Origin of the sequence: Lysobacter sp. cf310 (genome assembly GCF_900114355.1) — a bacterium.
Taxonomy (GTDB): Bacteria; Pseudomonadota; Gammaproteobacteria; order Xanthomonadales; family Xanthomonadaceae; genus Lysobacter.
Window position 1 is genome coordinate 663,495 of the sequence record NZ_FOSS01000003.1, and the last position, 52,646, is coordinate 716,140.

32 protein-coding genes are annotated in these 52,646 nt (G+C 68.8%); 19 read left to right on the forward strand and 13 right to left on the reverse strand.

What is annotated here, in order from left to right:
• Positions 1-129: 129 nt before the first annotated feature.
• Complete coding sequence (locus BMZ45_RS14270; RefSeq protein ID WP_091637177.1) at positions 130-2,691, reverse strand: TonB-dependent receptor; 2,562 nt, start codon at positions 2,689-2,691, stop codon at positions 130-132.
• A 525-nt stretch (positions 2,692-3,216) separates the two neighbouring features.
• Positions 3,217-4,299: a UDP-glucose 4-epimerase GalE gene (gene galE, locus BMZ45_RS14275; RefSeq protein ID WP_091637178.1), complete on the reverse strand. Its 1,083-nt coding sequence runs from the start codon at positions 4,297-4,299 to the stop codon at positions 3,217-3,219.
• A gap of 210 nt (positions 4,300-4,509) precedes the next feature.
• On the opposite strand from galE, the gene BMZ45_RS14280 reads away from it, so the two are divergent.
• The 14 genes from BMZ45_RS14280 (at position 4,510) to BMZ45_RS14345 (ending at position 22,733) form a co-directional block, all read left to right on the forward strand.
• The gene (locus tag BMZ45_RS14280) at positions 4,510-5,787 is read left to right on the forward strand and encodes a nucleotide sugar dehydrogenase (RefSeq protein ID WP_091637179.1); all 1,278 of its coding nucleotides are present in this window, start codon (positions 4,510-4,512) and stop codon (positions 5,785-5,787) included.
• Positions 5,788-5,792: 5 nt separating this feature from the next.
• The gene (locus tag BMZ45_RS14285; RefSeq protein ID WP_091637180.1) at positions 5,793-6,800 is read left to right on the forward strand and encodes an NAD-dependent epimerase; all 1,008 of its coding nucleotides are present in this window, start codon (positions 5,793-5,795) and stop codon (positions 6,798-6,800) included.
• Between the two features lie 84 nt (positions 6,801-6,884).
• On the forward strand, positions 6,885-7,502 hold the full coding sequence (locus tag BMZ45_RS14290) for an XrtA/PEP-CTERM system exopolysaccharide export protein (protein WP_091637181.1): 618 nt from the start codon (positions 6,885-6,887) through the stop codon (positions 7,500-7,502).
• On the forward strand, positions 7,499-9,088 hold the full coding sequence (locus tag BMZ45_RS14295; protein ID WP_139215518.1) for a hypothetical protein: 1,590 nt from the start codon (positions 7,499-7,501) through the stop codon (positions 9,086-9,088). The genes BMZ45_RS14290 and BMZ45_RS14295 overlap by 4 nt, the downstream gene beginning before the upstream one ends.
• A complete protein-coding gene (locus BMZ45_RS14300; protein ID WP_091637183.1) occupies positions 9,085-9,840 on the forward strand; it encodes a CpsD/CapB family tyrosine-protein kinase in 756 nt (251 codons plus the stop codon). Before BMZ45_RS14295 ends, BMZ45_RS14300 begins: the two co-directional genes overlap by 4 nt.
• Positions 9,827-11,173, forward strand: coding sequence for an outer membrane beta-barrel protein (locus BMZ45_RS14305; RefSeq protein WP_091637184.1), 1,347 nt, complete (start codon positions 9,827-9,829; stop codon positions 11,171-11,173). Before BMZ45_RS14300 ends, BMZ45_RS14305 begins: the two co-directional genes overlap by 14 nt.
• A 16-nt stretch (positions 11,174-11,189) precedes the next feature.
• The gene (locus BMZ45_RS14310; protein ID WP_091637185.1) at positions 11,190-12,326 is read left to right on the forward strand and encodes a glycosyltransferase family 2 protein; all 1,137 of its coding nucleotides are present in this window, start codon (positions 11,190-11,192) and stop codon (positions 12,324-12,326) included.
• Between the two features lie 97 nt (positions 12,327-12,423).
• Entirely contained in the window at positions 12,424-13,746 is a 1,323-nt protein-coding gene (locus BMZ45_RS14315) for a glycosyltransferase family 4 protein (RefSeq protein WP_175489070.1), read from the forward strand.
• Positions 13,736-14,899 carry a glycosyltransferase gene (locus BMZ45_RS14320; RefSeq protein WP_091637187.1) on the forward strand — a complete coding sequence of 388 codons (1,164 nt, stop codon included), beginning with the start codon at positions 13,736-13,738 and terminating at the stop codon, positions 14,897-14,899. The genes BMZ45_RS14315 and BMZ45_RS14320 overlap by 11 nt, the downstream gene beginning before the upstream one ends.
• A gap of 60 nt (positions 14,900-14,959) precedes the next feature.
• Positions 14,960-16,288 carry an O-antigen ligase family protein gene (locus BMZ45_RS14325; protein WP_091637188.1) on the forward strand — a complete coding sequence of 443 codons (1,329 nt, stop codon included), beginning with the start codon at positions 14,960-14,962 and terminating at the stop codon, positions 16,286-16,288.
• A 115-nt stretch (positions 16,289-16,403) separates the two neighbouring features.
• Positions 16,404-17,885, forward strand: coding sequence for a hypothetical protein (locus BMZ45_RS14330; protein ID WP_091637189.1), 1,482 nt, complete (start codon positions 16,404-16,406; stop codon positions 17,883-17,885).
• 16 nt (positions 17,886-17,901) lie between these two features.
• Positions 17,902-19,284: a phenylacetate--CoA ligase family protein gene (locus tag BMZ45_RS14335; protein ID WP_091637190.1), complete on the forward strand. Its 1,383-nt coding sequence runs from the start codon at positions 17,902-17,904 to the stop codon at positions 19,282-19,284.
• Positions 19,281-19,952, forward strand: a complete 672-nt coding sequence (locus tag BMZ45_RS14340) for a serine O-acetyltransferase (RefSeq protein ID WP_091637191.1) — start codon at positions 19,281-19,283, stop codon at positions 19,950-19,952. Before BMZ45_RS14335 ends, BMZ45_RS14340 begins: the two co-directional genes overlap by 4 nt.
• A 786-nt stretch (positions 19,953-20,738) precedes the next feature.
• A complete protein-coding gene (locus tag BMZ45_RS14345; RefSeq protein WP_139215519.1) occupies positions 20,739-22,733 on the forward strand; it encodes a choice-of-anchor Q domain-containing protein in 1,995 nt (664 codons plus the stop codon).
• A 107-nt stretch (positions 22,734-22,840) separates the two neighbouring features.
• On the opposite strand, the gene BMZ45_RS14350 is transcribed toward BMZ45_RS14345, so the two are convergent.
• Genes BMZ45_RS14350 through BMZ45_RS14375 form a run of 6 tightly spaced genes read right to left on the reverse strand, consistent with a single transcriptional unit; the run spans position 22,841 to position 36,951 of the window.
• Positions 22,841-23,590 (reverse strand): YdcF family protein, encoded by a 750-nt coding sequence (locus BMZ45_RS14350; protein ID WP_139215520.1) that lies wholly within the window; start codon positions 23,588-23,590, stop codon positions 22,841-22,843.
• A gap of 13 nt (positions 23,591-23,603) precedes the next feature.
• Complete coding sequence (locus BMZ45_RS14355; protein ID WP_091637194.1) at positions 23,604-25,130, reverse strand: lipopolysaccharide biosynthesis protein; 1,527 nt, start codon at positions 25,128-25,130, stop codon at positions 23,604-23,606.
• 38 nt (positions 25,131-25,168) lie between these two features.
• A complete protein-coding gene (locus tag BMZ45_RS14360) occupies positions 25,169-26,953 on the reverse strand; it encodes a glucosamine inositolphosphorylceramide transferase family protein (RefSeq protein WP_091637195.1) in 1,785 nt (594 codons plus the stop codon).
• A complete protein-coding gene (locus tag BMZ45_RS14365; RefSeq protein WP_139215521.1) occupies positions 26,950-27,792 on the reverse strand; it encodes a hypothetical protein in 843 nt (280 codons plus the stop codon). Before BMZ45_RS14365 ends, BMZ45_RS14360 begins: the two co-directional genes overlap by 4 nt.
• Positions 27,789-28,592, reverse strand: a complete 804-nt coding sequence (locus BMZ45_RS14370) for a hypothetical protein (protein WP_091637197.1) — start codon at positions 28,590-28,592, stop codon at positions 27,789-27,791. Before BMZ45_RS14370 ends, BMZ45_RS14365 begins: the two co-directional genes overlap by 4 nt.
• Before the next feature lie 49 nt (positions 28,593-28,641).
• A complete protein-coding gene (locus BMZ45_RS14375) occupies positions 28,642-36,951 on the reverse strand; it encodes a non-ribosomal peptide synthetase/type I polyketide synthase (RefSeq protein ID WP_175489072.1) in 8,310 nt (2,769 codons plus the stop codon).
• Between the two features lie 217 nt (positions 36,952-37,168).
• Between BMZ45_RS14375 and BMZ45_RS14380 the strand changes: the two genes are divergently transcribed.
• Together BMZ45_RS14380 and BMZ45_RS14385 are read left to right on the forward strand one after the other, a co-directional pair.
• Positions 37,169-37,621, forward strand: coding sequence for a J domain-containing protein (locus tag BMZ45_RS14380; RefSeq protein WP_091637199.1), 453 nt, complete (start codon positions 37,169-37,171; stop codon positions 37,619-37,621).
• A gap of 60 nt (positions 37,622-37,681) precedes the next feature.
• Positions 37,682-38,506 carry a hypothetical protein gene (locus tag BMZ45_RS14385; protein WP_139215522.1) on the forward strand — a complete coding sequence of 275 codons (825 nt, stop codon included), beginning with the start codon at positions 37,682-37,684 and terminating at the stop codon, positions 38,504-38,506.
• A 34-nt stretch (positions 38,507-38,540) separates the two neighbouring features.
• Here the strand turns inward: BMZ45_RS14385 and BMZ45_RS14390 are convergent, their stop codons facing one another.
• The 3 genes from BMZ45_RS14390 to BMZ45_RS14400 all read right to left on the reverse strand — a co-directional run bounded on the left by BMZ45_RS14390 (position 38,541) and on the right by BMZ45_RS14400 (position 42,227).
• Entirely contained in the window at positions 38,541-39,932 is a 1,392-nt protein-coding gene (locus BMZ45_RS14390) for a TIGR03013 family XrtA/PEP-CTERM system glycosyltransferase (protein WP_091637201.1), read from the reverse strand.
• A 281-nt stretch (positions 39,933-40,213) separates the two neighbouring features.
• Complete coding sequence (locus BMZ45_RS14395; protein ID WP_139215523.1) at positions 40,214-41,011, reverse strand: hypothetical protein; 798 nt, start codon at positions 41,009-41,011, stop codon at positions 40,214-40,216.
• Between the two features lie 91 nt (positions 41,012-41,102).
• Positions 41,103-42,227 (reverse strand): M4 family metallopeptidase, encoded by a 1,125-nt coding sequence (locus tag BMZ45_RS14400; RefSeq protein ID WP_175489073.1) that lies wholly within the window; start codon positions 42,225-42,227, stop codon positions 41,103-41,105.
• Positions 42,228-42,879: 652 nt separating this feature from the next.
• On the opposite strand from BMZ45_RS14400, the gene mutS reads away from it, so the two are divergent.
• Positions 42,880-45,480: a DNA mismatch repair protein MutS gene (gene mutS, locus BMZ45_RS14405; RefSeq protein ID WP_091637204.1), complete on the forward strand. Its 2,601-nt coding sequence runs from the start codon at positions 42,880-42,882 to the stop codon at positions 45,478-45,480.
• Positions 45,481-45,530: 50 nt separating this feature from the next.
• On the opposite strand, the gene BMZ45_RS14410 is transcribed toward mutS, so the two are convergent.
• Positions 45,531-47,336: a SprB repeat-containing protein gene (locus BMZ45_RS14410; protein ID WP_175489074.1), complete on the reverse strand. Its 1,806-nt coding sequence runs from the start codon at positions 47,334-47,336 to the stop codon at positions 45,531-45,533.
• 448 nt (positions 47,337-47,784) lie between these two features.
• Here BMZ45_RS14410 and katG point away from each other — a divergent pair, with 448 nt between their 5' ends.
• The gene (gene katG / locus BMZ45_RS14415) at positions 47,785-49,962 is read left to right on the forward strand and encodes a catalase/peroxidase HPI (RefSeq protein ID WP_091637205.1); all 2,178 of its coding nucleotides are present in this window, start codon (positions 47,785-47,787) and stop codon (positions 49,960-49,962) included.
• 174 nt (positions 49,963-50,136) lie between these two features.
• On the opposite strand, the gene BMZ45_RS14420 is transcribed toward katG, so the two are convergent.
• On the reverse strand, positions 50,137-51,009 hold the full coding sequence (locus tag BMZ45_RS14420; RefSeq protein ID WP_091637206.1) for an aminoglycoside phosphotransferase family protein: 873 nt from the start codon (positions 51,007-51,009) through the stop codon (positions 50,137-50,139).
• Between the two features lie 325 nt (positions 51,010-51,334).
• Here BMZ45_RS14420 and BMZ45_RS14425 point away from each other — a divergent pair, with 325 nt between their 5' ends.
• Positions 51,335-51,964 carry a DUF937 domain-containing protein gene (locus BMZ45_RS14425; protein ID WP_091637207.1) on the forward strand — a complete coding sequence of 210 codons (630 nt, stop codon included), beginning with the start codon at positions 51,335-51,337 and terminating at the stop codon, positions 51,962-51,964.
• Positions 51,965-52,646 lie beyond the last annotated feature (682 nt).

The window sequence follows — 52,646 nt, forward strand, 5'->3', positions numbered from 1 at the left end:
ACGTCGCTCCTACCCCAGAGCGGCATCCAAAGCCATTGGAAACGACGACGCGCGGGCCTTGCGGCCCGCGCGTCGCGGTGTGCGCCCCGCTTCCGGCCGGCGCTGCGCCGGTCCGAAAGCGCGATGAACTCAGTACGAGACCCGGAAGGTCACGCCGTAGGTACGCGGCGCGCCCAGGAAGGCGTTGAACGAGTTGAAGGCGTTGTTGGGCAGCGGCGACACGTTCTGCAGCGGCGCGTCGAAACCGACCTGAGCGTATTCCTCGTCGAACAGGTTCTGGCCCCACAACTCGACCATCCAGCGGCGGTCGCGGCGGCCGATGGCGATGCGCGCGTTGACCACGGTGAAGGCGCCCTGGTCCTTCTCCGGATCCAGATCGGAGCCGGTGTTGTAGTCGGACATGTACTTGGCGCCGACGTTGAAGCGCGCCACCAGGTCGCTGGCGAAGTTCCAGTCGTAGGTGATCGAAGCCGAGCCCGACCAGTACGGCGCGAAGCTGACCTGGCTGCCCGGCAGCTTGTACAGCGCGCCGACCGGAGCCGTGCCGCCCGGAGCGACGAAGTCGCCGCCCGGACGCTCGTCGCCGTAGCGGGTGTCGGCGTAGGTCAGGCCGCCCTGGATCATCAGGCCCTTCTGCGGCTGCCACAGGATCTCGGTGTCGATGCCCTGCGAGATCACTTCCGGAATCGAGCGCACCACGAAGCTGGTGCCGAGGAAGCTGTTGAGCTGGAAGTCCGAATAGGTCTGGTGGAACAAGGTGGCGTTGAGCAGCAGGTTGCCGTCGGCCCAGGTGGTCTTGGCGCCCAGCTCGAAGCTGTTGACGAACTCGCCCGGGAACGAGGTGTCGTCGACCGGACGGATGCCCTGCCCCGCGCTGGACAGGCCGTTGGCCGACTGCACGCGATCGAGGTTGAAACCGCCGGCCTTGTAACCGCGCGCGCCCGACACGTAGGTCATGACGTGGTCGTTCCAGCGGTAGGCCAGCTTGAGCGTGCCCGACCATTCCTTCTCGTCGCTCTCCTGATGGGTCGCGCGGCCGTTGTGCAGCGGATTGGCCCAGGGCAGGCAGCTGTAACCGATGATGTTGCTGATGATCGCGGCCTGCTGGGCCGGCGGCAGCGAGGCGAACGGCAATCCGCGCCCGGTCAGCGCCGCGGCGATGCGGCCCTGCGCGGCCGGGCTGACCTGGCCGTTGGGACCGAAGTACGACGCGCAGCCGGGGCTGCCGTTGGGGTTGCTGTAGCGCGAATCCAGTTCCTTGTTCTCCTGGGTATAGCGCACGCCCAGGGTGACGTCGAGGGCGTCGGTCGCATGCCAGGTGTTGTTGGTGAAGAAGGCCTTGGTCTTGGCGTTCTGGCGGTACTTGTCGTCGGCGCCGAAACCGGCGAAGGCGGTGCCGAACGGACGCCCGGTGGTCTGCGACAGGAAGGTCGCGGCGGTCGGCGACTGCGCCAGGGCCGGGTTGATCAGGGCCAGCAGCGCGGTCGACAGATACGGCTCGTAGGCGTTGCCGATGCGGTAGGTCTCGTTGCGGTTCAAGTCTTCGTCGGAGAAGAACAGGCCGAACATCCAGTCGATCTTGTCGGTCGAGCCGGTCAGGCGGAACTCCTGGCTGAAGGTCTTGAACTCGGTCAGCGATTCGTCTTCGTCGGCGTTGCGGTACAGCAGGTCGGCGCTGCTGAAGTCGAAGTCCAGGCCGTTGATCGCGCGCCACTCGCGCTTGGCGGTGATCGAGGTCAGGGTGGCGTTGTTGAACCAGGGCGTGATCCAGTTGACCTCGGCCGAGACGCCCTTGTCCTTCATGTCCTGCTCGGTGCTGCGGTTGCTGTAGGCGATGCGCGCGTACGGGTCGGCGACCGGGGCCACGCCGGAGTCCGGCGACAGCGCGTCGATGATCGCGCCGGTGCCGCCGCGCACCGTGGTCACGCCCACGCAGCAGTTCTCTTCGCGGCTGGTGAAATCGCCGATCAGGTTGATATCGAGGTTTTCGGTCGGCTCCAGCAGCAACTGCGCGCGCAGGGTATGGAAGTTCTGGTCGAAGTCTTCCTTTTCCTGGCGCGGGCCGGCGCCGGTGCGCACGTCGACGAAACCGTCGCGCTCGCGCTGGGCGCCGTAGATGCGGAACGCGGCGTTGTCGCCGATCGGCGTGTTGAAGGCGCCCGCCAGGCCGAGCGCGCCGTAATTGCCGACGGTGAACTCGCCCTCGACGCTGGTGTTGTAGTCGGGGCGGCGGGTGATCACGTTGATCACGCCGGCCGAGGTGTTCTTGCCGAACACCGTGCCCTGCGGGCCCTTCAGCACTTCGATGCGCTCGATCTCGCCCAGGTCGCCGAAGCCGACGCCGTTGCGCGGGCGGTAGACGCCGTCGATCACGATGCCGACCGACGACTCCAGGCCGGCGTTGTCGCCGACGGTGCCGATGCCGCGGATGCGCGCGGTGGTCTGGGCCTCGCTCTGGGTGCTGGTCACGGTCAGGCCGGGCACCAGCACCTGCAAGTCCTTGACGTCGCGCACGCCGGTGTCCTGCAGCAGTTGCTGCGGCAGCGCGGTGATCGCGATCGGCACGTCCTGCAGCGCTTCCTCGCGCTTCTGCGCGGTCACGGTGAGACCGGAGAGCGTGGTCGCCTCTTCCTCGTCCTTCGCGCTCGCGTCCGACGGCGCCTGCTGCGCGTACAACGGCGCGGCGGTCATCGCCGCCAGCGCCGCCGCTACCGCAAAAGCGAGACGCCGACGTCCATGGTTCCGTGTTCCCTGGCTAGCCGACTTGCGTGCACTCATCGCGACCTCCCCTGACATTGTTAAACCGCCGGCACCTGCCGGCGGAGATCTGGCCCTGCGAATTGACGACCCTGACTACTGCGCGAACCGCGCAGGCACGCCCCCTAGACGCGCCCCCCCGTGCGAACTACCACGTCAACGGCGTCGCGACTACGACATACGCCGGATCATTGACGCTGCGCACAAAAACAAAGATAGCGGAAGCTAGCACGCCCGTCGCCTGCGTCATGCCGCGCAGCAGCAATCGCACGACCGTTCGTCCGAGTCGCGTGGCAAGGGGCGCAACCGTCGCGATGACGCGGGCAGGCGAACGCAGGCGCGGCCCGTCGAGCGCGGCGCCGGCTCGCCGATCGGTCCCCGGATCGGCACCGACGAGGGCCCTGGCCGATCGGGTGGCGGCGTCGGGGACCGCTGCCGAGCGCAGGCGGGCCGCGCGGCCTAGGTCATCGTCTTGCGCGACGCCAGCGGCGAGGACTTCGTCTTCGCCGTCGGACGCTGGTAGCCGTCGGGATTCATCGACTGCCACCGCCACGCGTCGCGGCACATGGCGTGCAGGTCCAGCCGCGTCCGCCATCCGAGCAGGCGCCGCGCGAGCGAGGGATCCGCGTAGACCTCGGCGACGTCGCCGCGGCGCCGCGCCACGATCTCATAAGGAATGCTGCAGCCGGACGCGCGTTCGAAGGCATGCACCAGTTCCAGCACGCTGATCCCGCGACCGGTTCCCAGGTTGACGGTCAGGTTGCCGTCGCCGCGCATCAGGTAGTCCAGCGCGACCACATGCGCGCGCGCCAGGTCCATCACGTGGATGTAGTCGCGGATTCCGGTGCCGTCCGGGGTCGGATAGTCGTCGCCGAAGATGCTCAGCTTGCCGCGCCGCCCCGCGGCGACCTGACAGATATAAGGCATCAGGTTGTTGGGGATGCCCGCGGGGTCCTCGCCGATCAGGCCGGAAGGATGCGCGCCCACCGGGTTGAAGTAGCGCAGGTTGGCGGCGCGGAAGCAGCCGTCCGCTTGGCACAGGTCCTCGATCAGCTGCTCCATCACCAGCTTGGTGCGGCCATAGGGGTTGGTCACGCCCAGGCGCGCCTGCTCGTTGATCGGAACGCGCTCCGGATCGCCATACACGGTGGCCGACGAGCTGAACACCAAGCGCGTCACCCCCGCATCGTGCATGGCGCCGAGCAGGTTGATGGTGCCGCTGATGTTGTTGTCGAAGTAGGCCAGCGGCCGCTCGAACGACTCGCCGACGGCCTTGAGCGCGGCGAAGTGGATCACCGCGTCGAAGCGATGCCGCTTGAACAACCGGCTCACGGCCGACTTGCTGCGCAAATCCAGGCGCTCGCACTCCACCGGTGCGCCGACGATGCGCTGCAGGCGCAGCAGTACGCGCGGCGAGCTGTTGGCGAAATTGTCGGCGATGACGATGCGATGCCCCCGCTCCGCCAACGCGGTACAGGTGTGGCTGCCGATGTAGCCGGCTCCACCGCATACCAAGACGCACTTCGTAGTCTGGCCGGCCATCTGGGTACGCCGCTGCTGCCGTGGTTTCCTGGACAACGCGGAATGCGGCTGCGGGCGTCCAATCCCGCGTCCGTTCGCCCGCTTCACCGCTCCGCTCGTCGCCGGCTGTCCGCGATCGCGCCCGGCTGGCGTTAACCCCTAGACCGGATACCGCACCACGGGCTCGAAAGTCGACCGTCAGGGGAGGTCTGCTTGACAAGTAATGCCCCATTGGCCTCGTTGGACGAGGTCCGTATCGCAATCCTAGGCTTGGGCTATGTGGGCCTGCCGCTCGCCGCGGCATTCGGAAAGCGCTTCCCGACCGTCGGATTCGACATCGACGCCGCGCGCGTGGCCGAACTCCAAGCGCATCGGGACCATACCCGCGAGGTCTCGGCGCAGGAGCTGCGCGAGGCGGCGCAGCTGGAATTCAGCAGCGATCCGTCGTCGCTGGCCGGCTGCAACGTGTTCATCGTGACCGTGCCGACGCCCATCGACGAGTACAAGCGGCCCGACCTGCGCCCGCTCGAGTCGGCCAGCCGCACGGTGGGCCGGGCGATCGGGCGCGGCGGCATCGTGATCTACGAGTCGACGGTGTATCCCGGCGCGACCCAGGAGATCTGCGTGCCGATCGTCGAGCGCGAATCGGGCCTGACGTTCAACCAGGACTTCCATGCGGGCTACAGCCCCGAGCGCATCAACCCGGGCGACCCCAACCACCGCCTGGAAACCATCATGAAGGTCACCTCCGGCTCGACCCCGGAGGCGGCCGATCTGGTCGACGCACTGTACGGGCGGATCATCAAGGCCGGCACCCACAAGGCCTCCAGCATCCGCGTGGCCGAGGCGGCCAAGGTCATCGAGAACATCCAGCGCGACGTCAACATCGCCCTGATCAACGAACTGGCCCTGATCTTCCATCGCCTCGACATCGACACCCACGAGGTGCTCGAAGCCGCCGGCACCAAATGGAATTTCCTGCCGTTCCGTCCGGGCCTGGTCGGCGGCCATTGCATCGGCGTGGATCCCTACTACCTCACCCACAAGGCCCAGCAGATCGGCTACCACCCGGACATGATCCTGGCCGGGCGCCGCATCAACGACGGCATGGGCAGCCATGTCGCGCGCCGGGTGGTGAAGCTGATGCGTCAGCGCAACCAGGACATGACCCAGGCGCGGGTGCTGGTGCTGGGGCTGGCGTTCAAGGAGAACTGCCCGGACCTGCGCAACACCAAGGTGGTCGACATCATTCGCGAACTCCATTGCTACAACGCCCGGGTCGACGTGCATGACCCCTGGGTCGACGCCGGCCACGCGCATGAGGAATACGGCGTGACGCTCGTCGCCGAGCCCGAGCCCGGCCGCTACGACGCCGTCGTGCTGGCGGTGGCGCATGCCGAGTTCGTGGCCATGGGCGCGGAGCGCATCCGCGGCCTGGGCGTGCCTGGGGCCGTGCTCTTCGACGTCAAGCGCGCCTTGCCGCGCGCCAGCGTCGACGGCTGCCTGTGAGCGCCATGCGCGTACTGGTCACCGGCGCGGCGGGCTTCATCGGCGCGAAGCTGAGCGAGGTGCTGCTCGCGCGCGGCGACGAAGTGCTCGGCTTCGACGACCTCAACGCCTATTACGACCCCAGCCTGAAACAGGCGCGCCTGGCGCGCCTGTTGCCGCAGCGCAACTTCCGCTTCGTCCTCGGTTCGCTCGAGGACCGCGCGGCCGTGGACGGCGCCTTCGCCTCGTTCGGGCCGCAGCGGGTGGTGAACCTGGCCGCGCAGGCCGGCGTGCGCTACTCGCTGGAGAACCCGCGCGCCTACGTCGACAGCAATGTGGTCGGATTCCTGAACATCCTGGAAGCCTGCCGCCATCGCGCCGTCGAGCACCTCGTGTACGCCTCGTCCAGCTCGGTGTACGGCGCCAATCGCAAGCTTCCGTTCTCGGTCGAGGACAACGTCGACCATCCGGTCAGCATGTACGCCGCGACCAAGAAGGCCAACGAGTTGATGGCGCACACCTACAGCCACCTGTTCGGGCTGCCCACGACGGGGCTGCGCTTCTTCACGGTCTACGGCCCCTGGGGCCGGCCCGACATGGCGCTGTTCCTCTTCACCCGCAAGATCCTCGCCGGTGAGCCCATCGAGCTGTTCAATCACGGCCGCCACAGCCGCGACTTCACCTACATCGACGACATCGTCGAGGGCATCGTCCGCACGCTGGACCGGATTCCAACCGCCGATCCCGACTACGCCGCGGCGGCGCCCACGCCGGCCGCGTCCGGCGCGCCCTACCGGCTTTACAACATCGGCAACCACCAGCCAGTCGAACTGCTGCGCTACATCGAGGTGCTCGAGGGCTGCCTGGGACGAACGTCCGAACGCCGCCTGCTGCCGCTGCAGCCGGGCGACGTGCCCGACACCTGCGCCGACGTGACGGCGCTGCGCCGGGACGTCGGCTACGCGCCGTCGACCCCGGTGGAAGTCGGGGTCGCGCGCTTCGTCGACTGGTACCGCGACTACTACGGGGCTTGAAGGAACGGGCTTCCGATACCGCTGGATCTGGCCGGGCGCATCGGTGCTCGGCGTTGTTCAAGAGGGGTCAATCGGAGAATCGCCATGCGCGTTGCAGCCGCCCTTTGGGCCTTGTGTCTGCCCCTAATGCTTGCCGGTTGCGTCAGTTCCGGCAACCTCGCGTCGGGCGCCCCGCCGGCCGCCGCCCCGGTCGCGGACGAATACCAGATCGGCGTCGACGATCGCGTCCAGGTTTCGGTGTGGCGCAATCCCGAGCTGAGCATCGTGACGCCGGTCCGCCCCGACGGCATGATCTCGGTTCCTCTGGTCGGCGATGTCATGGCCGGCGGCCGAACGCCGGACGCCGTGGCCAAGGAGCTGCAAGGCAAGCTCGCGACCTATGTGATCGAGCCTCAGGTGACGGTGATCATCACCGAACTGCGCAGCCACGAGTATCTGTCGCGGGTGCGGGTCACCGGCGCGGTGCGCACGCCGATCTCGATTCCCTATCGCCAGGGCATGACCGTGCTGGATGCGGTCCTCGCCGCCGGCGGCGTCACCGAGTTCGCCGCGGCCGACCGCTCCAGCCTGCACCGCAAGAGCGGCGACGGCGCCCAGGCCTATGGGGTGCAGCTCGACCACATCCTCAATGCCGGCGACCTGAGCACCAACTACAAGGTCGCCCCCGGCGACGTGATCACGGTACCGGAGCGCGTTCTGTGAACAATCCGTACGGGCAACCACTGTTGCCGGGCCCCTCGTCGGAACGCCTGCCGACGCTGACCATGCTGTCGGTCGCGCGCAGGGAATTCCGGCGTTACCTGCTGCCGCTGGCCACCATCTTCGCTGCCACTGCGCTGCTGTTCCTGGCCTGGGGCCTGGTCAATCCGTCCACCTACAAGTCGTCGGCGATGGTGCTGGTCCAGGACAACACGCCGATCGCGCCGCTGATGCAGGGGCGCACCACCGCCCCCAACGAGGTCGCCCGCGCCGTGATCTCGCGCGAGGTGCTGTTCGGCAGCCGGGTCATGGCGGACGTGCTCAAGGCCGGCGGCTGGCTGGAGTCGAACCCCAGCCCATTGCGCAAGCAGGAGCTGATCAATTCCATCATCAACAGCACCGACATCGCGGTCACCGACCGCGCCCAGACGCGCTCGACGGATCCCAAGCTCAGCCTGGTGAAGATCACCTATTCGGACTCCGATCCCAAGCGCGCCTATGCCGTGACCAAGCGGTTCTCGGAGGCGCTGATCGAACAGGTGCTGGACTCCCGGGCGCGCGCGAGCCGCTCCGCGTATCAGTTCATCGACGCGCAAGTGGACAACTACCAGCGCGCGTTCTCCGAGGCCGACCGCAAGCTGCGCGAATACCGCAGCGCGAACCCGGACGCGATGCCGGGCGTCGACACCGACGTTTCCGCACGCATCGCCGAGTTGCGCCGCGCCGCCGACAACGCCGCCATGGACCTGGCCGACGTCGGTGCGCAGGAGCGCCAGGTGATAGGCCAGCTCTCGCGCGAAAGCCAGCTCAACACCATCTCCCGCTCTACCCGGACCAACGTCCAGCTCGCCACCCTGCAGGCGGAGCAGGACCGTCTGATGCTGAGCTATACCGCCCAGCACCCGGACGTGGTGCGGGTCCGCAACCAGATCCGCGAGCTGCAGAGCAACCCCTCGGCCAACTCCGGCGGCGCCGCGGTGCTGCCGGGCGATACCGGCTCGATGAACCCGGTCTATCAGCAGCTGCGCGCCCAGTTGGCGGAAGTCCGCCGCCAGGGCGCGGCCTCGGCTTCGCGGCTGGCCACCGCGCAGGCGCTGTTGCGCGAGGAGCTGGAACGCAGCCGCAGGATCATCGGCGACGAAGGCACCGTCACCGCCCTGACCCGTGTGCACGACATCAACAAGGAAATGTTCGACGACCTGCTCAAGCGACGCGAGAACGCGCGCGTCTCCATGAGCCTGGACGCCGACGGCCGCAGCCTGGGTTTCCAGATCCTCGAACCGGCTTCGATTCCGCTGCAGTCCACGGGCTTGCGCCTGATGCATTTCGCCGTGGCCGGCCTGCTGCTGGCGATCGTGATTCCGCTGGTGATGCTGTCGATGCTGGTCAAGCACGACCCGCGCGTACGCACGCCGCTGCAGATCGAACGCGATGCGGGCCTGCCCGTGCTTGGGGTCATTCCGCTGCACCTGACTTACGACCAGACCGCACAGCACGCCAAGCGGATGAGGATGGGATCGATCCTGTTCGCGCTCGTGCCCCTGATCTACGGTGTCGTGTTCGTCCTGAAAATGACGGATGTCCTATGAACGACTTCAATCGCCACGCGGTGGACGCATCGGCCCACATGACCGACATCGGACCCGGAAAAAGAAGCGTCGTGCGCCGCGACGGCGGCACCGCGCTGACGCCCGAGCAGTTGGTCGAGCGCTCGATCATCCCCTTCGCCGACGGCGCCAACCGGCAACTGGTCAACGCCTTCCGCGAGCTGCGCACGCGCCTGCTGGCGACGGCGACGGACAACTTCATCACCCTGGTCGCGCCGGTCGGCCCGGGCTGCGGCGGCAGCTTCGTGGCCCGCAACCTCGCGCTCACCATCACCCTCGACCAGGAGCGCAGCGCCCTGCTGATCGACTGCAACCTGCTGCATCCGGTCCAGCATGCCGTGATGAAGATCAACGACACCCGCGGCAGCCTCATCAATTATCTGGAGGACCTCGACGCCGACGTGGACGACATGATCTACAGCACCGTCATCCCGCGCCTGAAGCTGATTCCGGCGGGGCGCTCGGCCCATAGCGAGATGGAGACCGAGTACTTCTCCTCGTTCCGCATGCGCCTGTTGCTGGATTCGCTGCGCAGCAGCTACTCCGATCGCTACATCGTCCTGGACAGCCCGCCGACGCTGGGCGCGCCCGATGCGCGCATCCTGTCGGAACTGGCCGACGTGGTGGTGCTGGTCGCGGGATACGGCCGCAACACCGCCGCCGAGATCGCCGCGGCCGCCGCCAACTTCGACCCGGCCAAGTTCGCCGGCGTGATCTTCAATGAGAGCGCCTGACCGCCGCGCTGCGTACATCGCCCCGCCGCGCGCGCACGCGCGCCGGACCCGGCTGCACCTGGCGATATTGGCGGCGGCGGCGCTGGCCGGCGACGCGCACGCCGCGCGGCTCAACTACCGTATCGAAGTCGAAGCGCTGCACAGCGACAATATCAACCAAAGCGAGGACAACCAGGCCGAGGACACGGTCCTGGTCCCGCGCATCAAGTTCGACCTCAAGGAGGAAGGCGCCGCGGTCGAGCTGCAGGCGCGCGGCGAATTCGAGCGCCGCCGCTACTTCGGCAACCAGTTCGACGACGAGAGCCGCAGCGAATTCGCCGGCCAGCTCAATTGGTCGTTGCTGCCGAAGCGGATGAACCTGGTCGTCGAGGACTACCTGAGCGAGGAGCCGATCAATTTCCGCGGCGGGCGCTATCCGGGCAACCTGCAGCGGGTGAACATCCTGCTCGGCGGGCCCAGCTTCTTCGCCCGGATGGGCGATGCGACCCGCTTCCAGCTCGACCTGCGAGGGGTCAGCACGCATGCCGAAGTGGCGCCCGACTTCGATGGCGAGCGCTACAGCGCGGCCGCCTCCCTGCAACGCGACCTGAGCCCGACCTCGAAAGGCTCGCTCAACCTGACCTCCATGAAGGCGCGATTCGACGACGCCCCGACCGCCGTCGACTACACGCGTACCGACGCCTTCGTCCGTTATGAAGGCAGGCTGCGCAAGGTCGAGTACGAATTGGACCTGGGCCATTCGCGCCTCAATCGCGACAGCGGCGACGACCCTACCACCACCATCGCGCGGGCGACGGTGCAGTGGCAACCCGACTCGCGCAACCGCTTCCGTTTCCGCGCCCGTCATCAGTTCGCCGACCAGGTCCAGGACCTGGTGGTGCGGCTGCGCGACCCCGACGAAAGCCTGGTGCCGGATCTGGTGGATTCGTCCTCCTCGCTGGTGTCGTCCGGCGTGTACCGGCAGCGCGACGTCGAGCTCGACTACCGCCATCGGGGCGAACGCCTCGGCTTGCGCGTGCGCCCGCTGTATCGGGAACTGCGCTACATCGACCGCGGCGATGCCGACCGCCGCGAGCGCGGCGCGTTCTTCGAAGTCGACTACCGGCTGCGCCCCCTGGTCAGCCTGTTCTTCACCGGCTCGGTGCGCAACCGCGAATTCCTGAGCCGCAACGAAGAAGATCGCGATCGCGTGTACAGCCTGGGCGTCAACTATCAGCTGACGCGGCACTGGGGTTGGCGCGCGGAGGCAGTCCGGAACCAGCGCAAATCCAATGTCGCCGATCAGGAGTACACGGAGAACGCCGTATTCCTGACGCTGTGGTGGCAGCGCTGACGGAGGGTTTGGGAGCATGCTCGAGCTTGTGTTCTGGGCTTCGGTCGGATTGCTGGCCTACGTCTACGCGGGCTATCCGGTCCTGGCGATCGCGATCGCGCGCGTCCGCCCGCGCGCGACGCGCAAGCAGCCCATCACCCCGTCCGTCACCGTGATCATCACGGCCTACAACGAAGAGAAGGACATCGCGCTCAAGGTCCGCAACGTGCTGGCCCTGGACTACCCGCAAGGGCGGATCGACGTCATCGTGGCCTCGGACGCCTCCAGCGACGGCACCGACGACATCGTGCGCGGCCTCGGCATCGGCGGGGTCCGCCTGCTGCGCGTGGAGGGGCGCCAGGGCAAGACGGCCTGCCAGAACGCGGCGGCGGCTGCCGCCTCCGGCGATATCCTGCTGTTCACCGACGCCACCACCCGGATCGCAACCGACGCCCTGCGCGCGATGACGCGCAACTTCCACGACCCGGCGGTGGGCTGCGTCGCCGGCCGCCTCAGCTATGTCGCGCAAGGCGACGATGCCACCGGTCGCGGCGGCACCTCCTACTGGAACTACGAAATCATGCTGCGCATGGCCGAGAGCGAGATCGGTTCGCTGATCGGCGTCTCCGGTTGCCTGTATGCGGTCCGCCGCAGCGCCTATCGCGACATCGCCCCTGAGCTGATCAGCGACTTCGTGGTCGCGATGCTGGTGCGCGAGCAAGGCCTGCGCACCGTGCTCGAACCCGATGCGATGTGTTACGAAACCACCCTGGACCACCCCGATCGCGAGCTGGCCATGCGCGTGCGCGTCGGCATGCGCAGCCTCTCGGCCTTGGCGAGTCAGAAGCGCTTTCTCAACCCGTTCAGATTCGGCGCGTTCGCCTGGCAGTTGTGGTCGCACAAGCTGCTCCGGTACCTGTCGCCGGTGTTCTGGATGCTCGCCCTGCTCGCGAACGCGGCGCTCGCGCTGCAGGGGCGCTACGCATGGCTGTTGGCCTTGCAGCTCGCGCTGCTGTCGGCGGGCCTGCTCGGATTCGCCTCGCCGCGCCTGCCCGGCAAATCGCGCCTGCTCGCCAAACCCTACTACTTCCTGCTGACCAACCTGGCCTCCGCCGTCAGCCTGTTCCGGTTCCTGCGCGGCGAACGCATCGTGACCTGGACGCCGCAACGCTGAGCGCGTGCGCCACGCCCCTCGGCCGTCGCCGCGCTACTGGCCGTCGATGGCGCCACGCGACGTTGTTTTTCATGAACCGGAGCCAGGTAAAACGACCATGCAGTCGCAGGCAAGCCATGTCTATGCCAGCTCCGAAGACGCCACGGCGGCGATCGCGCGCGACGCAGCCTATGCGGAGCTTGCGGCGACCACGCAACAGCCGTTGCAACGGGTCGTGTATGTGGTCTCGCAGTTTCCGAGCTGGTCGGAGACCTTCATCGTTCGCGAAATCGCCACCCTGATCGAGGTTGGGGTCGACGTACGCATCCTTTCCCTGAAACGTTCCGGCGAAACCATGGTTCAGGCCGACGCCGCGACCTTGCTGGATCGCGTGCGCCAGCCGCTCGGTCCGTTGCCGACCCTGTGGAACACCCTGCGCGTGCTGTTCACGCACCCGGTGCGTATCGGCGGCGCCGTCGCCACCGTGGCCGCGGACACCTGGCGCACGCCCGCGGTCCTGGCCAAATCGCTGGCGACCCTGGTCAGGAGCCTGAGCCAGATTCCATGGCTGCAGGCCTTCGACCCGCAATTCATCCACGCCCATTGGTCCACCTATCCGACCACCGCGGCCTGGGCGCTGGCGCGCGCCGTGCGGCGTCCATTCGGCTTCACCTGCCATGCGCACGACGTCTTCAGGAACCATCACCTGCTGCCGCGCAAGATCGCCGATGCGGCGCTGGCGGTCACGATCTCGCGCCACAACGTCGGCTGGCTCGATCGCAACATCTCCGCGCTGGCGCCGCGCAAGCTGAAGGTCGTGCACTGCGGGGTCGATCTGCGGCAGATCTCCGCGAGGACCCGCGAGCCGTCCGGCAACCGAATCCTGGGCGTCGGCCGCCTGTCTCCGGAGAAGGGCTTCCACACGCTGATCGAGGCCCTGGCGATCCTGCGCGACGCCGGCACCCCGTTCCTGTGCACCCTGGTCGGCGAAGGTCCGGCGCGTCAGGAATTGCAGGGCCTGATCGATCGCCACGAGCTGCGACGCTATGTGGAGCTGGCCGGAGCGCAGCCGCAGGAATACGTGCGCGCGGCACTGGAACAGGCCACGGTATTCGCCCTGCCCTGCCAGATCGCCGCCAACGGCAGCCGCGACGGCATTCCGGTGGCTCTGATGGAAGCGATGGCCGCGGGCTGCCCCGTCGTCAGCTGCCCGGTGTCCGGCGTGCCGGAGCTGATCGGCAACGAGGTGCATGGGCTGCTGGCGGCCGAGCGCAACGCCGTTTCGCTGGCGCAGGCGCTGCAGCGCTTGCTGGACGACGCGCCGCTGCGCAAACGGCTGGCGATCGCCGCACGCCAGCGTATCGAGTTGGAATTCGATGCCCGCAAGGAGGCGCTCAAGCTGCATGGTCTGATGACGGGGGCCGTCAACCATGCGGCGTGAACGGCTCCTGGTGGTGATCGACGGCATGGAAGTGGGCGGCAGCCAGCGCCAGGTTCAGCATCTGCTGATGGGCCTGGACCGGCGCCGATGGGCGCCCGAACTGGCCTTCTTCCGCTGCGATTCCTTCCTGGCCGACGCGATCCGTCGCGACGGCGTGCCGGTGCACTACCTGCCCAAGCGTCGCCGGATCGACCCGGCGTTCCTGCTGGCCTACGCGCGCCTGCTGCGCGAGCGCGACTACGCCATCGTGCACGCTTTTTCCCTGACCGCCGAATGGGCGACGGTCCTGGCCCGTGCGCTGTCGCGGCGCCGGCCGGCGCTGGTCGCTTCCGAGCGCAGTTTCGCGCTCGACCGACCGGCCTGGTTCTGGTGGCTCAAGCGCTACGTCCTGGGCCGCAGCGCCGCCGTCATCGCCAACTCGCACGCAGGCGCACGCGCCACCGCACAGCGCACCCGCGCGCCCGAGGCGAAATTCGTGACCGTCGCCAATGGCGTCGGCGTGCCCGCGGGCCTCTGCGACGACGAGCGCAGCCGGATCCGACGCGTGCTAGGGGTACCGGACGGGCGCGTGTTCGGCTTGTTCGTCGGCCGGCTGGTATCGGTCAAGAATCTGCCCTGCCTGATCCGCGCGCTGGCGACGATGCCGCCCGGCGCGCGCCCCTGGATCGCGCTGGCCGGCGACGGGCCGCTGCGAACCGCCATTGAGCGGCTCGCGACGGACCAGGGCGTGGCGGCGGATCTGGCCTTCCTGGGCGAGCGCTCGGATGCGACGGAACTGATGCAGGCCGCCGATTTCCTGGTACTGCCTTCCCACTTCGAAGGGCTCTCGAACGCGCTGCTGGAAAGCATGGCCGCCGGCTGCGCGGTGATCGCGTCCGCCGTGGGCGGCAACCTCGAACTGATCGACGACCAGCGCAACGGCCTGCTGTTCCGTCCCGACGACGCCGACGCCTTGGCCGCGGCGATGTCGCGCATGGCCGACCCGCTGCTGCGCTCACGCCTCGCGCAGGCGGCCTTGCGACACGTGATCGAGCACCACAGCCAGCAAGCGCTGGGCGCCGCGACCTCGGCCGTCTACGAACGCTGCCTGCCGCCGCAGGACGCCAAAGCCAGCGGCGCGCCAACGCGTCCCGCGCGCGGGGAGGCGAAATGAATACCGCATCCGCATGCGCGACAGCAGGGGCCGGCGGCGCCGGCGGGACGGGCTGAGCCGATGCGCCTGCTCTATGCCATTCCCATCGTGCTGCTGCCGAACACGGCGCACCTGCCGCCGGATGTCAGCGTCGGCACGTCGGTCGCCCTGCTGGTGATCGCGATGCTGATGGGCGGGCGCGAGCCGGCCTATCTGATGCGTCCGGCCTATCTGGTTCCGCCCTTGCTGGCCCTGTTCCTGGCCATGCTGATCGGTTTCATCGCCGCCCACTGGCACGACCTGGCCAATGCGGAAAAGGACCTGCGCGAAGCCAAGGTCGCGGTCCTATACCCCTTGCTGTACCTCGCCTATCGCAAGTGCGGCCTGGACATGCGTCAGACCCGACAGTTGATCCTGCTGGTGCTGCTGGTGGCGGTGGGCGCGGGACTGGAAGCGGTGCTGCAGGGGCTGTCGTTCAACCTGGGCGAGTTTTCCGAAACCCAGCGCGCCACCGGCCCCTTCGGCCAGATCAAGATGGCCAACCGCGCCGGCGTGTTCTTCGCCATGTTCCTGCCGATGCTGTTCGCGCCGACCCTGCAATATCGGCAGCGCCGGTGGGTGCGCTGGGCGGCGTTCGCAGGCGCAGCGATCCTGGCCGTGGCCATCCTGCTGACCTACTCGCGCCAGTCCTACCTGATCGGCCTGTTCTCGATCATGATCCTGCTGGTATCGCGCAGCATCCCCGCCGCGATGCTCGCCGGCCTGCTGATCGTGGCGACCTCGGCGACCTTGTTGCCCAGGAGCGTCGTCGACCGCGTCCAGCAGACCCAGCAGGTCTCCGGCACCGGCTCGGTGACGCTCGACGTCAGCACCACCAGCCGCTTCTCGATCTGGAACGGCACCATCGACATGCTGCGCGACCATCCCGCCGGCGTGGGTCTGGGACGCTTCAGCGAGCATATCGGCGACTACACCAACTACGCCGGCAAGGATGCGCACAACGGGTTTCTGCTGACGCTGGCCGAGTGCGGCCCGCTCGGCCTGTTGGCGCTGCTGTGGGTGTTCTGGCGGCTATGGCGGCTGGCGGGTTCGCTGCGCCGTTCCGCCGCGGCCGTGGCGCCGTCGCAACCACGCACGCTGGAGCTGGGATTCACGTTCGCGGTGATCTCGATGGCGCTGGGCAACCTGTACGGCAGCCCCTTCTTCGACAGCGTCGTCATGGCCAACTTCTGGATCCTGTGCGGCCTGATGGAACGCTACGGGATCATGAAGGCGCAGGCCGGCCAGGTCCCCGCGGCCGCCGGCGCGCCCGAGCCGGCGCCGATGCCCGCCGGCCAACGCTTCCCGCTCGCGGCGCGGGCGCTGCCGCGACTGGCGGCAACGGCGAGGTCCCGGCGTTCGTTCCGTTGAGTTTCGGACGCGGACCAGGGGGAACAGCATCAGCATCTGCCGCCGCCAACTCAGCCGCACCCGCACGCATCGGCGAACGCCGCGACTGGCGCTGGCGGCGTTCGCGCTCGCCTCCTTGACCGCATGCGCGGACGAAGCCGAACCCGTACCGGAACTGTGTCCCTCGGGCCGTCGCGACGCTTCCGATATCCCGATCGCGACGACCTCGGCGGGCGGAACGACCTACTACGTCCGCACCGACGGCGGCGATGCGGCCCAGTGCAACGGTCGCGCCGATGCCGCCTATGCCGGCGCCGCCAACGCCGATTGCGCCTGGAACGATCCGGCCATCGCCCTGCCGGCCTCCGGCCCCGCGCGCATCGCCGGCGGCGACACCCTGCTGATCGGCGCCGGCAGTTACCGGATCGGCGACGGCGGACCTATGCAGCCCATCCCCAGCGGGCCCAGCCGCGCCCAGCCGACACGCGTGCTGGGCCGGTCCGGCGCGACGCCGACACTGATCGGCGTCGCGGGCGCGCATCGCGTGCTCAACCTGGACGGCAGTTCCAACCTGGAAATCGGCCACCTCGAAATCACCGACGGCAGCGATTGCGTGTACCGCCACTCCGACCCCGCCGCGGCCTGCACCGACGCCATGCCCTGGGCGCGCGTCGGGTTGTACGCGCGCGCCTCTCACAACGTCTGGCTGCACGACCTCGACATCCATGGGCTGGCGGCGCGCGGCATCAATGCCGGTGGCCTGCACGACTGGACGCTCGAACGCGTCAAGCTCAACCGCAACGGCAGCGCGGGCTGGGACGGCAACATCGGCGAGGGCGGCTCCAACGCCGGCAGGATCGTCCTGCGCGACGTCGAGATCGCCTGGAACGGCTGCGGCGAACGCGTGGCCAGCGGCGCGCCCTGGGCCTGCTGGGCGCAGCAAGGCGGCGGCTACGGCGACGGCCTGGGCACCACCGACACCGGCGGGCAATGGCTGATCGAAGACGCCTACGTCCATCACAACACCTCCGATGGACTCGACCTGCGCTACATGGACGGCGCCGATGCGACGCGAGTGACCCTGCGTCGCATCCATGCCGTGGCCAATGCGGGCAATCAGGTCAAGCTGAAGGGCAACGCCCTGATCGAGAACTCGGTGCTGGTCGGCCACTGCAGCTACTTCAAGCACAAGTTCTTCATGACCGAGCAGGACCTGTGCCGCGCCGATGGCAGCACCCTGCAACTGGTGACGACCGGCCACGACACCGTCGTCGTGCGCCACAACACCCTGATCGGCGAAGGCGCGGTGCAGATCGGCCGCAGCGAGGGCGATCCGACCGATCGCATCGCGATCACGAACAATCTGGCGATCGGAGCGCCCTACTACCTGCAGCCCGACCAACTGAGCGGTTTCAGCGGCGGCAGGAGCTGGGCCATCACCCGCTACACCGGCAATCTCGGCTGGAACCTGCGCGACTGCCCCGGCGACACGATCTGCGACCGCAACCCTCGCCTCACCCACATGAGCCTGAGCGCCTTCGATGCCGTGCCGCTGGCCGGCAGCTCCGCGCGCGGCCAGGCCGGCGCGGTGACCTGCGCCCAGGCGCCGCCCCACTAGCGCGACGGAATCCAGCATGGGCCTGACCGACAAGATCTACGCTCGTCTCCCGGCGCGGGGCCAGGATATCGCCGCATCGGCGTTCGGCCTGTATCGCCATTGGTTGCGCGCGGGCCCGGGCTACGCCGAACTGCTGCGCGGATACCGCGATCGCGACGCCTGGCCGCTGGACAGGTTCGCCGCCTACCAGGCGGAGCAACTGAAGAGCCTGCTGGGCCATGCCGCCGACCACATTCCCTACTACCGACGGACCTGGAGCGAGCAGGAAAAGGCGGCAGCGCGCGCGGGACGCCTGGCGGAGCTGCCGCTGCTAGCCAAGGACCCGATCCGCCGCGATCCGCAGGACTTCGCCCGCGACGATGCCCGTCCGCTGCTGCGCTACCGCTTTCTCACCAGCGGCTCGACGGGCACGCCGGTGCAGACGCTGTGGACGGCCAGGGAAGCGCGCGACGCCAGGGCGCTGCGCGAGGCGCGATCCGCGAACTGGGCCGGCGCGTCCTTCGACGAGGGCCGCGCGACCTTCTCCGGACGCATCGTGGTGCCCGACGCGAACAGCGACGGACCGTTCCATCGCTACAACCGGGTGGAGAACCAGATCTACTTCTCTGCCTTCCATTTGAACCGCGCGAACGCCGACCAGTACGTGGCGGCGCTGTGGCGCCACAAGACCCAGTGGCTCACCGGCTACGCCGTGTCCTATTACCTGCTCGCGCGCCACATCCTGGACCGCAAGCTCAGCGTGCCCGCGTTGAAAGCCGTGGTCACGACCAGCGAAAAGCTCACGCCGGATATGCGCGCGCTCATGGAGCGGGCCTACCGGTGCCGGGTGTTCGAGGAGTACGGCACGGTCGAGAACGCCGTGTTCGCCAGCGAATGCGCGCACCAGCGCCTGCATCTGAGTCCGGACGCGGGCGTGCTCGAGATCCTGCGCCCCGACGGCAGCGCCTGCGATCCCGGCGAGGCCGGAGAAGTCGTGGCCACCGGCTTCGTGCGCCGCTACCAGCCCTTCATCCGCTATCGCGTCGGCGACGTCGCCGCCTGGGACCCGGAGCCCTGCGCCTGCGCACGCCAGATGCCGGTGCTCAAGGAAGTGCTGGGACGGATAGAGGACGTGGTGGTCGGCCCGGACGGGCGCCAGATGGTCCGCTTCCACGGCATCTTCGTCGGCCAGGACCATGTCGTCGAAGGACAGATCATCCAGGAAGCGCTGGACCGCATCCGCGTGAAGGTCGTCCCGGCCGCCGCCTTCGACCAGGCCGATGCCGAGGACATAGAGCGGCGCGTGCGCCAGCGTCTGGGAGACGTCAGCGTGATCGTCGAACCCGTCGAATCGATACCGCGATCGGCGAACGGCAAATTCAAGGCCGTGGTTTCCCAGCTCAAGGCGAACGACCGATGAGCGACAGCGCGCATCCATCCAAGCAGGCGACGGCGACGGACGACGCGCCCCCGCAACGCGCGCAGCCGGCAGCGCGCATCAGCTACGCGCAGTACCGATTCCTGGTGCTGTCCGATCTGTACCGGATCACCGGCCACGCCAAGCCGAGCGCGCTGCTGCGCTACGTCTTCCACGGCGAGTCGTATCGATACAATTTCTGGATGCGCACCTGCGCGTACGCGAAGGGCCATCCCTGGCTCAGGTACACGCTGTATCCGTTCGCGCGCCTGGTGCTCGGGCACCTGGTCTACAAGCTGGGAATTTCCATCCCCTCCGGCACCGCCATCGGCAGCGGCTTCTACATCGGCCACTTCGGCGGCATCGTCGTGAGCCAGAAGGCCACGATCGGCCGCAACTGCAATATCTCCCAGGGCGTGACCATCGGACGCGCGAACCGCGGCCGCAATCGCGGCTATCCGGTCCTGGGCGACAACATCTACATCGGTCCCGGCGCGGTGATCGCCGGCAGCGTGCGCATCGGCAACAACGTGGCGATCGGCGCCAACTGCGTGGTCACGATGGATATCCCCGACGACTCGGTCGTGGTCGGCGTACCGGGCCGGATCATTTCCCGGGAAGGCTCGGCCGGCTACGTCAATCGGACCGATTACGACGGCAAGCTCGGCTAAGCGCCGACTCTTTATTCGCCGTCTGAGCTCATCCTCGCCGGTGCCGGCCGCGCCGGCATCGCGTTGCCGCATGCGAGCCTTCTGACCAGTTCGCGTGCGTCCGGACTTCGAGCACGAACGTTCGGCGAGACGCATATTCAGCCAGCTGTCTCACGGCCAAATGCGACGCAACCGCTTTCAACGCAGTCAGATTAGTCGTCGCCTGGTGAAGGCGCACCGGCCGCTTGGCACGCTCTATTCCGGGTCTATCGGGACCCGCATTTCGGCAACCCCGCCATCGGGCACTTAAGCCCGTGGCAGCCGCACCTGACCGTGGGCGGCGGCATCGCCGGCCTCAAACACCCTGTTCAGCATTTATGTCCCCGAACCCCAGCTGAATATGACCAGCTGCGTCAGGTTCTGCGTCACAAAAGACGCTCTTGGTCGACTTGTGACGCGTGAAGATCGTGTGAACTGTGACGAACAGCACAAAACACCCCTTCCCCCATCCCTAGCATCCGCCCCCGGCCACAAAGGAGGTGCCACCACATCGCCATCCCGAACCCTACGGAGTAGCAAGTCTAAATGTCCCTATCGACCCTTCGCAGCCGCAAGCTGCCCAGAGCCCTACTTTCTTCGCTCCTGCTTCCGTCCCTTGGCCTCGCCGCTTTCGGCACCGCCCAAGCCGCAACCTTCTACGTCCGCACCGATGGTGGCGATGCCGCCCAGTGCACCGGCCGCGCCGACGCGGCTTATCCCGGCAGCGGAACCGCCCAGGCCTGCGCCTGGAAGAACCCCAACATCGCCATGCCCTCCTCCGGTAGCGCGCGCATCGCAGGTGGCGACACCCTGCTGATCGGCGCCGGCACCTTCCAGATCGGCAGCGGCGGCTACATGCAGAAGATCCCGAGCGGCCCGAACGCGACCACGCGCACGCGCATCCTCGGCAAGCCCGGCACCAAGCTGGTCGGCGTCGCCGGCACCCATCGCGTGCTCAACCTCGACGGCAGCTCCAACGTCGAAGTCGGCAACCTCGAAATCACCGACAACAGCGACTGCGTCTACAACCACTCCAACGCCGCGGCCGCCTGCACCAGCGCGATGGCCTGGGCCCGCGTGGGCGTGTACGCCACCGCTTCCAACAACGTGTGGATGCACGACGTGAACGTGCACGGCATGGCGGCGCGCGGCTTCAACGCCGGCGGCCTGTCCAACTGGACGCTCGAACGCGTCAAGATGAACAAGAACGGCAGCGCCGGCTGGGACGGCAACGTCGGCACCGGTTCGAATTCGGGCCAGATGATCCTGCGCGACATCGAGATCGGCTGGAACGGCTGCGGCGAGCGCGTCGCGACCGGCGAACCCTGGGCCTGCTGGGCGCAGACCACCGGCGGTTACGGCGACGGTTTCGGCACCGTCGACACCGGCGGCCAGTGGCTGATCGAAGACGCCTTCATCCATCACAACACCTCCGACGGCCTCGACCTGCGTTACATGGACGGCGCCGACGCGACCACCGTGACCCTGCGCCGCATCTACTCGGTCGCCAACGCCGGCAACCAGGTCAAGATCAAGGGCAATTCGCTGATCGAGAACTCGGTGCTGGTGGGCAACTGCACCTACTTCCGCGGCAAGGACTTCATGGCCTCGGGCGACCTGTGCCGCGCGTACGGCAGCACCCTGCTGCTGATCCTGACCGGCAACGACACCGCGACCGTGCGCCACAACACCATCGCCGGCGAAGGCGATGCGCAGATCGCCTACGGCGAAGGCGCGTCCAGCGACAAGGTCAACATCCAGAACAACCTGGTGATCGGCTTCCCGTACTACGCCAACACCGCCACCGCGACGCTGTTCAGCGGCGGCAGCGCCCCCGCCGCCAAATCCTTCTCGGGCAACATGGCCTGGAAGGTGCGCAGCTGCCAGACCGGAACCACCTGCACCCAGGACCCGAAGCTGACCAACATGACCCTGGCGGCTTTCGACGCCGAACCGCTCGCCGGCAGTCCGGTGACCGACAAGGCTCCGATGGTCAACGGCATGTCCACCGACTTCCTGCTGCAGCCGCGTCCCTCGGGCGCCGCCAACGACGTGGGCGCCTACGAGGTCCAGGCCGGTGGCACTCCGCCGCCGCAGCCGCCGACTCCGACCTGCACCCGCGCGGCGCCGACCGTGACCCTGAGCGGTCCGACCGCCGCCGTCGCCGCCGGCACGGAGAACAAGTACACGCTGAGCCTGAAGAACAACGACAGCAGCGCCTGCGCCAACACGTCGTTCGCCATCGCCCGCACCGTTCCGAGCGGCTGGACCGGCGAGTTGTCCTCGACCGCGATCACGCTGGCTCCGGGCGCCAGCGGCGCGGCGACCCTGGGCGTGATGTCGAACGTCAGCGCCAGCGCCGGCAGCTACGGCATCGGCGCGGGCGTCAGCAGCAACGTCGGCGCCACCCACACCGGCAACGCCTCGATCACCTACAGCGTGGCCGCGGCCGTCGTCGGCCTGACCGAAACCGTGAGCACGAGCAAGGCCAGCTACAAGGCCGGTGAAGTCGTGTCCATCACCGCCCGTGTCCTCAAGAACGGCGTGGCGGTCTCGGGTGCCAACGTCGCGTTCGATGCGCTGAAGCCCAACGGCGTCAACCACGTGCTCCTGAGCGCCACCACCGACGCCAGCGGCTATGCGCGCGTGTCCTTCACCTCCGGCACGGGGCCCAGCTCGATCGGCACCTACAAGCTGTCGGCGGTGGCCACCTCCGGCGGCCTGAGCAAGACGGCGACCACGACCTTCGCGGTCGCCAAGTAAGCCTACGCAGCGTCGTAAGCGAGAGCCCCGGACATCCTCCGGGGCTCTCTTTTTGCGAGACGGCAAGAACGTCGCGGGGACGCTCGCAGCCCAAGCGGGTGCGGACCTCAACGATACGCGGGCGCCTCGCGATGATCGCGCCAGCGGTAGTAGGCCAAGCCCACCCACTCGTGCAGGGCCAGCTCGGTGTTGGCGAGCGCGCTGGTTCGCGGCACCAGCGCCCACGGCAGGCGCGATGGCAGCCGGCGCGCGTCGGTGCCCAGCGGACACACCTCGAAGCCGGCACCGGCGAATGCCGCGCGCGCGCGCGGCATGTGGATCAGCGAGGTCACCAGCACGATGCGCGCCGGTAGCGGCGGCGACATCCGCGCGGCGTGGCGCGCATTGCTCCAGGTGTCGTCGGATTGGGCTTCCACGCGCAGGGCCGCCGCCGATACGCCCTGCATACGCGCGTACGCCGCCATCAGTTCGGCCACAGCCACCCCTCCACGCCCGCCGCCCACCAGCACCAGTTGCCGTCCTTCGCGCGCGCGCCACCAGGCCACCGCGCGGTCCACGCGTCGCCGGGACGCCAGGTTGAGTACCGCGAAATCGGTATCGCTGCGCGGGCGCCCGTCGCTGCCGCCGCCGAGCACGACGGCGATCGCCGGCGGCGCGTCGCGGCAGGCTATCGGCTCGGCGAGCGCCCGCTGCAGCGGTATTCCGAGCAGATTGGCCGCCAGCGGCGTCATTGCCGCGAGCGCGACGACGGCCAACGAAACGCTCGCCAGCAAGGGCCAACGCCGACGCTGGCGACGCGACCAGGCCCAGGGCAGCGCGGCCCCCGCCAGCAACAGCCATGCGAGCGGGGATAGCAACCAGGCCGCCACGTCAACGCGACCGCGACCGCGACATCAAGGCCATCGTCATCCCACGCAGCTTCCGATCCAGGGCCAGGACCGGCAAGGCATACAGCAGCACGAACAGCAGGGCGGCGACGGACAGTCGCGCCCAAATGGCATGCAGCCCGAACAGGTCGGTGCCGCGCGCCACCGCCACCAGCACGGTCAGGCAGCCGAGCGACAGCGCGACCGCATGCAGGTCCGGCAGGCGCGCCAATCCCTTCGGGCAGATCGCGAACTGGGCGAAGGCCAGCGCGCCGTAGGCGATCGCGGTGGACCACACGGCCCCCATGTAGCCCAGGCGCGGAATCAGGATCAGGTTCATGACCACGTTCAACGCCGCCGCGCCCAGGGTGATGATCAGCACCTGCACGGTCTTCTTCTTCAGCTGCAGACCGTAGTTCGAGATGGCGAGCACGGCGTACAGCGACACGGTGATGCCGATCACGATGAACACGATGCCCGACGCGGCCTTGTCGCGACCGCTCAGCGCCACCAGCAGGTCCTGCCCCGATACCAGCAGAACCGCGATGATCGCCACCACCGCGTAGGTCATCGGCAGCAGCACCTTTTCCTTGAGCGCGCGCACGGCCTCGCTGCCGCCGGTTTCGTAGGCGCGCATGACCACCGGCGTGAACGCCTCGGACAGGGTCGCGTCTATGAACACGTTCAACTGCATCGCCAGCGAATAGCCGATGGCGTAGATGCCGACCGCGGCGAAATCGCCGGTGATCTGCTTGAGCAGCACGCGGTCGACGTTGGCCAGGATGCTGAACGCCAGCTCGTGCGCCATCAGCGGCAAGCCGTAGACCAGGCCGCTGCGCACGGCCTGCCAGTCGAGCGCGTCGCGCGCCACGCTGACGTTGCGGTACATCCAATGCGCGAGCCAGGCCAGCACCAGCACGGTGGCGACGATCTTGCCGCCGTAGACCGCCAGCGCGCTTCTTTGCACCAGGATCACCGCGCCCAGCACCAGCACCAGTTCGAGCATGCGCCCGATCACGCGTATGGCCATGACGATGTCCGAACGCTCGCTGGCGCGTATCACCATCTGCACGATGTTGACCGCCGCCAGCATCGGCATCATCAGCACGGCGCACCAGACCAGCGGCGAGAACGCGCCCTGCCCCAGCCAGGACCAGAGCGCGATCGCGCACAGCCCCAATAACCATAGCGTTGCGGACAGGATCAGCGGCAGCAGCACCATGTTGGTGCCGAACTCCTGCATCCGCCGCGCGTTCCCGTCGTAGGGATAAAAGCGCACGATCGCGTGCGGCGTGCCGAGCTTGATGATCGCCACGCCCAGTAGCATCAGGGTGTCGTAGTACCTGAGGATGCCGAACTGGGTGTTGTCGAGAAACCGGGTCAGGATCGGGAACGAGATGAAGCCCGCCAGCATCACCAGGCCGTTCGAGATCGAATAGCGCAGGTAATGCGTGACGATGCCCGGCCGTTCCCGCGGCGGGACACGCAGGCCGTCGTCCGCGCCCGTCGCGCTCTCCGTCGAACTATTCATCGCGCGCGACCGCGATCGTCATGGACGCTCATTTCGCATCACCTCGGAGGAGAGCCCGGATGGGCCGGGCCGCAGGCCGGAGGCGCAGCGGGCGAAGCCGCCGGATCCGCCGGCCCTGGGGCCGGCGCGCGAGCACGCGTGGCCGTCGCGGCCCGCTCATCGAGCACGCCCACGTAGGCGGTCCTGTTGGGCGGGCGTCCGAGCACATCCAGGACTTCGACGCTGCCCGCCACGTTGTAGGTATGGCAGCCATCGACGCTGCGCGTCAGATAGGGCGCCAGCCGCGAAAGTTGCCGCTCGCGATAGGTCGTGGGCCCCAGCTCCAGCACTTCGTTGAACACGACGGCATTGCCGTAGCCGGGCCCGCAGTCCTGGGCCGGCCGGATCAGGCTGCCGTTACGCTGGAACAGCCGCCCGGCCATGCGGGCGCGGCGCACATCGCAGACGATGGGCGAGGCCGGGTGCGGCGTGTACGGGCCCTCCAGGCGGTCGGCGACGAACAGGAACAACTCGTCGCAGGTGTTGTTCTGGTTCTCGGCGACGTTGGCGAACAGATACCAGTGGCCCTGATGATGGTGCAGGCTCGGATCCACGCAGACGCGCCCGATCACGAGGTCGCGCACCCGCTCCCATCGCAAGGGGAAGTCGCTGGCCCGGTACAGACTGACGCGGCGGTCGTAGCCGGACTCGACCGTCATGTACCACTGTCCCTCCCAGGCGAACACTTGCGGGAAGGACAGATGGCCGGGCTCGTCCAGCGCGACGCCGAGCGAGCGCGCGCCTCCCGCACTCAGTTCCACGCAGGCGATGGTCGCCTTCTTCAGCCGCGGCTCCAGCATTTCCTCCACGAACAGCAGCCTGCGTTCCTGCGCCATCACCACGAAGGGATCGCCCCACCAGCCCTTCGGCGCTTTCAACAAGGCATGCGATCCGATCGCCGGCGAGCGCGGATCCAGCGGCGCTCCGCCAAGGCGCAGCACCAGCGTCCAGCCGACGCGGGCGTTTCTGAACCAACCGGTCATCCAGCGCGGAGAAGCGCGCAGAATCGACGCGAAGGCATGCAGCCCGGCGGCCGGCACCAGCGGCGCCTGCGGCTGCAACTCCAGGCTCGCCATCGCAGGCGCGTCCGCGCCGAGATCTCCCTGCGCCAGCCGACGCAAGGCGCGCAACAGCAAGGCCGGCAGCTTGCGGAATGCATCCTCGCGCTGCTTGAGAAACGACGTCGCCCGGGTCCGGCCCCAACTGGCCGCCAGCTCGACGGGCGCCTGGTCCGGTGCGCGCAGGACCAGGGCCATCGGCGTCGCCGTTTCGCGGCGCAGCATCGGACCGAGCAAGGGCAAGCCGGCATGGCGATCGTCGAGCAGGCTGGCGTCGACCCGCCAGCATGCGCATTCCGTCCGGGCCGCCAGCGCCGACGCCCAGGACTCCGCGCCCAGCACGATCAGCAGATCCGGGCGCGCGCCGGCGATGCGCTCGACCAGGGAGGCCTCGTCTCCCGGACCGGCCGGCGCGAGAACGGCATCGCCGTACGGACCCGACGGCATCGGCATCGCGGTCAGGCTGCGGGTGGGGCCTAGCAAGGCGCGCTCGAACGCGATCAGCGCGCGTACGCTCGCGGGAACGCCAGCGACCTTCGGCACGCTCGCCTCGGCCGCGCTCAGCGTGGTCAGTTCGATCCAGTCGTATCCGGCCACCAGGCCATGGAACGCACGCACCCATCCGGGGACCTGCGGCGGTCCCACCAGCGTTACGCGCAAGGGCCGTGTGGCGCCGACCGGCGGAGCGTACAGCGGGGTTCGTTCGCGCGCGCCGACGGCTTTCATCCGGCTGGGCTCCGCGGCAAGCGGCTCATCCAGCCTGCGATCGCCTCGATCAGGCGCTCGCGCTGATCCCGTCCGAAGTAGGTATGGTCGCAATCGGGCCAGTAGTGCAGGTTCACGCGCGGATCGCGGGCCGCCGCGCCGAACGCCCATTCGAACTGGCGCGGATGCAGGAACCGATCGGCGTAGCCGCCGCTGAAGATGCACAGCAGGCGGACGTCGCGCGCCAGCATCGCCGCGAACTGTTCGCGTGCTTGCGCATGACTGGGCCAGCTGCGGAAGTCGGTCGAATCCAGACCGGCGTTCCCGCGCATGCGCCCTCGCAGCTTGCGGGCGAAATGCCGCCATTCCCTGGGCAGGCGGCGCAGGAGTTCGAGCGCGCGCGCGTAGTAGTACCAGGGGCCGGTGTAGCACAGGCCATCCAGCAGCAACACCGCCGAGACCCGCGTATCGACGTTGGCGACATCCCAGCCGGTGTCGGCGGCGCTGCAGATTCCGCCCACCGCGAACACGCGGCAGCCGTGCAGCGCTTCGAGCTGATCCAAGGCGGCGATCGTCGCCTGGGTGGCGTCGCACTCCGGCAGGCGCGGCGCCTCTCCGACACCGGGGATGTCGTAACGGAAGGTCCGTATCCCCAGCGCCGCGAGACGTTGGGCCAGCAGCGCGTGCAAGCGGAACGGTCCGGATCGCGGCTGCAAGCCCGCGCTGGGCAACAGCAGCGTCGGCCCGGCGCCGGGCGCGCCGCTGAGTACGCCATGCAATCGCCCATCGGGGCCGAAGCGCACGAACACGTCGTCGGCCGCGACGGCCGCGACGGGCTTGGCATCCAACACGGCATTCATGCCCATGCTTCCTCGCGCACCGCCAGCCCCAGGTTTCCGACCACCTCGCGCACCGGGGGCGTAAGAAAGAACGCCGCGTCCATCGCCGCGCCCACGCTGAAGCTGGGGGCGCTGGCAGGCAGCGTCAGGGTCTTGGCGAGGCCGGTCGGCAGCGCCTCCGGATCCTTGCGGACGACCGCCCACACGGGCACCGCGGCGCGCCCCAGGCCCTGGTCGATGCGCGTTTCCCCGAGCTCGACGCGCAGGCGCGACGGCGCGGGAAAGCCCATCAGCTGGCCGTCCGCGGGATCGGTGCTGCGGGCGACGCCGGCACGCGGCGGCGGACGCAGCGCGCGTTCGCGCGCATCGCTCTCCACCAGTTCCCGCAGCCAGGCCGCACCGTCGACTATCGGCTCCCAAAGCACGATCAGATCGGCGTCACCGCCCCGCTCCAGCCAGCCGCGCACGGCCAGCGCGCCACCGCGCCATGCGACCAGCGCCAGCCGCTTGATCGAGGTGCGCTGACGCAGCGCGGCCACCGCCGCTTCGAGATCCCGATGCATCGAGCTCAGATCCAGATCCTCGCCGGTACCCGCGGAATCGCCGGTGCCATGGAAGTCGAAACGCAGGGTCGGCAGGCCCAGGGCCGCGAGTTCGCTGGCGACCTCGGTGATGAAACGACGGCTGCGCGGCAGTTCGTGCAGCAACGGCGGTACCAGCACGACGCCGGTCGCGGGCGCGCCCGGCACGCCATGCAGCGCCGCGTACAAGCGCCGCGAAGGCGCGCCCAGCCAGAACGGCTGCCAACCATCCAGGCTCATCGCGATCGCCTCCGTGGAATCTCGAGACTGCGGGTGCGTGCGGCGCGGTTCATAGACCGGACCCTTCCTTCAAACCGAACAGGCGTCGCAAGCCGCTGCTGATGCGTCCGCCCATACCGCTGGCGGGCGCGGCGTTCTGGGTGGCAACGGGCAGACCCGCCGCGACCTGGGCCAGGGTCTCCGCGCCCAGGCGGATCAACTTGATGCGCTTGCCGGTATCGCGCTCGACGCGATTGGCCATCTGCACCGCCAGCATCGAATGCCCGCCCAGCTCGAAGAAGTTGTCGTCCGGACCCGCGGGCAGGCCCAGCAGCTCGGACCAGATCTGCGACAGGTAACGGACGCGAGGGTCGGCTGCCGCCCCAGTCGCGCTCGGAACAGGCGCGACGGCCTGTTCCTTAGCGACTGGCAGCAGCAGCGCGTTGCGGTCGATCTTGCCGTTGGGCAAGAGCGGAATCTCTTCGAGCACGACGAAGTGCTGCGGCAGCATGTAGGCCGGGAGCAGTTCCCGCAGGTGCGCGCGCAACGCCGCTTCCTCGATGGTCGCGCCCGGCGCGGCCACCAGATAGGCCACCAGACGCTGGTCGTTGGCGCGATCCTCGCGCACGATCACGAGCGCGCGCGCGACTTCCTCGCGCGCAGCCAGATTGGCCTCGATCTCGCCCAGTTCGATGCGATAGCCACGCACTTTGACCTGGTGATCCAGACGCCCCAGATGCTCGAGATTGCCGTCCGCGCGCCAGCGGCCGCGATCGCCCGTGCGGTACAGCCAGGCCGCGCCGTCCGCCTGCGCTGCATCGGCGAACGCCGCCGTGTAGCGATCGACCACGAAGCGTTCGGCGGTCAGCTCGGGGCGTTCCAGATAGCCCTTGGTGACGCCTTCGCCGCCTATGCAGATCTCGCCCGGCACGCCGTAGGGGCACAGCTCGCCATGCGCGTCGACGATCCACACGCTGGTGTTGCCTATCGGCCGCCCGATATGGATGTCGGGCGCTTGCCCGGCCGGGGCCGCGACGATGCGCGCGCAGGTGGACCACACGGTGGTCTCGGTGGGCCCGTAGACGTTCCACAGGGATCCGCAGCGCGACAACAGCGACGTGGCCAGATCCAGGCCCATCGGTTCGCCACCGCACAGCGCCTTGAACCCCGGCGCGCCGCGCCAGCCCGCATCGATCAGCAGGCGCCAGCTCGACGGCGTGCCCTGCATCACCGTCGCGGCGCTGCTTTCCAACAGCGCGCGCAAGGCGACGCCGTCGCCGGCGGTTTCGCGATCCGCCAGCACGATCTGCGCGCCCACCGCCAACGGCAGCAGCAATTCCAGCACCGCGATGTCGAACGACAGCGTGGTCACCGCCAACAGCCGATCCTGCGCGTCCAGTCCGGGTTCGCGGCGCATGCTGTCGAGGAAGTTGGACACGGCCCGATGCGGCACGATGACGCCCTTGGGGCGGCCGGTGGATCCCGAGGTGTAGATCACGTAGGCCGGATCCTCGGGCTGCGCGGCGTGCTCGTCGCGACCCGGCCGCGTCGCCTCCGCCGTCGCGAACAGGGACGCATGCTCGTCGAACAGAAGCACCGGCCTGCCGCGCAAATCGAAGCGGGCGGCGTGCTCGCGCGTGGTCAGGAGCAGGGCCAGTCCGGCGTCGGCGGCCATGTAGGCCAGGCGTTCGGCGGGGAACTGCGGATCCAGGGGCACATAGCCCGCGCCGGCCTTGAGGATGCCCAGCAGCGCCGCCAGCATGTCCGGACCGCGATCCAGGGCCAGCCCCACCAGCGCGCCGCGGCGGACGCCATGGCCGCGCAGCACCTGGGCGATGCGATTCGAGCGCGCCTCCAACTCGGCATAGCGCAACGACGCCGGACCTGCGCGCAACGCGACCCGGTCAGGCGTGCGCTCGCATTGGGCCTCGAAGTATTCGTGCATCCTGCAGGCGCGGTCGTAGGCGATCGCCGGCGGCTGCAACGAGGCCAACGCCGTACGCGCCTGCGCGTCGACCAGCGGCAGGCTCGCCAGATCCGCCGTCTCCCGCTCCACCGCGGCGCGCAGCAGGGTTTCGTAGGCGCTTAGCCAGCGCTGGATGGTGGTCGCGTCGAACAGGTCGCGGTTGTATTGGCATTCGAGCCGCAAGCGACCGTGGACCTGCACGGCGTTCACGAACAGCTCGAAGGTTTCGAAGCTGCGCGGATTGCTGTCGAACTCCATGGATACGCCGTGAAACGCGGCGCATTCCTGGTCCATGGCCTGGTCGAGGTTGAACAGTACGCTGACCAGCGGTATCCGCGCCGGATCCCGCCGCAGCCGCAGCTTCCTGAGCAGCGTGCCGAAGGTGTAGCGCTGGTGCTCCAAGGCATCGAGCAACATGGCCTGCGCATCGTCGATCGCCTGCGCGAACGACTGGGCGGATTCGAGCTCGAAGCGCAGCGGCAGCAGATTGACGCAATGCCCCACCAGATGGTCGGCGCCGCAGACCGCCTGCCCCGCCGCGGGAATCCCGACCACCACTTCCGATTGCGACGACAGGCGCGACAGCAGCGCGGAAAAACCCGCAAGCAGCGTGGCGAACATGCCGACGCCGCGGGCCGCGCCGGTCCGGCGCAGCGCATCGAGCAAATCGGCATCGAGCACGTGATCCAGCCGGGCCGAGGCGAAACTGCGGTTCGGCGGCCGCGGCCGATCGGTGGGCAGCTCCAGCACCGGCGCGCCCTTGGCGTAGCGCGAGAGCCAGTAGGCCTCGTCGGCGAGCTGCGCCGCATCGCCCTGATGCTCGGCCTCCGCCAATGCGTAAGCGAGGAACGAGGAGGCTTCGGGCAGGCTCGACGCCGGCGTCCCGAAACGTTTTCCGTACAGGGCGCCCAGCTCGCGCACGATCGCCCACCACGACCATCCGTCGCAGACGATGTGATGGGCGGTCAGCAGCAGCAGATGCTCGTCCGCCGCGAGGCGCAGCAGCTGCGCGCGAAACAGCGGCCCCTGGTCCAGCACGAACGGCGTTTCCACCGCGAGCCGGATGCGCTCGTCGACGGCCGTCCGTCGCGCGATCGGGTTCAGCGACGACAGGTCTTCGACCGGCAACGGCAAGGCATGGCGCTCCGGCACGCGGAAGCTTGCGCCGTCCGGCCCGATGCTTGCGCGCAGGGATTCGTGCCGGTCCACCAGTTCCTGCAGGGCCTCGCGCATGAATTCCAGGTGCAGCGCGCCGCGGAACTGCAGCGATACCGAAAGATTGAAAGCCAGCGACGCTTCCCGCCCGAGCTGGTCGGCCAGCCAGATCTCGCGCTGCGGCTCCGTGGTCGGCGCCACGCGCGCGCGGATGCCGCCGCCGAATGGCTCGTAGCCGGCTCGCGACGCCGGCGCGGCTTCGTCGCCGGGCACGGCGGATGCGGGCAGGTCTCTCGCAGCCGCAAGCTCGGCACGCCGCGACGGCGGCGATGGCATCGGCGCCTTCTCGGCCTCCGCTTCGGAGGTCGCGGCCGGCGGCACCGGCGTGCCCGCGGGCTCCGCCGGCAACTGCTCGTCCAGCATCGTCGCCAGGCGACCCAGGCTGCTGCATTCGCTCATCAGCTGCCGGAACGTCAGTTTGACCGCGTAGGCTTTCTGCAGACGCAGCGCGACCTGGGTCAGCATCAGGCTGTCCAGACCGAGCTCCATGAAATTGGCTTCGTCGTCGGCCTCGGACAGGTCGAACCCGACCACGTCCTCGAATAGGGCCGAGAGCTGCGCGACCAGCCGCGCATGGCGATCCGGCAGGGCCGCGGTGGCCCGCACGGTCGCGTCCTCGGCGGCGGGTGCGGGCGCAAGCGCCGGCGCGAGGTTCGCGCCGGGGAGCGCGACGACGTTCGCGGCCGCCGCAGCCTCGACCCAGTAGCGCTGCCGTTCGAACGGATAAGTGGGCAGCAATACGCGCCGGCGCGTAGTCCGACGGTCGAACGCCGCCAGGTCGATCGCGATACCGCGGCACCACAACTGGCCCGCCGCGGCGAGGATGCTGGCGACCTCGGTCGCAGGGTCGTCGGCCAGCGACGGCACCGCCGTGGCCTGCTGCTTCGACATGGCCGGATGTTGACGCGACAAGGCGCACAGGGTGGCGCGCGGGCCGGCTTCCAGCAGCACCCGCGACGGCGTGTCCAGCACCCTGCCCACCGCCGTGGCGAAGCGAACCGGCTCGCGCAGGTGCGAAGCCCAGTAATCGGGCGAGGTGGCGGATGCGGCGTCCAGCCAATCGCCGGTCGCGGTCGAGACGATCGGGATCAGCGGCGCCGACAGCGTCAGGGCGGCGACTTCGGCGCGGAACGGCGCCACCACCGGCTCCATCATCCGCGAGTGGAAGGCGTGCGAGGTGCGCAGGGCGCGGCAGGCCACGCCCTGCGCTTCGAGTTCGAGCTGGAAGCGCGCGATCGCGTCCAGGGCGCCCGATACCACCACGCTGCCCGGCGCGTTCTCGGCGGCCAGCGACAGATCCGCGGGCAGCCTGGCCAGCAATTCGTCCAAGGGCAGCCGTACCGACAGCATGGCGCCGGGCGGCTGCGCCTGCATCAGCGCGCCGCGCCGCGCGACCAGGTTCAGCGCATCGGCCAAGCCGAACACGCCGGCCAGCGTCGCGGCGACGAACTCTCCGACGCTGTGTCCGATCATCGCCGTCGGCACGATGCCGTGGCTCATCCACCACTGCGCGAGCGAGTACTCGATCGCGAAGGTCGCCGGCTGCATGATCGCGGTCGGCAGCAGCGCCTCGGGGTCGTCCGAGAACACGCGCTCGCGCAGGTCGAAGCCGAGCTGCGCGAGCAAGGCGTCCGCGCAGGCGTCGAATGCCGCCTGGAACGCCGGCTGGGTGTCGTACAGGCCGCGCCCCATGCCTGGATAGGTCGCGCCCTGTCCGGGGAACAGGAACACGACCTCGCCCTGCCGCGCCGGCTTGGCGCGTGCGGCGGCGGCGGCGATGTCGGGGCCGCGCAGTTGCGCCACCGCGGCGGCGGCGTCCTCGGCGACCACCGCGATGCGATGCGCGAAGGCCTTGCGGCCCAGCGCGAGCGTCCACGCCGCGTCGGCCAGGTTCAGGCCCGGCGCGCCGTCGAGATGGTCGGCCAGGCGCGTCGCCGCGTGCGCCAGCGCCGTCGGCGTGCGTGCGGACAGCGCCAACAGTTGCGGCCCTCGCGCCGGGTCCGACGGCGGCCGGCTCGGCGCCTCCTCCAGCACGACGTGCGCATTGGTGCCGCCGACGCCGAACGAACTCACGCCTGCGCGGCGCGGCGCGGCGCCGGCCGGCCAGTCCGTCAGGACGTCGTTGACGACGAAGGGCGAACCGGCGAAATCGATGACCGGATTGGGCGACTTGAAATGCGCGGTCGCCGGTATGCGCTGCTCGGCCAATGCCAGCGCGGTCTTGATCACGCCGGCCGCGCCCGCGGCGATAACCAGATGGCCGACATTGCTCTTCACCGATCCGATCCGACAGAAGCCGCGTTCTTCGGTGCCGCGGCGGAATGCGCGGGTCAGGCCTTCGATCTCGATCGGGTCGCCCACCGGCGTGGCGGTGCCATGGGTTTCGACATAGCCGATGCTGCGCGGATCCACCCGCGCCCGATCATGGGCCATGGCGATGACCGCCGCCTGGCCTTCGCTGCTCGGCGCGGTGAAGCTGGCCTTGCCTGCGCCGTCGTTGTTGACCGCGCCGGCGCGGATCACCGCGACTATGGGATCGCCGTCCGCCTGTGCATCGGACAGTCGCTTGAGCAGCACGATCGCCGCGCCATCGCTGAACACCGTGCCCTGTGCGCTCGCATCGAACGGCCGGGTGTGGCCGTCGGGCGATAGCATCGATCCTTCCTGATAGAAGTAGCCGCTGCGCGGCGGGCAGGTGACGCTGATACCGCCGGCCAGGGCCATGTCGCAATGGCCTAGCGTCAGACTGTCGACGGCCTGGCAGATCGCCACCAGCGAAGTCGAACAGGCGGTGTGCACGCTGACCGCCGGGCCGGTCAGATTGAGCTTGTGCGCGACCCGGGTGGCGATGAAATCTTTTTCGTTATTCAGCATCACCTGGAAGGCGCCGACCTTGTCGACCCGCTCCGGGTGCGCGGACACGTGCCGCTGGAAATAGCTGGCATTGAACATGCCGCCGAATACGCCCACCGGCGCCGCGGTCGCGTCGGGCACGTGGCCGGCGCGTTCCAGACATTCCCAAGCCAGCTCGAGGAAGATCCGCTGCTGCGGGTCCATCAACTCGGCTTCCTTGGGGCCGATACCGAAGAACGCCGCGTCGAACTGCTCGACGCCGTCGATCACGCCGCGCGCCGGCACGTAGGCCGGGTCGTCTCGATCCTGCGCGCTGACGGCGGGATCCAGTTCCTCCGGGGCGAAGACGGTGATCGAATCGCGCCCCTCGCAGAGGTTGCGCCAGAACGCCTCGACGTCCGCGGCGCCGGGGAAGCGTCCGGCCATGGCCACGATCGCGATGGGCTCGGCGGCGGCCCCATGAGCCTGCATGCGACGGGCCGACGCATAGCGCGCCGGAGCGATGTCCGTCGCGTCGCCGCCTGCAAGCGAAGCGGCCAGCAGGGCCGGCGTCGGATAGCGGAACAATTGCGCGGTCGGGATGGCGACGGCCGGCGTGCCGGCCTGCTTGAGCCGCTGCAACAGCCTGGCCGCCGACAGCGAATCGCCGCCCAGCTCGAAGAAGTTGTCGTGGCGCCCGACCTGATCGACGGCGAGGGTGTCGCCGAACGCGGCGCACAGCGCAGCCTCGAGCGCGCCGATCGCGGGCTCGAACGCATACGCGAGCTCGGGGCGCTGGCGAGCCGGCGCCGGCAGCGCGCGACGATCGAGCTTGCCGTTCTCGGTCAAGGGCAACGCCGCGAGTTCGACGAATACGCTGGGGACCATGTAGTCCGGCAAGGCCGTCGCGAGATGGGCGCGCAGGGTCGCCTGGCTGGCGCGCGCCTCGGCGGGCACGACATAGGCCACCAGCCGCGCCTCGCCGCCGTCGCGATCGGCGGCTGCGATCACGGCGCAGGCGCGGACGCACTCGTGCCTCGCCAGCACGCTCTCGATTTCGCCGGTCTCGATGCGGAAACCGCGGATCTTGACTTGATGGTCGCTGCGGCCCAGGTACTCCAGATCGCCGTCGGCGAGCGGACGGGCCAGATCGCCGGTCTTGTACAGACGTACGCGCTCGCCTTCGGGCGAGGTCCAGTCGAAGAACCGTTCGGCGGTCAACGCCGGGCGATTGAGATAGCCGCGGCTCACGCCGGCGCCCGCGACATGGATCTCGCCGACTTCGCCGACGGCGACCGGTGCGAGTGCGGGATCGAGCACATACAGATGCAGATCGGGGATGGGCGCGCCGATCACGCTGCCTGCGCTGCGCTCCAGATCCGCGCGGGTTATCGGCCGGTAAGTGACGTGCACCGTGGTTTCGGTGATGCCGTACATGTTGATCAGGCGCGGCGACCTGTCGCCGTGACGCTCGAACCACGGCCGCAGCATCTGCAGTTCCAAGGCTTCGCCGCCGAACACCACGTAGCGCAGCGCCAAGCCGGAAGGCTCGGTCGCCGATGCGAGATCGGCATGGATGAGGCCGCGGAACGCCGACGGCGTCTGGTTGAGCACGGTCACGCGCTCGCGCAGCATCAGCGCATGGAACGCCTCCGGCGATCGGCTGATCAGGAACGGCACGACCACGACGCGGCCGCCGTGGATCAGCGCGACCCATATCGCCCACACCGAGAAGTCGAAGGCGTGGGAATGGAAGAAGGTCCACACATCGTCGGGGCCGAATTCGAACCAGGGCCGGGTCGCCAGGAACAGGCGCGCGACGTTGCCATGGGTGACCTGGCAGCCCTTGGGCTGGCCGGTCGAGCCGGACGTGTAGATGACGTAGGCCAGATGCTCGGGCCGCGCCAACGGCTCGGGATCGTGCACGGGTTCGGCGGCGAATTCGGACCAGTCGCCGTCCAGCATCAAGGTCGTCGCGTCGGTCGCGGGCAAGGTCTGCTTCTGCGCCGACGAGGTCAGCAGCACGGCGGGACGCGCATCCTCGAACATGAACTGCACGCGATCGCGCGGATAGGAGGCATCGATCGGCAGGTAGGCCCCGCCCGACTTCAGGATGGCGAGCAGCCCCACCACCATCTCCAGCGAACGTTCCAAACCGATCGCCACCAGCGTCTCCGGCCCCACCCCGAGGGAGCGCAGGCGATGGGCGAGCTGGTTGGCGCGATGGTTCAATTCGCGATAGCTCAGGCTGGCGCCGTCGCAGCTGACCGCGATGGCGTCCGGGCGCGCGGCAGCCTGCTGTTCGATCAGTTGCGGTATGCAGACGAGCGGGCGGGAGGGCGCAGAACCATCGGATAGCTTGTTCATACCCATGTTTCCCCTGCCCGCGCTCGCGGCACCTGGCGATCCCACCGTGATGACATCCCAGTCGTATCCCCTGGCCTCGGCACCCGGCAGGGCAAGGATCGCGCGTCGATGTCATGACAAACGCCGTGGGGGTGGTCATGCGGCCATGCGCGAATCGCGGGCAAATCGCTACCCATGCCCGCTGCGCGCGTTACGATAGGAAGATGGGAGGTCTCCGATGAAAGCCGACCTGACGCTGCTGTACTCCGAGTTGGGGCTGAGGCCCAACTGCAGTCTGGAGGAGCTCCAGCTCGCCTATCGCAGGCGGATTTCCGAGCTGCACCCCAGGCGTCCGGGCGCCAAGCCGCCATCGCAGGATTCCGCTTACCTGTGCGACCTGATCGGTCTGTACACCACGGCTACGCGCTTCCATCGCCGCTACGGACGTCTGCCGGGAGAAGCCCCGCATCGGATCGGCAGCGGCCCGGCGCAGGGCAGCCTGTCGCGGGCCCATGCCGCCGGCAACCCGCGCCCTTTCGAACATCGGCCTTCCGAGTACCGACGTTCCGAGCACCGCCATTCCGAGCAGGGTCCGCCCGCGCCGGCGCGGTTCGCCCTGGTGCTGGCCATCGCCTTGCTGATTCTCCTGTTCGCCGTGTTGGCGCTCGCCTCGGGGGAATGGCTGAGGTAGCGGGCCCGGCCGCGCGTCCGCGCCCGCTCGCGTCGATGCGCACGAACCACGGCGGGGGGCGTGCTGTCCGCAGGCGCGGCCCGGGCCCGTTTTTCAGGAGGTGGGCGCACCGGCACCCGTCACGCACAGGCGACTAATCAGACGATGGACGCCAGCAAGATCCCGCTCACCCCCAGTGCCATCACCTGGCCGCTGGCCGCCGCCACCGTTCTGCTCGTGGCCGCCAATCTGGGCCTGCAGGCCTATCGGCTGATCGCGCACCAGGAACATGTGGTCGGCCTGGCGATGCTCAGCATGGACGGAGAAAACAACCTTCCGGCCCTGTTCTCGACCCTGCTGCTGTTCGGCGCCGCGCTGATCCTGACGCTGATCGCCGTGCTGGAACGACGCCACCAGGGCGCCGATGTGTCGAAATGGAGCGTCCTCGCCGCCGGCTTCGCGCTGATGTCCCTGGACGAGGCCCTGTCCTTCCACGAAAGAGCGATCGCGCCCGTGCGCGCGCTGCTGGGCGGCCAGCACCTGGGCATCTTCTTCTTCGCCTGGGTGATACCCGGCATCGCCCTGGTCTGCGTGCTGGGCGCCTACTTCCTGCGCTTCCTGCTCCGCCTGCCGCGCAGGACGGCGATCGCCTTCGTGATCTCCGCCGCGATCTATCTGGGCGGCGCCCTGGGCGTCGAACTGGTCGAGGGATGGTGGCGCGAGGCACACGGGCACAGGAACCTCGTCTATCACGTGCTGGTCAGCCTGGAGGAAGGCATGGAGATGGCGGGCGTCATCGCTTTCATCCATGCGCTGCTGAGCCATATCTCGCAACGCTACGGCGAAGTGCGATTCGTCTTCGCCGGTGCGCGCCACCACACAGCCTTGTCCGGGCCTGAAGGCTGATCACGGGAACCTGCGCCGGCACAGGCCGCAGGCGTCAGCGCGAGCCGCGGCGGAACAGCACCACCTCGACCGTCTGCAGCAGGATCAACAGGTCGAATACCAGCCCGTGGTTCTTCACGTAGAACAGATCGAAGGTCAGCTTCTCCTCGGCGTCCCGCACCGATGCGCCGTAGGGATAACGCAGCTGCGCCCAGCCGGTCAGGCCCGGTTTCACGCAGTGGCGCACGTTGTAGTAGCGCACTTCCTGGTTGAGCATGTCGACGAACTGCGGCCGCTCGGGCCGAGGGCCGACGAAGCTCATTTCCCCGAGCAGGATGTTGAACAACTGCGGGAGCTCGTCCAGGCGCGACAGGCGGATGATCCGACCGACCCGGGTGGTGCGGTCGTCGTTCTGGGTCGCCCACTTCGCCACGCCGTCGGCCTCGGCGTCCACGCGCATGCTGCGGAACTTGATCAGCTCGAAGCTGCGTCCGTTCTCGCCGATGCGCGTCTGCCGGTACAGGACCGGACCGCGCGACTCCAGGCTGATGCACGCCGCCACCAGCAGCATGAAGGGCCAGGCCACCAGCAACAGGGCGCATGCGGCGGCCAGGTCGAAGAAGCGCTTGTTGAGGCGGCGCGGCATGGAATGATCGAAACCGCCCGAAAACGCCAGCCATGACGGGTCGGCCACGTTCAGCTTGACCATGCCGGCCTCGCGCTCGAAGAACGTCGACAGATCGGTCACGGTGACTCCGCGCTGCGCGCAGGTCAGCATTTCCTCCATCGGCAGCGCGCCGCGCCGCTCGTCGGGCGCGACCACGATCTCGTAGACATGCAGCCACTCGGCGATCTCGGACAGCGCGAAATCCGTGCTGAGCAGCAACTTCTCGGGCACCAGCACGGGCTGCCCCGGCACCGGCACGAAACCCACCACCACGAAGGATCTGCGGTCGGCTCCCCGCCGCATGCGACTGTTGATGAGATCGGCGTTCTTGCCCGCGCCGAACACCAGTACCCGACGCCGGAACACATCGGTCTTGAACACCCGTTCGACGATCAGGCGCAGCGCGATCACCGCGACCAGGCCGATCGCCAGCGCCATCGCCAGCACACCGCGGCCAATGTAGGCGGCGGGCATCAGGTAATACAGCACCAGCAGGGCGATGCCGCCGAACGCGAAGGACAACACCAGCCGGAGCAGGAACTCCATCCGGTTGTGGCGCACGTGCACCTGGTACAGGCCGAAGGCCACCATCGACACCGTGATGAAGGCGGCGAACACGAACGCGCGTACCGGCGCCCATTGGAAGGAACTGAGCAGACCCTGCGACCCCATGAAGCGCAGCCACGCCGCGATCGTCACCGACAGGATCAGCAGCCAGGTCTCGCCCAGCCATAGCAGCAGCAGTGCGCGGCTTTTGCGACTGGCCAATGCGATGCTCATGGCGCCACCCGCCACTCGTGCGGCGCACGCGACGACGAATGCCCCCTGTCTGGTTCTCGCGCTGGACTAGGATCGAAGCGAGGAAACGCTACCGTGTGATCCTTCATGACGCTGTACCTGCCGATGCGTAGCCCCCACTCCTGGCTACCCCGTTTCCGGGCAAAGGACGCTCGCTCTCCAAACGGGCTGGCTTGACCGAAACAACGAAGGAATCGCGGCGTTCCGGCCGTCGCGGGCGCGCAGCGCTTCGATTCGACGCGAGCGCCGCGAGCCTGAGCGCGTCAACGCGCCGACGCTCGCCGGTCCTGGAAGCCGCTTGCGGCATCGTCGCCCGAGCGGTACTCGAGCCGCAGCCAGGCATGGCTGGGACGATCGTAGAGAGCGGTGACGGCCAAGGGCGTGCCGGGGCCGTAGGGATCGGGGTAGACCGTGCCCAGCGCATCGATCCGCAGGCGCTGGCCGTCGTCTTCGACGCTGGAGACCCGGTCGAGCCGGAGCTGGGCCGACGGCTTGCGCAGCTCCTGGGCCAGATCCGCGCTCAGCATGGTCTCGAGTTGTCGCACCAGGCGCGGGTCGTTGGGAACATCGCGCTCTCCCGCCGCGACCGCGTCGATGCCGATGTCGGGGCGCCCCGACCTGCGCAGGCGGACGTCGTAGCGCACGCCGAAGCGAAAGCCGATCCAATCCTGGCGGCCGACGATCTGGGCGGCGCCGCTGCCGCGGATGGCGCGCTGGTCGGCGTCGATCGCCCGGACCTCGACGAGGTCCAAACGCAGTTCGACGGCGCGCCCGCCCAAGCGCAGCGAGATCGCGTCGATCAAGGGACCGGCGATCGCGTCGCGGATGGCCTCGGTCGCGGCCGTCGTGGCGGAACCGTCCGGCGCAGGCGTCGGGTCCGGTCGGCCCGCCGCTTGCGATGCCGGCTGCGCAGCCAGACCGCCGCCGGCCCAGGAGCAGGCCAGGAGCGCGGCGGCAGCGAGTTTTTGGCGCATGACTTCAACCACAACGCGGTCCCGCGGCGCATGCGGCCCCTGGAATGCCGCGCAGCGCGGCGAGCGTCGGCGGTGCGACGCTCGCACCCCAGGCCTGCGCAGCTGGATCGCGCGGCCCGCTACAGGAGCCACGCGCCCGTGCTTTGCGGCACTGCCCGCAAGCGCAGTGTCGCCGCGCTTACTTCACCCCGGCCGCCGACCATGCGCGCGCGACCGCGCGCGCTTCGGCCGATTTGACGCCATACAGCGCCTCGGCGGCCCGGATCGTGGCCGCGCGCGCCTGCGGATAGGTCAGCTGCGAGGTCTTCTCGGTGGTGGCCAGGCGATACCAGATCGCGCCGGCCTTGTTGCGGCCGATACCGACGATCGCGGTGTCGCCGTTGCAGACCAATTGATCCGCGCTCAGGCCGGAGCCGGCCGGCGCCTTGGCCCCCTCGGCCAGCAGGTAGAACGCGCGATTGCCGATGCCCGAGGTGTACTCGCCCGAGTAAGCCGCGGATTCGTCGTTCGGATCGAAACCGCGCGCCGGATAGCAGACGAAGGATTTTCCGTCCAGGTTCTGGCGGTACATGTGGCGCAGGCCGCCCGGATAAGCCAGCTCGCCGATCACGTAATCGCCGGGATCATTGAGGTGAGCGGCATGGAATTCGATCAGGGTGCCGAAGACATCGGCGATCGAGCTGCGCAAGCCTGCGCTGTCGCCCTTGCCGGGATCGGGATCGGTGTTGTGGACGATATTGGCCGCGTACATGCTGCCGACGATGTCCAGGGTCGCCAGGGGTTCGATGCCGGCGGCCGCATCGCCGATGCCGAGCAGCACGGTGGTGCCGGACCAGTACGCGTAGCCGGTCGTCTTGCGTCCCGGCGCCAGGTCGACGACATGGCTGTACACGGTGGCCCTGCGGTTGCTCGCGTCCAGGCCGTTGCGCGCGTGGACCTGCTTGAAGTAGTCCCAGCTGCGCTGCATCGCGTAGTAGGCGTCGACGCCCATGCTGGACAGGGTGGCCGCGCTGCCGTCGCCGAAGGCGGTGGTGGCGCTGACGAACTGCTGCGGCCCGCGATAGGTCGCGTAGTACCGGTTGAAGCCGCCGCCGTCGGAGCTGCTGATGCCGTTACGGGTGTTGTCGATGAGCTCGTAGCCGACGCCCGCGGTGTACTGCACGGGAATGGGCTGCGTGCCGTAATGCACGCCATGACCGGTGCCGGGCACCACCGAGCCGTTCGGTTGACTGGCGTTCGATGTCGCCGGCATCAGCGCGGCAAGGGAGAGCGAAACAGCGATCGCGACTAAGCTGGGGCGCATGACCGTTATCCTCGGAATGGTGGGAAGAAGTGCCTTCCGCGTGCCGCCGTGCGAGCCCGCGCTTGCCATCGGCGGGCAGCTCGATACGGCGGTTCGAAAGCGACGCCACCCTAGGTGCCGATCCCGCGCTGCGCCGCGCGCACTGCGCACATTCGAGCGGTCGCGCGTCACAGATGAGCGAGCCGCGTCGAAGCGGCGTCACAGTTCGCGATGCGCGTATTCCGCCAGTCGATCGACGACGCGTCGCTGCGACACCCAGGGCGATCAGTGTTTTTTGTGACGCGAAACGCGACGAACCTGCAGGCCGGACAGCGCGTGGACGTATGCGGCGCGCGCGGCGCTGTTGGTCGGTCGGTGAGCGCGCAGCGCGCGCGCTCGCCGCGACTTCGGCAAGCCGCAGCGCGCGCCGCAAACGGGCCCTGCCCCGCGGTCGTTCGCATCGCAGCTATGCCGCACCGCCGGTCCGCCCCCCAGCCCACGCCGCGCAAGGCCGGCGCTTCGCGGCCGCTCGCGCCCGCGCAGGCCCGGATTCGCACCCGATTCATGCCCGAAGCCCCAACCACGCCCCCATTCGGCGATCATGTCGCTTTGGGCCGCCCGCCGCGACGCCACGCGCCGCCCCGGCGGCTGGATAAAAACATCAGGATTTTCAATGCGTTCCAGCGACAAAGCCGTCGATAGCAAGGCCGTAGACGGCCATACCCCGTTGATGAAGCAGTTCTTCGCCGCCAAGGCCGAGCACCCGGACGTGCTGCTGTTCTTCCGCATGGGCGACTTCTACGAGCTGTTCTACGACGACGCCCGCAAAGCCGCGCGCCTGCTCGACATCACCCTGACCCAACGCGGCAATTCGGCCGGCCAGCCGATCCCGATGGCGGGCGTGCCGCACCACTCGGCCGAGGGCTATCTGGCGCGCCTGGTCGCGCTGGGCGAATCGGTGGCGATCTGCGAGCAGATCGGCGACCCGGCCCTGGCCAAGGGCATCGTCGAGCGCAAGGTGGTGCGCATCGTCACCCCGGGCACGGTCACCGACGAGGCCCTGTTGCACGAACGCCGCGACACCCTGCTGCTGACCATCGCGCGCGGCAAGCACGGCTACGGCATCGCCTGGGCCGACCTGGCCGGCGGCCGCTTCCTGGTCAACGAAGTGGCCAGCGAGGACGCGCTGGAAGCCGAGCTCGCGCGCCTGGAGCCGGCCGAAACCCTGATCGCCGACGAGGACGGCTGGGCGCCGTTCGTGTCCGAGCGCAGCGGCCTGCGCCGGCGCGCGCCCTGGCTGTTCGACGTCGACAGCGGCCGCCGCCAGCTGCTGCGTTTCTTCGGTCTGCACGATCTCAGCGGCTTCGGCCTCGAGGACCGTCCGCTCGCGATCGCCGCGGCCGCCGCGCTGCTGGGCTACGTCGAGGAAACCCAGAAGCAGCGCCTGCCGCACCTGACCTCGATCGCGATCGAATCCGGCGACGGCGCGATCGCGATGAACGCCGCGACCCGCCGCCACCTCGAACTCGACAGCCGCGTCGATGGCGACAGCCGCACCACCCTGCTGGGCGTGCTCGACAGCACGGTCACGCCGATGGGCGGGCGCTTGCTGCGGCGCTGGCTGCACCGCCCGCTGCGCGACCGCCCCACCCTGCGCCTGCGCCACCAGGCGGTGGCGACCCTGATCGATTCGCGCGCCGGCGACGGCGTGCGCGAACGCTTCCGCGCCCTTGGCGATCTCGAACGCATCCTCTCGCGCATCGCCCTGCGCAGCGCGCGCCCGCGCGATCTGTCGACCCTGCGCGACGGCCTGGCCCTGCTGCCCGACGTGCGCGGCCTGCTGGCGCCGCTGGACGCGCCGCTGCTGGCCGAGCTGGCCGCCGAGCTGGGCGAGCACGCCGAACACGCGCAGCTGCTGGCCGAGGCGATCGTGCCGCAGCCGCCGGTGCTGGCGCGCGACGGCGGCGTGTTCGCGTCCGGCTACGACGCCGAGCTCGACGAACTGCGCACGCTGTCGACCAACGCCGATCAGTTCCTGGTCGACCTGGAAGCGCGCGAGCGCATCGCCAGCGGCATCCCCACCCTCAAGGTCGGTTACAACCGCGTCCACGGTTACTACCTGGAAGTCAGCAAGGCCCAGGCCGAGAAGGCGCCGACCCACTACACCCGCCGCCAGACCCTGAGCAACGCCGAGCGCTACATCACCGAGGAACTCAAGCAATTCGAGGACAAGGTGCTGTCGGCGCGCGAGCGCTCGCTCAGCCGCGAACGCCTGCTCTACGAACACCTGCTGGATGCGCTCAACGAACGCCTGGCCCCGCTCAAGCGCTGCGCGGCCGCCCTGGCCGAGCTCGACGTGCTGTGCGGTTTCGCCGAACGCGCACAGGCCCTGGACTGGTCGCCGCCGGAACTGCGCGACGAGCCCGGCCTGCGTATCGAACGCGGCCGCCACCCGGTGGTCGAGGCGGTGCGCAGCGAGCCCTTCGAGCCCAATGACCTGATCCTGGACGAGGCCAACGGCCGCCGCATGCTGGTCATCACCGGCCCCAACATGGGCGGCAAGTCGACCTACATGCGCCAGAACGCGCTGATCGTGCTGCTGGCCCACATCGGCAGCTTCGTGCCCGCCGCGCGCGCGGTGCTGGGCCCCATCGATCGCATCCTGACCCGCATCGGCGCCGGCGACGACCTCGCGCGCGGCCAGTCCACCTTCATGGTCGAGATGAGCGAGACCAGCTACATCCTGCATCACGCCAGCGACCAATCGCTGGTGCTGATGGACGAGATCGGCCGCGGCACCTCGACCTACGACGGCCTGGCCCTGGCCGAGGCCTGCGCGCGCCACCTGGCCCAGCACAATCGCGCCTACACCTTGTTCGCGACCCACTACTTCGAACTCACCGCCCTGGCCGAGCCCGGCAGCGGCATCGCCAACGTGCATCTGGACGCGGTCGAGCACGGCGAGCAACTGGTGTTCATGCATGCGGTCAAGGACGGCCCCGCCGACCGCAGCTTCGGCTTGCAGGTCGCGGCGCTGGCGGGCCTGCCCAAGTCGGTGGTCAAGCAGGCGCGTGGACGCCTGATCGAACTCGAACAGCAGGGCCGCGACACGCCCACGCCCTCCTTCGCCCAGGCCGCGCTGGATCAGCCGCAGCAGTTCGGCCTGTTCGCGCCGTCCTCGGCCGCGCTGGACGCGCTGGCCGCGGTGGATCCGGACGAGCTGACGCCGAAGCAGGCGCTGGAAGCGCTGTACCGGATCAAAGCGTTGACCTGAACCGCCACGCGCGCGATCGCGCGTGGCGGTTCCGACCGGCGCAATCGGCGCTAGGGATTACCGCCGCCAGGGCACACCCGCCGGTAGGTATGGGTCTTGGAGACGCTCTGCCCATCCGAGGAGGTCACCGTCACCGTGGCGGTGTCCTGCCAGTACATGCGCACGTTGCGGGTGGAGCCCGCGACCGGAACGAAGCTGCCCGACCATGAGTACTGATAAGGCGGCGATCCACCGGCGGCCGTGGCGGTGAACATGACGTACTCCCGGCACGCGGATTCAGCGGTGGTGATCGCCACGCTCAGGGGCAGCGTGAATTCGTAGGCGACGCGATCGTCGAACAACTGCGCCCAGCGCCCGTCGAACCCGCCGTTGGCCGGCGTGTACCAGGCCCCGGTCAGCCAGGTTCCGGCTTCGTAGAGCTCGCGCGTATCGACCGCGCCGGTATGCACGAAGAAGTCGTGCTGCCGCCAGTAGTTGTTCAGCGAGCCCAGGTCGCCGCTGGCATCGGCGCGATTGCGCCCATCGCTGCCGCGTCCCGCACCTTCATAGCCTTTGAACTTGTCGGAGCCGGACACGATATCGGCGTTCGTCTCCGCCGAGTACGCGCCCATGAACCAATCCTTGCCCAGCACGCCGTTGCGTCCGTCGGTCAGACTGGAAGACTGGGTGTCGCGCGAGCCGAGGTAGAAGCGTCGCAATCCGGCCGGCACGTCGACTTGTCCGGCCTCGTTCAGCAGCGCGGTCTCCAGCAGCACATCCTCGGTGGAGTCGGCGGTCCAGCTGATCGGCCACATCGCGTCGTCCCACTGGCTGCGGAAGACGTCGGCGATGTCCTGCAGTTCGTAGGTGATGCGCTTGACCGCATACCAGGGCGTGTCGCCGTCCTGGCGCGAGGCCAGCGCGGACGCGTTGCCGTAGTGGATCGGCTGCGCGCCCCAGGCGGTGACGGCTGCGCTGGACGTTTCCGGCACCCAGACGTAGTGCACCTTCTTGTCGCCGTCGTTGCTGACGTCGACTTTCGCGTTGCCCGCCGTCTGCGCCCAGGATTGGATCTGCGCATAGCTGTGCTGGACGAAATGCAATTCGTGGGCGGTCGCGCCGCCCGGATCCAGGCCGCCGTCCTCGTCCGCCTGCCACAGCAGGACGTGCTTGCCGCTGGCGACGCTCATGAAGTTCAGGTCGGGGCTGCCGGCACTGCGCATCACGTGATCGTGGTGGCTGGTCACGGTGACATGCCCGACGTATTCGCCGGCCGCTCCGGGCGCGCCGCCCACGCCGCCCACGCCGCGCACGGCGATCTCGACCCGCTCCCAATCGTGGATCTCGTTGCCCTTCTTATCCACCGGGTGATAGACGTGATACAGCAGGATCAGGCCCTTTCCGGCGCCGTCCGTGTACTCCACCAGCGAGGTGTACAGGGTCGGGCGGATGCGCCAGTGCTTGTAAGCGCCGCTGGCCGCGGCCGACTCGGCGACGTATTGCGGCAGCAGGTTCACCCAGGTGTAGCGATTGTTGGCGAAGTTGCCGTCGCGATCGAAATCGTAGTTGCTGAGCCAATCCCGTCCGGGTTTGCCGCCGTTCTCTTCCGAGCGCTGCAGGATCAGCGGCGCGTAGTACTGCAGGTAGCTCTGCCGCTGCGCCGGGCTCAAGGTCCAGACCTGCGCCTGCGCCGGCGCGGCCGACAGGAACGCGCCCGCCAGGCTCAGCGCCAAGGCGTAACCGTATCGGCGCGCGCGCTCGATCCAGCTCCCGGCCCCCGCCGCATCCGCATCCATCGCGACGCTGCCCGCGCTGCGCAGCGGCCGGTTCGGGCCCCATGCGGCCGACAGGCCCCAGCGAATCTTGCCGCTCTTCATCTTCAATCCTCCGTTGATCGAATGTCCCTGACGCGGCGCGCAAGCAGGCGCTGCCCGGACGATGCTAGAGACCGCGCACAGGAAACGCAGCGCTCGCGCGCACAAACAAACTCAAAGCTGCGCTTTCCGCTCGGTTCGCTGGCACATGGCGATAAGGCAGGCCCTACGGTTCCGTGCCGGGACGGCGCCGCCCACCCTATTCATAGTCAATCCCTATCGAATACGTCGAAAGGATCGATTTCACATGCGTATCCGGCCGACATATCGTCCAAAGGCGCCTGCGACTCCCCTCCCCTCAGCAAAGGCGAGCGAATGATCGAAACGCCGACACATTCTTAAGCGAAGTTCGAACGGAACCCTCGACGTATCCGTTCGCGCATCGGCATACGCGCTTCCACCCACCCAATCGTTGCGTCCGCACCGTCAACAGCGAAGAGGCAAAGCACCCATGTCAAACGAAGCGAAGTGCCCGTTCAATCACACCGCTGGCGGCGGTACGTCGAACCGAGATTGGTGGCCGCATCAGGTCAGCCTCAAGGTCCTGCACCAGCAAACGCCGGCCTCCGATCCCATGGACCCGGACTTCGATTACGCCAAGGCGTTCAAGACCCTCGACCTGGCGGCGCTCAAGCGCGATCTCACCGCGCTGATGACCGACTCGCAGGAATGGTGGCCGGCCGACTTCGGCCACTACGGCCCCTTGTTCATCCGCATGGCCTGGCATAGCGCGGGCACCTACCGCACCATCGACGGCCGCGGCGGCGGCGGCGCCGGCCAACAACGCTTCGCGCCGCTCAACAGCTGGCCGGACAACGGCAACCTCGACAAGGCGCGCCGCCTGCTGTGGCCGATCAAGCAAAAGTACGGCAACAAGATTTCCTGGGCCGACCTGATGATCCTCACCGGCAATGTCGCGCTGGAATCGATGGGCTTCAAGACCTTCGGTTTCGCCGGCGGCCGCGCCGACGTGTGGGAGCCCGAGGAAGTGTATTGGGGCAGCGAGACCACCTGGCTGGGCGACCAGCGCTACAGCGGCGACCGCAATCTGGAGAATCCGCTGGGCGCCGTGCAGATGGGCCTGATCTACGTCAATCCGCAGGGCCCGAACGGCAATCCCGACCCGGTCGCGGCCGCGCGCGACATCCGCGACACCTTCGCGCGCATGGCCATGGACGACGAAGAGACCGTCGCGCTGATCGCCGGCGGCCACACCTTCGGCAAGACCCACGGCGCCGGCCCCGAATCGCATGTCGGTCGCGAGCCCGAGGGCGGCGACATCGAACAGCAGGGCCTGGGCTGGGCCAGCAGCTTCAACAGCGGCATCGCCGGCGACGCGATCACCAGCGGCCTGGACGTGACCTGGACCAGCAAGCCGACCCAGTGGAGCAACGAGTTCTTCGCCAACCTGTTCGGTTTCGAATGGGAGCTCAGCAAGAGCCCGGCCGGCGCGCACCAATGGGTCGCGAAGGACGGCGCGGGCGCGGGCACGATTCCGGACGCGTTCGATGCCAACAAGCGTCGCGCGCCGACCATGCTCACCACCGACCTGTCGCTGCGCTTGGACCCCGCCTACGAAAAGATCTCGCGGCGCTTCTTCGAAAACCCGGACCAGTTCGCCGATGCGTTCGCGCGTGCCTGGTTCAAGCTCACCCACCGCGACATGGGCCCGCGCGCGCGCTACCTCGGCCCCGAAGTGCCGGCCGAAGAACTGATCTGGCAGGACCCGGTGCCGGCGGTCGACCATGCCTTGATCGACGATCAGGACGCGGCGGCGCTCAAGGCCAAGATCCTGGCCAGCGGCGTGCCGATCTCGCAGTTGGTGTCCACCGCCTGGGCTTCGGCCTCCAGCTTCCGAGGCTCGGACAAGCGCGGCGGCGCCAACGGCGCGCGCATCCGCCTGGCGCCGCAGAAGGATTGGGAAGCCAATCAGCCCGCGCAGCTGGCCAAGGTGCTGCAGACCCTGGAAGGCATCCAGCGCGATTTCAACGCCGCCCAGTCCGGCGGCAAGAAAGTCTCGCTGGCCGATCTGATCGTGCTGGCCGGCAACGCCGGCGTCGAACAGGCGGCGAAGAACGCCGGCCATGCGGTCCAGGTGCCCTTCAGCGCCGGCCGCACCGACGCCAGCCAGGCGCAGACCGACGAGCATTCCTTCGCTGTGCTCGAACCGATCGCCGACGGCTTCCGCAACTACCTCAAGGGCAAGATCAACGTGTCCAGCGAAGCGTTGCTGGTCGACAAGGCGCAGTTGCTGACCCTGACGGCGCCGGAGATGACGGCGCTGATCGGCGGCCTGCGCGTGCTCGACACCAACGTCGGCCACACCAAACACGGCGTGTTCACCAAGCGCGCCGACACCCTGAGCAACGACTTCTTCGTCAATCTGCTCGACATGGGCACGCAGTGGAAGGCGGTCTCCGATGCCAAGGACGTGTTCGAAGGACGCGACCGCAAGACCGGCGAGCTCAAGTGGACGGCGACCCGCGCCGATCTGATCTTCGGTTCGCATTCGCAGCTGCGCGCGCTGGCCGAGGTCTACGCCAGCTCGGACGCGCAGGCGAAGCTGGTCCACGACTTCGTGGCGGCCTGGGCCAAGGTGATGAACCTGGACCGTTTCGATCTCGCCTAGCACCGGACGCCTCGGCGTCGGGCGCGAGCCCGGCGCCGAGGTACCGACGGCCGATCCGGCCCGCGCGCGCAGCCGTCAGTCCTGCGCGCGCGGCCCCGGCATCGGCGCAACCCTGCAATCCCTGCGCACCTCAGCTGGCCCGGCGAGCGATCGCCGGGTCCTTTTTTTGCGCGCTTAGTGGCTGTGTTGGTCGGCGCCCAGGGCCAATGCCGCCGCGAGCACCGACAAGGGCAGCTGCGCCTGCTCGGCCTCGTCGTCCTCCAGGTACCAGGCCGCCGACACGCCCTGCTGCGCCGCGATCCAGGCCAGCAGGCGCGCGGGCGCCAGGCCGCTGGCCTCAGCGACCACCTGCAGGCGGCGTTCCAGCCGGCGCGGCAGTTCGCGTCCCAACTGCAGTGGATCGCCGAACATCGTCGCGTGGTCGTAACCGCGATCGCCGATCACGCGTTTGGGATCGATCGCCAACCAGCCGCGCTGCGGGCCGAAATCCAGCACGTTCTCGTGGTGCAGATCGCCGTGCAGCGGAACCGGATCGACCGTGGCCCGCAACAGACTGTCCGCGATCCGCCACGCGCGCGCATACAGACCACCGTGATCGCGCGCGGCCTGGGCCAGGGAGTCGAAGTAGGTCGACAGCGGCTGCAAGCCGTCCGGCGGCGCGGCGGTGCGCGCGTGCAGACGCCGCGCGACCTCGCACAGGATCCGGCAAGCCTGATCGTCGCGGCCGTCGGAGGCCATCGCCAGCAGCGAATCCCCGCCGCTCGCGCGCTCGATCAGCAGCACGTGGCCCTCGCTGGCGAGCACGCGCGCCGCGCCGTCGCCGTCCCACCAGCGCATCAGCACGCCGCCCCAGCGCTCCTCGGGGTCGTAGGCGAGCTTCAGCATGGCCGGCGCACCCGCATGGCGCACCGGCTGCAAGGCGCTGGACGGCGTATCGAAGGCGGCGCCATCGGCCTGCAGGCCCCAGTGCTGGCGCCACGGACGCAAGGCCGTGTCCGGGTCGGGGCGGTGTGGGTCGTCGTGCAGGGCTGCGGGCGATTCGGTCATCGGGTTCCTACTCATGCTGCGTGGGTAGCGGCGCGCTGTCGACGGACTCGGCCTGGGCTAGGTTTGGTCGACGCGGCCCGGGTTCAACCGGATCCTGAGGCCTGCGATGACGCGGCCGCCTTGCCGGATGCGTCGGCATCGCCGCTCGCCGCCTGCGCGACGCGTCGCGCCTACCGGAGGGAGCGCTGCACATCATGCGTGCCGAAGTCGCGCAAGCCTTGCGGCGGGCTTGCCAGCGGCGCCGGACCGGCGGCGCGCCGTCGTCACCACGGTCGAGCGAAACGGCGCTAGGATCGGTTTCCAACTGCCAAAAGGACGCGCCCCCATGAGCTTGACCGACGACCTCCTCCGCCAACTTCAGGGCCAGCCGCTGGAGCAGATGAGCAACCAGCTCGGGCTGTCGCAGTCGCAGACCGCGGGCGCGGTGTCGGCGGCGCTGCCGCTGCTGCTGGGCGCGCTGGGCCGCAACACCAGCCAGCCGCAGGGCGCCGAGGCCCTGTTCGGCGCGCTCCAGCGCGATCACGCCGGTGCCGCCAGCGGCTTGGACATCGGCAGCGTGCTGGGCGCGGTGCTCGGCGGCGGCGCTCCCAGCCGGCAGACCGACGGTGCCGGCATCCTCGGCCACATCTTCGGCGGCCGCGAGGAAACCGCCGCCCAGGGCCTGGGCCAGGCCACCGGCCTCGGCGGCAGCCAGGCCAACACGCTGCTCAAGATCCTCGCCCCGATCGTGCTGTCGTATCTGGCCCAGCGCATGTTCTCCGGCGGCGGCCAGGCCGCGGCCTCGCCGCAGGCCCTGGGCAACGTGCTCGGCCAGGAACGCGAGCGCATCCAGCAGGACAGCGGCGCCGGCGGCCTGCTCGGCGCGGTGCTGGACCAGGACGGCGACGGCCAGCTCGGCCTGGGCGATCTGCTCAAGATCGGCGGCGGTCTGCTCGGCGGCGGTGGCAACCGCTGAGACCAGGGCGATCCGGCTCCCCCACTGCGGCCGCGTTTCGACGCGGCCGCAGTCGTTTCGGGGGTCGCTTTGGATCGCATCGCGGCTTACGCCGCTCCCACAGGGAGGGGACGGCCGGTATCGCCTTGATGTCGGCCTCTTAGGGCCGACCGGAATCGGGGTCGCGGCTTACGCCGCTCCTACACGAAGCGATCGTGCTGCTTTGGGGTAGGAGCGGCGTAAGCCGCGACCACGCAAAGCGGCAACGGCGATAGTCGGCATCTGCGCGCCGCTCGGCTCCGGCGGCTGTGCGCACCGATGCCCGCGACGACTCGATACCGATCGCGGCTGACGCCGCTCCCACAGGGGTGGCGTGGTTGTTATCGAATTGACGCAAGCCTCCGGAGGCCGACGGGAATCGGTCGCGGCTTGCGCCGCTCCTACAGGGGTGGTGCGGTTGGTATCGATTCGACGCAAGCCTCCAGAGGCCGCCGGGAATCGGTCGCGGCTTGCGCCGCTCCTACAGGGACGGCGCGGTTGCCTTGTGTAGGAGCGGCGCGAGCCGCGACCGCGCAAAGCGGCGACGGCGATAGTGGGTATCTGCGCGTCGCTCGGCTCCGGCGGCTTGCGCACCGACGCCAGCGACGACTCGATATCCATAGGGCGCTAGCGCTGCCGACTGTGGGAGCGGCGTAAGCCGCGA

Coding starts and splice junctions, on each gene's coding strand:
- BMZ45_RS14270 (WP_091637177.1), bottom strand. CDS start 2,691: ATGACCGCCGCGCCGTTGTACGCGCAGCAGGCGCCGTCGGACGCGAGC.
- galE (WP_091637178.1), bottom strand. CDS start 4,299: ATGGCCGGCCAGACTACGAAGTGCGTCTTGGTATGCGGTGGAGCCGGC.
- BMZ45_RS14285 (WP_091637180.1), top strand. CDS start 5,793: ATGCGCGTACTGGTCACCGGCGCGGCGGGCTTCATCGGCGCGAAGCTG.
- BMZ45_RS14290 (WP_091637181.1), top strand. CDS start 6,885: ATGCGCGTTGCAGCCGCCCTTTGGGCCTTGTGTCTGCCCCTAATGCTT.
- BMZ45_RS14300 (WP_091637183.1), top strand. CDS start 9,085: ATGAACGACTTCAATCGCCACGCGGTGGACGCATCGGCCCACATGACC.
- BMZ45_RS14305 (WP_091637184.1), top strand. CDS start 9,827: ATGAGAGCGCCTGACCGCCGCGCTGCGTACATCGCCCCGCCGCGCGCG.
- BMZ45_RS14310 (WP_091637185.1), top strand. CDS start 11,190: ATGCTCGAGCTTGTGTTCTGGGCTTCGGTCGGATTGCTGGCCTACGTC.
- BMZ45_RS14315 (WP_175489070.1), top strand. CDS start 12,424: ATGCAGTCGCAGGCAAGCCATGTCTATGCCAGCTCCGAAGACGCCACG.
- BMZ45_RS14320 (WP_091637187.1), top strand. CDS start 13,736: ATGCGGCGTGAACGGCTCCTGGTGGTGATCGACGGCATGGAAGTGGGC.
- BMZ45_RS14325 (WP_091637188.1), top strand. CDS start 14,960: ATGCGCCTGCTCTATGCCATTCCCATCGTGCTGCTGCCGAACACGGCG.
- BMZ45_RS14335 (WP_091637190.1), top strand. CDS start 17,902: ATGGGCCTGACCGACAAGATCTACGCTCGTCTCCCGGCGCGGGGCCAG.
- BMZ45_RS14340 (WP_091637191.1), top strand. CDS start 19,281: ATGAGCGACAGCGCGCATCCATCCAAGCAGGCGACGGCGACGGACGAC.
- BMZ45_RS14345 (WP_139215519.1), top strand. CDS start 20,739: ATGCCCTCCTCCGGTAGCGCGCGCATCGCAGGTGGCGACACCCTGCTG.
- BMZ45_RS14355 (WP_091637194.1), bottom strand. CDS start 25,130: ATGAATAGTTCGACGGAGAGCGCGACGGGCGCGGACGACGGCCTGCGT.
- BMZ45_RS14360 (WP_091637195.1), bottom strand. CDS start 26,953: ATGAAAGCCGTCGGCGCGCGCGAACGAACCCCGCTGTACGCTCCGCCG.
- BMZ45_RS14365 (WP_139215521.1), bottom strand. CDS start 27,792: ATGAATGCCGTGTTGGATGCCAAGCCCGTCGCGGCCGTCGCGGCCGAC.
- BMZ45_RS14370 (WP_091637197.1), bottom strand. CDS start 28,592: ATGAGCCTGGATGGTTGGCAGCCGTTCTGGCTGGGCGCGCCTTCGCGG.
- BMZ45_RS14375 (WP_175489072.1), bottom strand. CDS start 36,951: ATGAACAAGCTATCCGATGGTTCTGCGCCCTCCCGCCCGCTCGTCTGC.
- BMZ45_RS14380 (WP_091637199.1), top strand. CDS start 37,169: ATGAAAGCCGACCTGACGCTGCTGTACTCCGAGTTGGGGCTGAGGCCC.
- BMZ45_RS14390 (WP_091637201.1), bottom strand. CDS start 39,932: ATGAGCATCGCATTGGCCAGTCGCAAAAGCCGCGCACTGCTGCTGCTA.
- BMZ45_RS14400 (WP_175489073.1), bottom strand. CDS start 42,227: ATGCGCCCCAGCTTAGTCGCGATCGCTGTTTCGCTCTCCCTTGCCGCG.
- mutS (WP_091637204.1), top strand. CDS start 42,880: ATGCGTTCCAGCGACAAAGCCGTCGATAGCAAGGCCGTAGACGGCCAT.
- BMZ45_RS14410 (WP_175489074.1), bottom strand. CDS start 47,336: ATGAAGAGCGGCAAGATTCGCTGGGGCCTGTCGGCCGCATGGGGCCCG.
- katG (WP_091637205.1), top strand. CDS start 47,785: ATGTCAAACGAAGCGAAGTGCCCGTTCAATCACACCGCTGGCGGCGGT.
- BMZ45_RS14420 (WP_091637206.1), bottom strand. CDS start 51,009: ATGACCGAATCGCCCGCAGCCCTGCACGACGACCCACACCGCCCCGAC.
- BMZ45_RS14425 (WP_091637207.1), top strand. CDS start 51,335: ATGAGCTTGACCGACGACCTCCTCCGCCAACTTCAGGGCCAGCCGCTG.